Source organism: Crossiella sp. CA198 (assembly GCF_052078295.1).
Lineage (GTDB): Bacteria > Actinomycetota > Actinomycetes > Mycobacteriales > Pseudonocardiaceae > Crossiella.
This window is the reverse complement of sequence record NZ_JBQJIM010000015.1, coordinates 1-56,923: the sequence shown is the minus strand read 5'-3', so window position 1 is coordinate 56,923 and position 56,923 is coordinate 1. Positions and strand designations below refer to the sequence as shown.

Annotated in this window: 48 protein-coding genes (1 of these 48 cut by a window edge); 12 read left to right on the top strand and 36 right to left on the bottom strand. The window is 71.2% G+C overall.

All coding sequences use genetic code 11. The features are described from left to right. The 4 genes in view from ACTOWY_RS24920 to ACTOWY_RS24905 are tightly spaced (each overlapping or abutting the next) and all read right to left on the bottom strand, a layout consistent with a single transcriptional unit that may run on beyond the window. On the bottom strand, positions 1-170 hold the beginning of the coding sequence (locus ACTOWY_RS24920; RefSeq protein ID WP_441312089.1) for a glutamine synthetase family protein. 1,192 nt of this gene lie to the left of the window's left edge; 170 of the gene's 1,362 nt are visible here — the first part of the coding sequence; its start codon is at positions 168-170; its stop codon lies off the left edge, out of view. Continuing rightward, positions 167-1,444, bottom strand: a complete 1,278-nt coding sequence (locus ACTOWY_RS24915) for a lysine N(6)-hydroxylase/L-ornithine N(5)-oxygenase family protein (RefSeq protein WP_441312088.1) — start codon at positions 1,442-1,444, stop codon at positions 167-169. The genes ACTOWY_RS24920 and ACTOWY_RS24915 overlap by 4 nt, the downstream gene beginning before the upstream one ends. Further along, the gene (locus ACTOWY_RS24910; RefSeq protein ID WP_441312087.1) at positions 1,441-3,108 is read right to left on the bottom strand and encodes a pyridoxal phosphate-dependent decarboxylase family protein; all 1,668 of its coding nucleotides are present in this window, start codon (positions 3,106-3,108) and stop codon (positions 1,441-1,443) included. The genes ACTOWY_RS24915 and ACTOWY_RS24910 overlap by 4 nt, the downstream gene beginning before the upstream one ends. Continuing rightward, positions 3,105-4,478, bottom strand: coding sequence for a diaminobutyrate--2-oxoglutarate transaminase family protein (locus ACTOWY_RS24905; RefSeq protein ID WP_441312086.1), 1,374 nt, complete (start codon positions 4,476-4,478; stop codon positions 3,105-3,107). The genes ACTOWY_RS24910 and ACTOWY_RS24905 overlap by 4 nt, the downstream gene beginning before the upstream one ends. Before the next feature lie 298 nt (positions 4,479-4,776). Here ACTOWY_RS24905 and ACTOWY_RS24900 point away from each other — a divergent pair, with 298 nt between their 5' ends. Beyond that, the gene (locus ACTOWY_RS24900; RefSeq protein WP_441312085.1) at positions 4,777-7,851 is read left to right on the top strand and encodes a hypothetical protein; all 3,075 of its coding nucleotides are present in this window, start codon (positions 4,777-4,779) and stop codon (positions 7,849-7,851) included. A gap of 533 nt (positions 7,852-8,384) precedes the next feature. On the opposite strand, the gene ACTOWY_RS24895 is transcribed toward ACTOWY_RS24900, so the two are convergent. Continuing rightward, positions 8,385-8,834 (bottom strand): GNAT family N-acetyltransferase, encoded by a 450-nt coding sequence (locus ACTOWY_RS24895; protein WP_441312084.1) that lies wholly within the window; start codon positions 8,832-8,834, stop codon positions 8,385-8,387. Beyond that, complete coding sequence (locus ACTOWY_RS24890) at positions 8,834-10,447, bottom strand: amidohydrolase (RefSeq protein ID WP_441312083.1); 1,614 nt, start codon at positions 10,445-10,447, stop codon at positions 8,834-8,836. The genes ACTOWY_RS24895 and ACTOWY_RS24890 overlap by 1 nt, the downstream gene beginning before the upstream one ends. A gap of 95 nt (positions 10,448-10,542) precedes the next feature. On the opposite strand from ACTOWY_RS24890, the gene ACTOWY_RS24885 reads away from it, so the two are divergent. The 4 genes from ACTOWY_RS24885 (at position 10,543) to ACTOWY_RS24870 (ending at position 14,108) form a co-directional block, all read left to right on the top strand. Next, positions 10,543-11,304: an enoyl-CoA hydratase/isomerase family protein gene (locus tag ACTOWY_RS24885; protein WP_441312082.1), complete on the top strand. Its 762-nt coding sequence runs from the start codon at positions 10,543-10,545 to the stop codon at positions 11,302-11,304. 154 nt (positions 11,305-11,458) lie between these two features. Further along, the gene (locus tag ACTOWY_RS24880; RefSeq protein ID WP_441312081.1) at positions 11,459-12,997 is read left to right on the top strand and encodes an AMP-binding protein; all 1,539 of its coding nucleotides are present in this window, start codon (positions 11,459-11,461) and stop codon (positions 12,995-12,997) included. Further along, positions 12,988-13,440: an acyl-CoA thioesterase gene (locus ACTOWY_RS24875; RefSeq protein WP_441312080.1), complete on the top strand. Its 453-nt coding sequence runs from the start codon at positions 12,988-12,990 to the stop codon at positions 13,438-13,440. The genes ACTOWY_RS24880 and ACTOWY_RS24875 overlap by 10 nt, the downstream gene beginning before the upstream one ends. Beyond that, positions 13,437-14,108 (top strand): TetR/AcrR family transcriptional regulator, encoded by a 672-nt coding sequence (locus ACTOWY_RS24870; RefSeq protein WP_441312079.1) that lies wholly within the window; start codon positions 13,437-13,439, stop codon positions 14,106-14,108. Before ACTOWY_RS24875 ends, ACTOWY_RS24870 begins: the two co-directional genes overlap by 4 nt. On the opposite strand, the gene ACTOWY_RS24865 is transcribed toward ACTOWY_RS24870, so the two are convergent. From ACTOWY_RS24865 to ACTOWY_RS24805, 13 genes are all read right to left on the bottom strand, one after another. Further along, positions 14,074-14,535, bottom strand: coding sequence for a hypothetical protein (locus ACTOWY_RS24865; RefSeq protein WP_441312078.1), 462 nt, complete (start codon positions 14,533-14,535; stop codon positions 14,074-14,076). The genes ACTOWY_RS24870 and ACTOWY_RS24865 overlap by 35 nt on opposite strands. Positions 14,536-14,688: 153 nt before the next feature. Then, positions 14,689-15,393 carry a calcium-binding protein gene (locus tag ACTOWY_RS24860; protein WP_441312077.1) on the bottom strand — a complete coding sequence of 235 codons (705 nt, stop codon included), beginning with the start codon at positions 15,391-15,393 and terminating at the stop codon, positions 14,689-14,691. A gap of 164 nt (positions 15,394-15,557) precedes the next feature. Next, entirely contained in the window at positions 15,558-16,331 is a 774-nt protein-coding gene (locus ACTOWY_RS24855) for an enoyl-CoA hydratase (RefSeq protein WP_441312076.1), read from the bottom strand. Next, positions 16,328-17,227, bottom strand: coding sequence for a 3-hydroxyisobutyrate dehydrogenase (gene mmsB / locus ACTOWY_RS24850; RefSeq protein WP_441312075.1), 900 nt, complete (start codon positions 17,225-17,227; stop codon positions 16,328-16,330). Before mmsB ends, ACTOWY_RS24855 begins: the two co-directional genes overlap by 4 nt. After that, positions 17,224-18,261, bottom strand: coding sequence for an enoyl-CoA hydratase/isomerase family protein (locus ACTOWY_RS24845; RefSeq protein WP_441312074.1), 1,038 nt, complete (start codon positions 18,259-18,261; stop codon positions 17,224-17,226). Before ACTOWY_RS24845 ends, mmsB begins: the two co-directional genes overlap by 4 nt. After that, positions 18,258-19,427 (bottom strand): isobutyryl-CoA dehydrogenase, encoded by a 1,170-nt coding sequence (locus tag ACTOWY_RS24840; RefSeq protein ID WP_441312073.1) that lies wholly within the window; start codon positions 19,425-19,427, stop codon positions 18,258-18,260. The genes ACTOWY_RS24845 and ACTOWY_RS24840 overlap by 4 nt, the downstream gene beginning before the upstream one ends. Before the next feature lie 4 nt (positions 19,428-19,431). After that, a complete protein-coding gene (locus ACTOWY_RS24835; RefSeq protein ID WP_441312072.1) occupies positions 19,432-20,931 on the bottom strand; it encodes a CoA-acylating methylmalonate-semialdehyde dehydrogenase in 1,500 nt (499 codons plus the stop codon). 266 nt (positions 20,932-21,197) lie between these two features. Beyond that, complete coding sequence (locus ACTOWY_RS24830; protein ID WP_441312071.1) at positions 21,198-23,603, bottom strand: hypothetical protein; 2,406 nt, start codon at positions 23,601-23,603, stop codon at positions 21,198-21,200. Beyond that, positions 23,600-24,838 (bottom strand): hypothetical protein, encoded by a 1,239-nt coding sequence (locus ACTOWY_RS24825; RefSeq protein WP_441312070.1) that lies wholly within the window; start codon positions 24,836-24,838, stop codon positions 23,600-23,602. Before ACTOWY_RS24825 ends, ACTOWY_RS24830 begins: the two co-directional genes overlap by 4 nt. Positions 24,839-24,917: 79 nt before the next feature. Beyond that, positions 24,918-26,177, bottom strand: coding sequence for a glycosyltransferase (locus tag ACTOWY_RS24820; RefSeq protein ID WP_441312069.1), 1,260 nt, complete (start codon positions 26,175-26,177; stop codon positions 24,918-24,920). Beyond that, a complete protein-coding gene (locus ACTOWY_RS24815) occupies positions 26,174-26,374 on the bottom strand; it encodes a ferredoxin (protein WP_441312068.1) in 201 nt (66 codons plus the stop codon). Before ACTOWY_RS24815 ends, ACTOWY_RS24820 begins: the two co-directional genes overlap by 4 nt. Beyond that, positions 26,374-27,582: a cytochrome P450 gene (locus tag ACTOWY_RS24810; RefSeq protein ID WP_441312067.1), complete on the bottom strand. Its 1,209-nt coding sequence runs from the start codon at positions 27,580-27,582 to the stop codon at positions 26,374-26,376. The genes ACTOWY_RS24815 and ACTOWY_RS24810 overlap by 1 nt, the downstream gene beginning before the upstream one ends. Positions 27,583-27,659: 77 nt before the next feature. Then, a complete protein-coding gene (locus ACTOWY_RS24805; protein WP_441312066.1) occupies positions 27,660-28,385 on the bottom strand; it encodes an SDR family NAD(P)-dependent oxidoreductase in 726 nt (241 codons plus the stop codon). 76 nt (positions 28,386-28,461) lie between these two features. Here ACTOWY_RS24805 and ACTOWY_RS24800 point away from each other — a divergent pair, with 76 nt between their 5' ends. Next, a complete protein-coding gene (locus ACTOWY_RS24800) occupies positions 28,462-28,986 on the top strand; it encodes a MarR family winged helix-turn-helix transcriptional regulator (protein ID WP_441312065.1) in 525 nt (174 codons plus the stop codon). Position 28,987: 1 nt separating this feature from the next. On the opposite strand, the gene ACTOWY_RS24795 is transcribed toward ACTOWY_RS24800, so the two are convergent. Beyond that, positions 28,988-30,211 carry an MFS transporter gene (locus tag ACTOWY_RS24795; RefSeq protein ID WP_441312064.1) on the bottom strand — a complete coding sequence of 408 codons (1,224 nt, stop codon included), beginning with the start codon at positions 30,209-30,211 and terminating at the stop codon, positions 28,988-28,990. Between the two features lie 72 nt (positions 30,212-30,283). On the opposite strand from ACTOWY_RS24795, the gene ACTOWY_RS24790 reads away from it, so the two are divergent. Continuing rightward, the gene (locus tag ACTOWY_RS24790; protein ID WP_441312063.1) at positions 30,284-31,270 is read left to right on the top strand and encodes a DUF5937 family protein; all 987 of its coding nucleotides are present in this window, start codon (positions 30,284-30,286) and stop codon (positions 31,268-31,270) included. On the opposite strand, the gene ACTOWY_RS24785 is transcribed toward ACTOWY_RS24790, so the two are convergent. The 3 genes from ACTOWY_RS24785 to ispG are packed head-to-tail and all read right to left on the bottom strand — an operon-like array spanning position 31,256 to position 34,400. Further along, a complete protein-coding gene (locus ACTOWY_RS24785) occupies positions 31,256-32,221 on the bottom strand; it encodes a hypothetical protein (RefSeq protein ID WP_441312062.1) in 966 nt (321 codons plus the stop codon). The two genes, ACTOWY_RS24790 and ACTOWY_RS24785, sit on opposite strands and share 15 nt — an antisense overlap. A 32-nt stretch (positions 32,222-32,253) precedes the next feature. Beyond that, positions 32,254-33,297: a terpene synthase family protein gene (locus ACTOWY_RS24780; protein ID WP_441312061.1), complete on the bottom strand. Its 1,044-nt coding sequence runs from the start codon at positions 33,295-33,297 to the stop codon at positions 32,254-32,256. Beyond that, positions 33,294-34,400, bottom strand: a complete 1,107-nt coding sequence (gene ispG, locus ACTOWY_RS24775) for a flavodoxin-dependent (E)-4-hydroxy-3-methylbut-2-enyl-diphosphate synthase (protein WP_441312268.1) — start codon at positions 34,398-34,400, stop codon at positions 33,294-33,296. Before ispG ends, ACTOWY_RS24780 begins: the two co-directional genes overlap by 4 nt. A gap of 466 nt (positions 34,401-34,866) precedes the next feature. On the opposite strand from ispG, the gene ACTOWY_RS24770 reads away from it, so the two are divergent. Continuing rightward, positions 34,867-38,562, top strand: coding sequence for a S8 family peptidase (locus ACTOWY_RS24770; protein WP_441312060.1), 3,696 nt, complete (start codon positions 34,867-34,869; stop codon positions 38,560-38,562). A gap of 63 nt (positions 38,563-38,625) precedes the next feature. Here ACTOWY_RS24770 and ACTOWY_RS24765 read toward each other — a convergent pair whose 3' ends face one another. From ACTOWY_RS24765 to ACTOWY_RS24705, 13 genes are all read right to left on the bottom strand, one after another. Beyond that, positions 38,626-39,234 (bottom strand): hypothetical protein, encoded by a 609-nt coding sequence (locus ACTOWY_RS24765; protein ID WP_441312059.1) that lies wholly within the window; start codon positions 39,232-39,234, stop codon positions 38,626-38,628. A gap of 49 nt (positions 39,235-39,283) precedes the next feature. After that, positions 39,284-39,919: a DUF6801 domain-containing protein gene (locus tag ACTOWY_RS24760; protein ID WP_441312058.1), complete on the bottom strand. Its 636-nt coding sequence runs from the start codon at positions 39,917-39,919 to the stop codon at positions 39,284-39,286. A 209-nt stretch (positions 39,920-40,128) separates the two neighbouring features. Continuing rightward, a complete protein-coding gene (locus tag ACTOWY_RS24755) occupies positions 40,129-40,797 on the bottom strand; it encodes a hypothetical protein (protein WP_441312057.1) in 669 nt (222 codons plus the stop codon). A 25-nt stretch (positions 40,798-40,822) separates the two neighbouring features. Beyond that, on the bottom strand, positions 40,823-41,368 hold the full coding sequence (locus ACTOWY_RS24750; protein ID WP_441312056.1) for a hypothetical protein: 546 nt from the start codon (positions 41,366-41,368) through the stop codon (positions 40,823-40,825). Continuing rightward, the gene (locus tag ACTOWY_RS24745; RefSeq protein ID WP_441312055.1) at positions 41,365-42,579 is read right to left on the bottom strand and encodes an MCE family protein; all 1,215 of its coding nucleotides are present in this window, start codon (positions 42,577-42,579) and stop codon (positions 41,365-41,367) included. Before ACTOWY_RS24745 ends, ACTOWY_RS24750 begins: the two co-directional genes overlap by 4 nt. Then, positions 42,579-43,649: an MCE family protein gene (locus ACTOWY_RS24740; protein ID WP_441312054.1), complete on the bottom strand. Its 1,071-nt coding sequence runs from the start codon at positions 43,647-43,649 to the stop codon at positions 42,579-42,581. The genes ACTOWY_RS24745 and ACTOWY_RS24740 overlap by 1 nt, the downstream gene beginning before the upstream one ends. 188 nt (positions 43,650-43,837) lie before the next feature. Beyond that, positions 43,838-44,917: an MCE family protein gene (locus ACTOWY_RS24735; protein ID WP_441312053.1), complete on the bottom strand. Its 1,080-nt coding sequence runs from the start codon at positions 44,915-44,917 to the stop codon at positions 43,838-43,840. Continuing rightward, positions 44,914-45,903 (bottom strand): MCE family protein, encoded by a 990-nt coding sequence (locus ACTOWY_RS24730; RefSeq protein WP_441312052.1) that lies wholly within the window; start codon positions 45,901-45,903, stop codon positions 44,914-44,916. Before ACTOWY_RS24730 ends, ACTOWY_RS24735 begins: the two co-directional genes overlap by 4 nt. Next, positions 45,900-46,919: an MCE family protein gene (locus ACTOWY_RS24725; RefSeq protein WP_441312051.1), complete on the bottom strand. Its 1,020-nt coding sequence runs from the start codon at positions 46,917-46,919 to the stop codon at positions 45,900-45,902. The genes ACTOWY_RS24730 and ACTOWY_RS24725 overlap by 4 nt, the downstream gene beginning before the upstream one ends. Further along, positions 46,916-48,166 (bottom strand): MCE family protein, encoded by a 1,251-nt coding sequence (locus ACTOWY_RS24720; RefSeq protein ID WP_441312050.1) that lies wholly within the window; start codon positions 48,164-48,166, stop codon positions 46,916-46,918. Before ACTOWY_RS24720 ends, ACTOWY_RS24725 begins: the two co-directional genes overlap by 4 nt. 10 nt (positions 48,167-48,176) lie before the next feature. After that, a complete protein-coding gene (locus tag ACTOWY_RS24715; RefSeq protein WP_441312049.1) occupies positions 48,177-49,418 on the bottom strand; it encodes a DUF6801 domain-containing protein in 1,242 nt (413 codons plus the stop codon). 3 nt (positions 49,419-49,421) lie between these two features. Next, positions 49,422-50,042, bottom strand: coding sequence for a DUF6801 domain-containing protein (locus tag ACTOWY_RS24710; RefSeq protein ID WP_441312048.1), 621 nt, complete (start codon positions 50,040-50,042; stop codon positions 49,422-49,424). A 398-nt stretch (positions 50,043-50,440) separates the two neighbouring features. Next, the gene (locus ACTOWY_RS24705; protein ID WP_441312047.1) at positions 50,441-51,931 is read right to left on the bottom strand and encodes an MFS transporter; all 1,491 of its coding nucleotides are present in this window, start codon (positions 51,929-51,931) and stop codon (positions 50,441-50,443) included. Positions 51,932-52,032: 101 nt separating this feature from the next. Here ACTOWY_RS24705 and ACTOWY_RS24700 point away from each other — a divergent pair, with 101 nt between their 5' ends. From ACTOWY_RS24700 to ACTOWY_RS24685, 4 genes are all read left to right on the top strand, one after another. Then, positions 52,033-54,546 carry a DEAD/DEAH box helicase gene (locus ACTOWY_RS24700; RefSeq protein WP_441312046.1) on the top strand — a complete coding sequence of 838 codons (2,514 nt, stop codon included), beginning with the start codon at positions 52,033-52,035 and terminating at the stop codon, positions 54,544-54,546. 161 nt (positions 54,547-54,707) lie between these two features. Next, positions 54,708-55,058: a RidA family protein gene (locus ACTOWY_RS24695; protein ID WP_441312045.1), complete on the top strand. Its 351-nt coding sequence runs from the start codon at positions 54,708-54,710 to the stop codon at positions 55,056-55,058. Beyond that, a complete protein-coding gene (locus ACTOWY_RS24690) occupies positions 55,055-55,690 on the top strand; it encodes a helix-turn-helix transcriptional regulator (protein ID WP_441312044.1) in 636 nt (211 codons plus the stop codon). Before ACTOWY_RS24695 ends, ACTOWY_RS24690 begins: the two co-directional genes overlap by 4 nt. Continuing rightward, positions 55,687-56,643 carry a threonine ammonia-lyase gene (locus tag ACTOWY_RS24685; RefSeq protein WP_441312043.1) on the top strand — a complete coding sequence of 319 codons (957 nt, stop codon included), beginning with the start codon at positions 55,687-55,689 and terminating at the stop codon, positions 56,641-56,643. Before ACTOWY_RS24690 ends, ACTOWY_RS24685 begins: the two co-directional genes overlap by 4 nt. The last annotated feature ends 280 nt before the right edge of the window (positions 56,644-56,923 follow it).

The following is a 56,923-nucleotide window of genomic DNA, read 5'->3' as shown; positions in this document are numbered from 1 at the left end:
GCCGCGCCGCCGACCCCTACCGTGTCAAGGTAGTGCTCGGCGCCCACTCTGCTGCCAAGGAGTCTGCCGGTGAGATCGGGCAGCGCCACGATCACGTTGTCCACCAGGCCATCCGCCACCGCGGCCCGCAACTGCTCCGAGGATAGCGGGACGGCCGGGCGGGTGGTCACGGGGCTCCGAAGCTGGTGAAGGCGGTGCGTGCGGGCAGGCGGTGCACGGTGCGGCCGGTGACCGCGTTGAGGATGGTGGCCGCGCGCCAGGCGCCCAGGGTGAGGTCGGGCGCGCCGACGCCGTGCGTGTGCAGCTCGCCGTTCTGCACGTAGAGACCGCCGGTGACCGCCGGGTCCAGCTCGACCCGGTGGTCGACGTTGATGCGCTGTCGGCCGCGCTCATCCCAGTGGGTGAGGTGGGCCAAGGGGTCCAGGAACGGTGGTACGCTCGCGACGTAGCCGGTGGCGAGGACTACTCGGTCGGTGTCCACTGAGTACGGCCGGTCCTGCTGGATCTCGTGGCAGCCCAGGCGATAGCGGCCATCGATCGGTTCCACCGTGCGGATTTCGGTGTGCGGGGTCAGTTCGGCGGCGACCCGGTCACCCCCTACGGTGCGTTCGTAGAGCAGGTCCTGGATCTCGGCGAGGGTGTCGGCGCTGACCGCCTTGTAGAGCTGCCACTGCGCGGGCACCAGTCTGTCCTTTGTGGACTGATCAAGGCCGCGGAAGTAGTTGGTGTAGTCCGGGGTGAAGTGCTCCAGGCCGATCTTGGAGTACTCCATGGGCGCGAACTGGCCGCGGGTCAGCCAGCGCACCCGGCTGCCGGTCTCCGGCTGGCGGCGCAGCAGGTCGAGGAAGACCTCCGCGCCGGACTGCCCGGAGCCGATCACGGTGATGTCGGCGGCCCCGGTCAGCGCGGGCAGGTTGGGCAGGTAGTCGGCGGCGTGGCAGATCTCCTTGCCCAGCAAGGGCTGGAACGCCACGGGCACTCGCGGCTGGGTGCCGACGCCGAGCACCACGTTGCGGGCCAGCAGTTCCCCGCCGTTGTGGGTGACCAGGAAGGCGGCCCGGCCCGCGTCCCAGGACACCGCGGTGACCTCGGCGTCAAACCGGCAGGAGGGCAGCGAGCGGGCGACCCAGGCGCAGTAGTGGTCGTACTCCCGGCGCGGCACGTGGAAGCGCTCGGCGAAGAAGAACGGGAACATCCGGTCGTGTTCGCGCAGGTAGTTCAGGAAGGACCAGCGGCTGGTCGGGTCGATCATGGTGACCAGGTCGGCCAGGAACGGGACCTGCAGCCGGGCGCCGTCGAGCAGCAGGCCTGGATGCCAGCTGAACCCGGCCCGCCGGTCCAGGAACACCGCGTCCAGGCCGGGCACCGCGTCGGCGAGCGCGGCCAGGCCCAGGTTGAACGGGCCGAGCCCGATCCCGGCCAGGTCGTGCACGTCCGGGCTCATCCGGTGGCCTCCGCCGTGTCCTCGGCCTCGCCCGCCTCGACCACGAGTGCCAGCAGGGCGTCCAGGTCGGCGGTGGTGGCGTGCGGGTTGAGCAGGGTGAGCTTGAGCCGGATCCGGCCGTCCACCTCGGTGCGGCCGACCACCGCGCTGCCCTCGGCCAGCAGTCGGCGTCGCAGTGCGGCGTTGACCTGGTCCGGATCGCGGTGCCGGGCCTGGAAGTGGAACACCACGGTGCTCAGCACCGGCCGGGCGGCGAGCACGAGTCGCGGGTGCGCGTCGATGGCGGTTGCGGCGTGCCTGGCCAGGTCGTGGCAGGCGTCCACCAGCACGCCGAGTCCGGTGCGGCCCAGGGCGCGGAAGGTCACCGCGAGCTTGAGCGCGTCCAGGCGGCGGGTGGTGCGCAGCGAGTAGCCGAGCAGGCTGCGGTAGCCGAGATCCTCGTCATCGGTCGGGTTGAGGTAGGCGACCCGGCGGGTGAGCGGGTCGAACGCGCTCGCGCGGCGGGTCAGGAAGCCGCCTGCCGCAACGGGTTGCCAGCCGAACTTGTGCAGATCGATCGCGATCGAGTCGGCCAGGTCGAGGCCGCGCAGCAGCGGGGCGAGCCGGTCGGAGAACAACGCGCCGCCGCCGTAGGCCGCGTCCACGTGGAACCAGGCATCGTGCGCGGTGGCGATCGCGGCGAGTACGGGCAGCGGGTCGATCACGCCGAAGTCGGTGGTGCCCGCGGTCGCGACCACCGCGATCGGCCGGTGGCCGCTCGCCCGGTCGGCCATGAGGCTGGCCACCAGGGCCGCCGGGTCCATCTGCTGGTCGGCGGTGACCGGCACCGCGACCACGGCGTCCTCGCCAAGGCCGAGGATGCCCGCGTTGCGCTGCACGGAGAAGTGCGCGGCGGCACTGCAGTAGACCCGGGGCCGCTGGGTCGGCGCGAACTCGCGGGCCAGCAGCAGGCCCATCAGGTTCGACTCGGTGCCGCCGGAGGTCAGCACTCCCCCGGCCTGATCCGGCTGGTAGCCGACGAGTTCGGCCAGCGCCCGGACCACCCAGGGCTCCAGTTCGGTGGCGATCGGGGCCTGGTCCCAGGAGTCCAGGGACTGGTTCATCGCACCGGCCGCGACCTCGGCGGCGACCGCGATGGCCAGTGGCGGGCAGTGCAGGTGCCCGACGCAGCGTGGATCGGCCGGATCGGCGGAACCGACGGCGATCAGGCGGCTCAGTTCGGCCAGCGCGGGTTCGGCGCCGATGCCCTTGTCCGGCAACGGGTTGTGCTCGACGGCGGTGGCCGCCGCGGCGGCGATGGCGGCCGGGGAACCGGCCGGGGCCGGGCCGCCGCGCTCGACGGTGCCCTTGGCCAGGGACTCCAGCACGAGGTCGAGGAGCGGGGCGAGCGCGGTGGCACCGGCGACGCCACCGGCGAGCGCGGCCGGGTCGAGCGGGCCGGGCGTGCGGCGGGCAGGTGGGGCGGCGGGCTGGTCAGCGGCGGCGGCTGCTTCGGCGCCGGTCTCCTTGCCGGGGCTGGCGGGGCTGGCGGGGCTGGCGGGCCGAGCCTCGGGGGTGGCCTGCTCGGCGGTGTCGGCCGGGCGGCGGACGGGCTCGCCGGTGTGCTCCGGGCGGTCGGAAGTCCTGGGCACGCCACCGGTTCGGGCGCTCCACTTGGCGGTCATCGGTTCGCTCCCCGTTCGGCCGCGGCGACGGCCTCGCCCAGTCGGTTGAGCACGCTGTCGGCCTCCGCGTCGGTGATGGTCAAGGGCGGCAGCAGCCGGATCACCGCGTCGGCCCGGCCGCCGAGTTCCAGGATCAGGCCGCGGCGCAGGCATTCCGCGCGGATCGCGGCGGCCAGTTCCGGTGCGGCCGGGCGGGCGCCCAGTGCGTCCGGTTCGGCCGTCGGGTCGACGATTTCCAGGCCCAGCATGAGGCCGCGGCCGCGGACCTCGCCAACGCAGTGGGTGCGTTCCTGCAGGCCGCGGAGTTCGGTGAGCAGGCTCTCGCCGAGGGTCGCGGCACGGGCGGACAACTGCTCGGCGGCGACGAAGCGCAGGGTGGCGGCGCCCGCGGCCATGGCCAGCTGGTTACCGCGGAAGGTGCCGGTGTGCGCACCGGGCCGCCAACTGTCCAAAGTGGATCGATAGACGATCACCGCCAGCGGCAGGCTGCCGCCGATGGCCTTGGACAGCACCAGCACATCCGGGGTGATCCCGCTGTGCTGCACCGCCCAGAACTCGCCGGTGCGGCCGACGCCGGTCTGCACCTCGTCCACGATGAGCGGAATGCCCTGCGCCGCGGTGATCTGGCGGATCTCCCGCAACCAGCTGTCGGGGCTGGGGATAACTCCACCCTCACCCTGCACCGCTTCCAGTATCATGGCCGCGGGTGGCAGGACGCCGGAGTGGCTGTCGGTGAGCAGCGACTCGACCAGGCGCGCGCCGATCTCGTGCGCCCGCGGGCCGCCAACCCCGAACGGGCATCGGTAGTCGTACGGGTATGGCAGTCGGGTCACGTTGAACCCGTTGTCCGCCAACGGTTCCCGCACCGCGATGTTGCCGCTGGCGGCGAGCGCGCCCGCGGTCATGCCGTGGTAGGCGCCGGTGAAGGCGAGCACGTTCTGCCGTCCGGTGGCCGTGCGGGTCAGCTTGAGCGCGGCCTCCACCGCGTCGGTGCCAGCCGGGCCACAGAAGTGGATCCGGCAGTCCGCGGCCAGTTCCGGCGGCAGGGTGTCCAGCAGCGCGGTGGTGAAGTCGTCCTTCTCCGGGGTGCTGATGTCCAGCGCGTGCAGTGGCGCGCCGGAGTCGAGCACCCGGCGGATCGCGCCGAGCACCACCGGGTGGTTGTGGCCGAGGGCCAGGGTGCCCGCCCCGGCGAGGCAGTCCAGGTATTCGCGGCCGTCGGCGCCGGTGACCCGCAACCCCTCGGCGTGCACCGGCACCACCGGGAAACTCCGGGCGTAGGTGCGCGCGGCGGACTCGCGATCCCGTTGCCTGCCCAGCACCGCCGCGAGGTCGACCTGCGCGTGCGCGGCGTCGGTCCAGGCTGTCATCAGGCATCCCCCAGGCTCGAGTGTTCGCGCGAAGGCCGTTCGGTGTCGGCGGCCACGCGACTGAAGTGGTGGGGGAGCTGGCGCCGGTCGGTGTGCAGGGCCTTCGTCCGCATCAGCCAAATCCTAATCTCGGCGGGCGGGGCTTGCGCCGGACTGCGAGGTTTTGCGATGATCGGCACATGATCAACGGAAAGGGCCTCGCCCACCGCGCGTGGTGAGCGGCCGTGACGGTGACCGTGAGCCGCGCTCCGGAGCCGACCAGCTGTCCGTACTTCTCAACCAGCCCCATACCGGACGGATGCCCGCGATCGCGGCGTTCGCCCGGGGCTTGAGCGCGCCCGAATACCGGGCGATACAGGCAGAACTGGACATCGGCGATGACTACCAGCGCGAGCTGGGCCTGTTCCTCGCCGTGGTCCGCCGAGACCTGGAAACCCTGGTCAGCGCGCTGTCCGACCCCCGGCTGCGGCCACGAGCACTGGCCGCCTCGACCCGGTTGCCGATTCCGGCCGAGGCGCTGACCGAGGTGCTGCGGACCGCGCCGCGGCGGGACCGGCTGCTGCTGTACCGGATGCTGCGGCAGTCCCGGCGGCGCGGCCTGGCCGATGAGTTCCTGCCAGAGGTGGCGGCGCGGTTCGACCTGACCGAGGCGCGCACCCTGCTGACCGCCTGTTCACCCAGCGTGATCGGGATGTGGCTACCGCGACTCGGGGCCCCGCCCGGCCTGCTGCGCAGCCTGGCCCGGCTGGTGCCGGAGGTCGTACTGGACCGGCTCGCCGCGGAGCTGCCCGGTCTGGACGAGTCGAACCAGTGGCGCTGGCGGCGGCGCAATCGTGGCCTGCTGCCGCTGCTGGTCCGGCGGATCCCCGGCGCGGTGGCCCGGTTGCTGATCTCCCCGGGTTGGGGGCTGCCGCTGGAGGCCGAGGACCGGACGCCGAGGCTGGCCACGGCGATCGTGCACGCGGCCGGGGCCGAGTTGCCCGAGGTCTTCCGCAAGCTCGGTGACAGCGGGATGGGCCCGCTACTGCTGCGTGAGCTGCCGCTCGACCGGCGGCGGGAGCTGCTCGAACAGGTGTACCCGGGGCAGGTGGCGGAGCAGGCGGGCGCGGAGTTGCTGGCCGAGTTGCCCGCGGCGGACCGGGTGCAGCTGGTCAGGACCGCGCTGGAACTGGGCGGGTCCGGGCGGCTGCCGTTCCAGGCGCTGCTGCCCGCGCCGGAGGCCGAGGCCGCGCTGGCCGAGGCGACCGGCAGTCACCGGGTGCGGACCAGGGAGTACGGCTGGCGGGTGCGGCTGGACCGGGCGGTCCGGCTCGGCGATCCGGCGCTGTTCGCCGCCGTGGTCCAGGACGCGACCAGGGCGCTGCACGATCAGGACCGGGTGCGCGCGTACGTGCTCGGCGCCCTCCGGGAGGCGCCGGCCCGGTTGCTGTCCGCGGTGCCGGTGGCGGTGCTGGCCGAGGCGGTCAGCACCGCGGTGCAGGCCAAGGACAGTTCGCAGTGGACCTTCGAGCCGCTCGCGGAGTGGTTGCGCCGCACCATCGCGGCGACCAGGGATCCGGCCCGGCAGATCGCGCTGGTGCCGTTGTTCGCCCGGTCGCAGCGGGATCGGCGGGCGCCCGCGCGGCGGCTCGCCGTCCGGCTCGCGCCCGAGGTGTGGGCGCGGCTGTGGGCGGAGCTGCGGGAATCGGTGCTGCGCGAGGCGGCGGCCGGGCGGTACGGACCGGCGTTGCGGGCCGCGGAGATGTTCGGGGCCGATCTTGACTCGGTGCCGGAACTCGACCAGCTGCTGTGGACCGTTGCCAGGCACACCAGGGATCCCCGGCAGGCCGAGACCGCGATTCGGTTGTGGCTGAACAGATCCGGGCCGCGCGGGGAGCGGGTGGGCCAGGTGGTGCGCGGCCGGCCGGAGTGGGGTGGGCAGCCGGTGGTGTGGCGGGAGGTCAGCACCCGGCGCACGGATCTGCTGGATCTGGTGCTGCCGGTGCTGGATCCGCTGCCGCGGGTGCCGCGTTCGGTGCTGCACCGGTGGACCGCGGCACAGCGCGCTCGGTACGCGGAGCGGGCGCGGGCGATCGCGCTGGACGAGCGGACCGAGCTGTGGCAACGGGTGGCCGCGATCGCCGGTGTGCGCGAGGTGCCCACGCTGATGTCGTTCACCACGAACGAAAGTCATCCGATCGTGGCAGCAGCGGTGGAAGCCCTGGGCGCGACCGCGCCGACCGCGGTGGCATTGCCGGTGTTGTTGCAGGTGGCCGGGGGTCCGAGTGGCCCGGGAGCGCGTGCCGCGGTGCGGGCGCTGCACCGGGCGCTGGACACCCTGCCGGACGCCGAATCCGTTGCGGCACTGGGGAATCTGCTCGATGAGGCCCCCTCGGTCGGCACCGCGAAGGAGGCGGCCCGGATTCTTGGTAGGCTCGCTGGCGGCGAGTCGGCACGGGTGCTGTTGCGGTTGTGGGCGAAACCCGCACTGCACCAGGATGTTCGAGCGGCGGTGGCCGGCGCGCTGGCCGGGCTCCTGGACGAACCCGGGGTGCACGAGGCGTTGACCGAGGCCCTGGCTGGTACGGCCGCGGTGCGTGGCGCGGTGCTGGCGACCGAGGTGGACCGGGTATTGCCATCCCGGCAGCCGGTGTTCGCGAGCCTGGTCGCCCGCGCGGTGTCCACGGTGGGCAAGGACAACCTGACCGAGACGGACCTCGCGTTCTGGACCTGGTGGCGTCACCTGCCGGACCGCGGTGCCACGCTGGCCGCGTTGCTGCGCCAGGACCTGCCGGAGCGGATGTGCCGGCGGGTGGCCGACTGCCTGCTGGGCTCGGTGCCGGTGGCCGAGGCACTACCGGCGTTGCGGTCCCTGCTGGCCGATCTCGTGCCGGTGGCCCGGAGCGGTGACGACTCGGCGTGGCGGCGGGTGGAGTGGTTGTACGGCGGGCGGGCGCTGCGGCACGGCGATCCGGCGGGACAGGCCGGGCTGGACCGGGTGCTGGTCGATGGGTTCCGGGCAGCCGGGATGCATCGCGAGGCGGCGGGCCTGCTCGACCTGATGGCACGGGCCTCCCTGGTGGACGGGGTGCGGACCGAGCTGTGGGATGAGCTGGTCGAGGTGGTCGACGACCGGGCGTTCCGGCTGCCCCGGGAGTTCGGGCACGGCGGCGCGTACAACCGTGCCGTGGCGGCGGAGACGGTGCTGGCCGTGGTGGATCACCTGGGCGGGCTGCCCGGGGTGGTGCCGGGGTTGCTGGCCGCGCGGTTGCTCGGGCGTGGCGGGAAGCTGGCGCGGTGGTCGGAGCCGTGGGTGCTGCGGCGGACGCGGTTGCTGGGGCATGCGGATCCGGACGTGCGGGCGGCGGCGCGGTCGCTGCGTGGCGTGCGGTGAGGCTGCCGCGGTGCCAGCCCTGCGGTGACGGCACTGCGGTGACCGCGCTGCGCTGAGACTGTCGCGGAGACGGCGGCGCGGTGAGGGTGTTGCGGCAACAGCGCTGCGGTGATGGCATCGCCGTGACAGCGCTGCGCTGAGACTGTCGCGGAGACGGCGGCGCGGTGACCGCGTTGCGGGGCCGGGTGTCGGGCGTGGGCTGGTTGCCGAGGTCGGGGTCGGGGTCGGGGTCAACCCCCGGCGAGCGGCGGGCTGCCTCTCGGGTCGCGCGCGAGTCGGCGGGCACCGGGCCGCGGTGCGCCCGGTGGCGGCAGGCGCGGGCCACGGGCGCGGTCACGGCTGGCGGACGCGGGGCGGCAGGCGCTGGGCGCGGGCCGCGGCCGCAGGCGCAGGTGCAGGTACGGCTGGCGGACGCGGGTACGGCTGGCGGACGCGGCTGGTGATGTGGGCGCGGCTGGCGGGCGTGGGCGCGACAGGCGGCGTGGGTGCGGCTGGTCTCGATCTCGCCTTGGCCCTGGCTGTCCTGCCTCGGCTCAGCCGGCCGGGACGTTCCAGCGGTAGCGGGTCCAGCCGTCCACCGGGTGGGCGCCCAGGTTGCGGTAGAAGCCTTCGGCGGAGGTGTTGCCCCAGCGGACTTCCCATTCGACTCGGCCGTCGGTGCGACGGCGGAGTTCGGCGAGCAGTTCGCGGCCCAGGCCGTAGCCGCGGTAGCCGGCGCGGACGAACAGGTCGTCGAGCCAGATGCCGGGTTGGGCGGCCCAGGTGGAGAAGGTGTTGTGCCACAGGGCGAAGCCGGCTGTGGTGCCGGGTCGGTCCGGTGGTTCGGCGATCAGGACCGCGGCCCAGGGCTGGGGGCCGAAGAGGTGTTCGGCCATGTCGGCGCGGTTGAGGGTGAGGGTTTGGTTGCCCTCGTAGGTGGCGTGTTCCTGGATCAGGTCGCAGATGTCGTCCAGGTCCGCTGGGGTGGCCTCGCGTACCGGCATCAGAAGCCCTCGGGGTTGTGCGCCAGGGTGCCGTCCAGGGCGGTGGCGCGGACCTGTGCCGCGTCGAAGCCCTCGGTCACCGGGTCGGCCGACAGCACGGCGAAGTCGGCGAGTTTGCCAGGGGTCAGGGTGCCCACCCGGTGTTCGCGGAAGGCGGCGTAGGCCGAGCCCCAGGTGTAGGCGCGCAGGGCCTGTTCCGGGGTGAGGCGTTCGGATTCCGGGCCGAAGGGGACGCCGGTGGCGGTGTGCCTGCGGACCATGTCGGCCATGCCCAGCAACGGGTTCCCGTTCACCACCGGACGGTCCGAGCTGCCTGGCAGCGGGATGCCCGCGTCCAGGAAACTGCGCTGGCGGTAGCACCAGTCGATCCGGTGGTCGCCCAGGGCCGAGGCCATGCCGTCGCCGAGTTCGCTGAGGAACCTGCCCTGCGGGACCGGGATGACGCCGAGTTCGGCGATCCGGGCGATCTCGGCCGGGCCCGCGATGGCGCAGTGCTCGATCCGGTGGCGGTGGTCGGGGCGCGGAGTGCGGTGCAGCGCGGCGGCGTAGGCGTCCAGGACCTCGGCGATGGCGCGGTCGCCGATGGCGTGGGTGGCGATCTGCCAGCCCGCGGCGTGCAGGCGGTCGATCAGCTCGCGCAGGTCGGCCTCGGGCAGCTGGAAGTAGCCGCGGTTGTCTGGGTCGCCGGCGAAGGGCTCGTGCATGGCGGCGGTGCGGCCGACCAGTGACCCGTCGGCGAAGATCTTCACCGGGCCGATGCGCAGGTGGTCGTCGCCGAAGCCGCTGTGCAGCCCGAGGTCCAGGCCGAGGCTGACCTGGTCGGTCGGATGCCGGTCCAGCTCGTGCAGGGCGTCGGAGATGACCATCAGGGTGGTCCGGACGTGCAGCTTCCCGGCGGCGCGGGCGCGCTGGTAGGCGGCGATCTCCAGCGGGGTGCGGCCGATCCAGCCGCCGCCGACCCCGGCCTCCTGCACGCTGGTAATGCCCTCGGCGAGGTACTGCCTGGTGGCGCGGTCGATCGAGCGCTCGACCACGTCTAGGGGGGTCGGGTAGACCAGCGGTCGCAGCAGCAGCTGGGCCTGTTCGCGGAGCAGGCCGGTGGGGTCGCCGTGTTCGTCCCGGCCCAGGTCACCGCCTTCGGGCACGGTGGCCAGGTCGAGCTTGCCCAGGACCAGGGAGTTGACCACACACATGTGGCCGGAGGTGTGCTTGAGCCACACGTGGTGGTCTGGGGCGGCGCGGTCCAGGCCGGTGCGGGTCGGGTGGCCACCGGCGAGTTTGGTCTGGTCGTAGCCGCTGCCGATCACCCAGCTGCCCGCGGGCTGCCCGGCCGCGCGGCGGGCGATGGCGGCGTAGACCTCCTGGGTGCTGCGGCAGTCGTTGAGCGGGACCTCGTCCAGGCTCATGCCGTACCAGGACAGGTGGTTGTGCGCGTCGTGGAAACCGGGGGTCACGGTCGAGCCGCCCAGGTCGATCCGTTGCCGGGCGGACAGGTCCGCGCAGTCCTGGCCCAGGGCCACGATCCGGCCGTCGAGCACCGCGAGGGCGTCGGTGACCCCCGCCGCGCCACCGGTGCGCACCCGCGCGTTGTGGAAGACCGTGTCCACCCGCATTCGCTGCCTCCCTTGACCTTCCGCCGTGCGTCAGGGACTCTATCGATCGATCGATCGGGAGTCGAGACCCTGATCGCCGAGGAGAGGGCGGGCCGTTGGAGCGCACCGTGCAGCACACCGAGGCCGACGGGGTGGCGGTGCTCGCGCTCAACCGGCCGCACCGGCTCAACGCGGTGGCCCCAGCGCTGGTCACCGACCTGGTGGCGGCCCTGCGCGCGGTCGCCGACTCCCCCGCTCGCGCGGTGCTGCTCACCGGCAACGGCCGCGCCTTCTGCGCGGGCCACGACCTCAAGGAGCCGGTGGAGTCTGGCGACGGGCACGCGAGCAGGCTGCGACTGGAGCAGATCCAGGAGGTCACCCGGCTGATCAGGGGCCTGCCGCAGCCGGTGATCGCGGCGGTGCACGGATACGCGCTGGGTGCGGGGGCGGAGTTCGCGCTGGGCTGCGATCTGGTGCTGGCCGCGCCGGACGCGATCTTCGGGTTTCCCGAGGTGAGCCTGGGGCTGAGTGTGACCGGGGCGGCGTCGCGGTTGCTGCCGTTGCTGGTGGGGCCGTTGAAAGCCAAGGAGTTGCTGCTGCTCGGGGAACGGGTGGACGCGCGCACGGCGCTGGAACTCGGGCTGGTGAACGCGGTGACCGGGGCCGGGGAGTTGCTGCCCACGGCGATGGAGTGGGCGCGGCGGCTGGCGGCGCAGCCTGCACAGGCGATGACCCTGGCCAAGCGGGCGCTGGATCGCGGGATCGACTCGAGCGTGGAGGGGGCATTGGAGTTGGAGGTGGCGCACGCGCTCATCACCGACGGGTCGGCGGATGTGACCGCGGCGACGGACGGGTTCCGGCGGCGGGCCGATGGCTAGGCGGGGCGGGGAACAGGGACGGGCGGGGGCCGGCGAGGCTGGGCGGGCAACGGTTGCGGGCCAGGCTGGGGCGCCTGCGCGGGGCGGAGAATCCGAGCAGGCAGGGCAGTCCGAGCAGGCAGGGCAGTCCGAGCAGGCAGGGCAGGACGGGGCGTTGGGGGCGGGCGGGGAATCCGGGCGGGCTGAGGAGCTGGCGACGCTGGTTGCCGTTGCGGCGCGACGGTGGCCGGAGCGGGTGGCCTGGACCTTTGACCAGACCGGGGTCGAGCTGAGTTTCGCCGAGGTGCATCGGCGGTCCGATGAACTCGCGTTCGCGCTGGCCGCTCGTGGGGTGCGGCCAGGTGACCGGGTGGCGCTGATGTTGCGCAATCAGCCGGAGTTTCCGTTGTGCTGGCTGGCGATCGCCAAGCTTGGCGCGATCATGGTGCCGGTCAACGTGCAGTACCGGGAGCTGGACGCCACCCACGTGCTCGCGCATTCCGGGGCACGGATCGTGGTGGCGGCGGCGGAGTTCGCCGGGTTGCTCGACTCCATCCGGGAGCGGACCGAGCTGGAAGTGGTGCTGACCGCGGCGGAACTGGGGGCCGCGCCTGCGGTGACGTTGGTGGCTCCGGTGCCGGAGCAGGCGGTCAACATCCAGTACACCTCGGGCACCACCGGGCGACCCAAGGGTTGTGTGTTGCCGCATCGGTACTGGCTGACCCTGGCCCAGGGACTGGTGCGGGACTTCCCCGCCATTGACGAGCGGGATGTTCTGCTTACCGCGCAACCCTTTCACTACATCGATCCGCAGTGGAACGTGGTGCTGGGGCTGCTCGCGGGGGCGCGGCTGGTGGTGCTGGACCGGTTCCATCCGGCCTCCTTCGCCGAGCGGGTCCGGCACCATGAGGTCACCTGGTTCTACTGCCTCGGGTTGATGCCCACCTTGCTGCTGCGGCAACCGCCCTCGGCGCTGGACACCGCGCACCGGGTGCGGGCGGTGTACGCCTCCGCGATCCCGCTGGAGCTGCACGGCGAACTGGAGCGGCGCTGGGGGGTACCCTGGTTCGAGGCGTTCGGGATGACCGAGACGGGTGGGGACATCCGGGATTCGGTGGCGGGGCACGAGACCCGGGTGGGCACCGGGTGTCTTGGGCTGCCCACGCCGGAGCGGGAAGCCATGATCGCCGATGAGGCCGGTGAGCCGTTGCCGCGCGGGCACACCGGCGAGCTGGTGTTGCGGGGCAGCGGGATGATGCAGGGGTACTACCGGGATCCGGCGGCGACCGCGCTGGCCTTCCGCGGTGGCTGGTTCCACACCGGTGATCTGGCCCGGATGGACGAGCGGGGCCGGGTCTACTACGTGGGGCGCACCAAGGACATGATCCGGCGCAGTGGCGAGAACATCGCGGCGGCCGAGGTGGAGCAGGCCTTGCTGCTGCACCAGGGCGTGCGGCTGGTGGCGGTGGTGGCGGTGCCGGATGAGCTGCGCGGAGAAGAGGTGCTCGCCTACGTGGTCCCGGCCGACGGGGTCACCGCGGATCCCGTCGCGCTGGCGGAGTTCTGCGCCGGGCAGCTGGCCTACTTCAAGGTGCCGCGGTTCTGGGTGTTCCGGGACGCCTTGCCGTTGACCGCTTCGGAGCGGGTGGCCAAGGGCGAGCTGCCCCGGGTGTCCGCCGGGAGTTTCGACCGGGTCGAGGCGCGATGGGTGTGACCGGGTTCCGGCACGACACGCCGGTGTACTTCGACGAGCTGGACCTCAACGGGCACCTGCACAACACCCGGTTCGCGCTGCACGTGGAGCGGGCGACCTCGGCCCTGTTCGAGTCCCTCGGCTACGGCTGGACCAGCTTCGCCGACCGGCATCCCGATCTGGTGTACGCGGTGCGCGAGCTGAACCTGGAGTTCCTCGCCCCGTTCAGCTCTCCCGGTCCGCTGCGCACCGAACTCTGGGTGCGCCGCCTGGGCCGCACGAGCTGTGTGTACGGCTTCCGCTGCACCGATCCGACCGAGGGTCCGACCTACGCCAGGGGGCGGCGGGCGGTGGTGAAGCTTGGCCCCGGCGGTCGTCCGGAACCGTGGTCTGCCACCATGCGTGACATCCTCGCCGGGTTGCACCGGGCCGAGGAGCCCCCAGCGGACGAGGAGCGCCGGTGACCGTGACCAAGGCCGCCAAACCCGCGCCCGCCGCGGAACGCATCCGGCAGGCCGCGCTGACCCTGTTCGCGGCCAAGGGTTTCCACGGCACCGGGATCCGGGATCTGGCCGAGACCGCGGGACTGTCCTCGGCCAGCCTGTACCACTACATGGGCACCAAGGAGGACCTGCTGCTGGCGATCATGCGCGAGTGCATGACCCGGCTGCTGACCGCGGGCAGGCGGGTGTTCCTGGACGATCCGGATCCGCGGTCGCGGCTGGCGGGACTGGTGCAGGTGCACGTGCTCAGTCACGCGGTGCACCCGCTGGAGACCGCGGTGGTGGACAACGAACTACGCGCGCTCTCCGCGACCGCCCGCGCTACCATCGTGGCCCAGCGGGATGAGTACGAGGACCTGTGGCGGGCGGCCATCGAGGACGGCTGTGCCAGTGGCGTTTTCCGGACCTCGGCCCCGGCGGTGACCCGGCTGGCGCTGTTGGAGATGTGCAGCGGGGTGGCCCGCTGGTACTCGCCGCGCGGCAGGCTGGCGCTGACCGAGCTGGCCACGCACTTCACCGAGATCGCCTACGGCGCGCTGCACGCGGAACCGTCCACAGTGGACGTCGAGGCGGCGCGGCGGCGGACCAGGCTGGTCACCGAGGTGTGGGGCGTGCCGGTGCGGCGTTGAGGGTCTCGCCGGTCGGCGTGCGCGCCGTGCAGACCAGCGGCTGACCCGGTGCCGCGGTGCGGGTGGCCAGCACGCGTTCCCGGCTGCGGCCCTTGTCCAGGGTGATCACGCAGGTGAGTCCCGCTGACGGAGTGGCGATGGCGACCTTGGCCTCCGCGCCCGCCGGGATGAGGACCTCGGTGCGCCACGGCGGGGTGACGCTGTTCGCGGTGGCCGGGGCGGGCGCCTGGGTGCGGTCGGCACCGCTGCCCTGGCTGTACTCGACGCTGACCGGGCCGGTGCCGCCGGTGACCTGGTAGGTGACCGCGTAGGCGTCGATCGGGCGGTACACCACGGTCAGCAGGTAGGTCAGGTAGGCCGCCGCGACCAGGCCGACCACGCCGAGCGAGGCCAGCACCGTGCGCATCGCCGGGGAGAGCGCCTTCACCCGGCCAGCTTCCCACCGGGTGGCGCGACACCGGTGGGAAGCCGGGTGGATCGGGCGTGTCCGGGCCGGAAATCCGGCCCTGGTCGGCAGGTGCGCGCCGGGCACTCGTCGGGGACCTGGTGGCTGCCGGCGCGCACCTGCCATGCCCTCGGACTAGATCAGGATCTCGCAGTTCTGCCGGACCTCGATCCGCCGGTCGCAGCGGTCCGCGCCGCCCGCGCCGCCGTTGCCGACGTCATAACCGCTGGGGTCGATCAGGGTGTCGTTGCCCGCGCCGCCGGCCAGCTGGTCGTTGCCCGCGCCGCCGTTGATCGTGTCCGCGCCCGCGCCACCGCTGATGATGTCCTCGCCCAGGCCGCCATTCAGCTCGTCCGCGCCCAGGCCGCCGGTGATCTGGTCCGCGCCTGCCTCACCGTCGACCCGGTCGGCCCCGGCGCCACCGGTGAGGATGTCGTTGCCCAGGCCACCGAAGATCGTGTCCGCGCCGGGACCGCCGTTGAGCTGGTCGTTTCCGGTCTCGCCGCGCAGCAGGTCGGCGCCTGCCTCGCCGTCGGCGGTGTCGTTGCCCGCGCCGCCGATGAAGGTGTCGTCGCCCGCGCCCAGGCAGACCACGTCGTCCCCGCCGAGGCCGAAGACCACGTCGTCGCCGCCCAGGGTGACCACCACGTCCACGCCGGGCGTGCCGACGAAGACGTCATTGGCGTTGGTGCCCACGAAGGTGGCGCTGCGACCGGCACAGGTCTCCTGGGCTGGGGCGGCGTAGGCGGCCACCGTCGGCACCAGCAGCGCGGCACTGGCCAGCGCGGCCACCGACATCGACCTCAGCAGCATTCTTCCCTTGTCCCGCAACGTACTCACGATCCTTCCGCATCGGGGCCCCGGTCGACCGGCTGTCCACAGTGGAGGGACAACCGGCCGGCCGGGGATACGGAAGGGACGCTACGGCGGCAAAACTTGGACTCGAAGGCCCCGAGGGGTGATACCGGCGGCACCCCGGGAAAGGGCGAATCCCGCCGCCTGGCTCAGTTGTGCAGGAACTTCGGGTCGCGCTTGTCGATGAAGGCGGCCATGCCTTCCTTCTGGTCCGCGGTGGCGAAGGTGGCGTGGAAGAGCCTGCGCTCGAACCGGACGCCCTCGGCCAGGGTGGTCTCGTAAGCGCGGTTCACCGCCTCCTTGGCCATGATCGCGATCGGCGCGGACATGCCGGCGATGATGGTCGCGGTGGCCAGCGCGTTGTCCAGCAGGTCCGCCGCCGGGACGATCCGGGACACCAGTCCGGCCCGCTCGGCCTCCTCGGCGCCCATCATCCGGCCGGTCAGGCACAGCTCCATCGCCTTGGCCTTGCCGATGGCCCTGGTCAGCCGCTGCGAGCCGCCGATGCCGGGGATCACGCCGAGCTTGATCTCGGGCTGGCCGAACTTGGCGTTGTCCGCGGCCAGCAGCACATCGCAGATCATGGCCAGCTCGCAGCCGCCGCCCAGCGCGTACCCGGCGACCGCGGCGATCAGCGGCTTGCGCACCTGGGCGAGCTGGTCCCATTCGGCGAACCAGTCGTCCAGGTAGACCTGCGGGTAGCCGTTGGGCCGCATCTCCTTGATGTCCGCCCCGGCCGCGAACGCCTTGGCCGAGCCGGTGATCACGATCGCGCCGATGTCCGGGTCGCGGTCGAGTTCGCGGGCCACCGTGGTGACCTCGCGCATCAGCTCCAGGTTCAGCGCGTTGAGCGCCTTGGGGCGGTTGAGGGTGATCAGGCCGACCCGGTCATGCCGTTCGACGAGGATGGTCTGGTGGCTCACGCCTGTTCTCCCTTGGCCGAACGGTCACGGATGGCGTTGATGATGCCGGAGAAGTCGGTGCCCGCGCCGCCGTCCGCGGCGTAGGCGCGGAACAGTTCGGCGGTGTGCTTGCCCAGCGCGGTGTCCGCGCCGGTCTCGGCCGCCGCCGCCTCGGCCAGGCCGAGGTCCTTGAGCATCAGCGCGGTGGCGAAGCCGGGCTGGTAGTCCCGGTTGGCCGGGCTGCCGGGGACCGGGCCGGGCACCGGGCAGTTGGTGGTCAGCGCCCAGCACTGGCCGGAGGCGGTGGAGGCCACGTCGAAGAGGGCCTGGTGGGACAGGCCGAGCTTCTCGCCGAGCACGAACGCCTCGCCGACGGCGACCATGGAGATGCCCAGGATGAGGTTGTTGCAGATCTTGGCGGCCTGGCCCGCGCCGGAGTCGCCGCAGTGCACCGAGCGGCGGCCCATCACGGCCAGCAGGCCCTCGGCGCGGGCGAAGTTGTCGGTGGAGCCGCCTACCATGAAGGTCAGGGTGGCGGCCTGGGCGCCGACGACGCCTCCGGAGACCGGGGCGTCGATCGCGGCGTGCCCCGCGCTGACGGCTGCCTCGGCGGCCTGCCGGGCGGCGGCCACGTCAATGGTGGAGCAGTCCAGGAACAGGGTGCCGGGCTTGGCCTCGACCAGGACCTCGCGGTAGCAGTCGAGCACGTGCCCGCCGCTGGGCAGCATGGTGATGACCACCTCGGCCTCGCGCACGGCCTGCACCGCGCTGCCCGCCGGGGCGACGCCGGCCGCTTCGGCGGCGTCCACCGCGGCGGCGACCGGGTCGTAGCCGTGCACGGTGTGCCCGGCCTTGACCAGGTTGGCGGCCATCGGGCCACCCATGTTGCCCAGGCCGAGGAATCCGATGACGGTCATGCCGTACCTCCGAACACGGGCTGCTGCCCAGGCTGGGCGAGGAAGTAGCTCTCCACCGTGGCGTCGTCGACCTCGGCCAGGGTGGCCGGGCGCCAGGTCGGGTTGCGGTCCTTGTCGATCACCGCGGCGCGGATGCCCTCGCCGAGGTCCGGTGCGGTGAGGAACCGGCTGACCAGGCGGTGTTCCAGGTTGAGGCAGTCCTCCAGGGTGGCCAGCCCGCGGGCGGTGCGCAGCGCGCGCAGGGTCACCTTGACCGCGGTGGGCGCCTTGGCCTGGATCTCCTTGGCCGCGGCCTCGGCGGCCGGGTGCCCGCTGCCGAGCAGGTTGTCCAGGATCTGCTCGACGCTGTCCGCGGCGTAGCAGGAGTCGATCCACTCCCGGTCGGCGGCGAACTGGCCCGCCGGGGGGACTTCGGCGCGCGCGGCGATCTGCACCAGCAGCTCGTCGGCGGGCAGCTCGGCCAGTTCGGCCAGTGCGGCGCTGGGCAGGTACTGGTCGGCCAGGCCGAGCAGGACCGCGTCCGCGGCGCCGACCCGGCCGCCGGTCAGGCCCAGGTGCGTGCCCAGTTCACCGGGCGCGCGGGAGAGCAGGTAGGTGCCGCCGACGTCGGGGATGAAGCCGATGGAGACCTCGGGCATGCCGATCGCGGAGCGTTCGGTGACCACCCGGACCGAGCCGTGCGCGGACACGCCGACCCCGCCGCCCATCACCAGGCCGTCCATGAACACCACGTACGGCTTGGGGTAGTTCGCGATCAGCGCGTTGATCAGGTATTCCTCGCGCCAGAACTCGATCGGTCCGTCGGTGCCGTCCTGGATGGCCTGGTAGATGCTGCGGATGTCGCCGCCCGCGCACAGGCCGCGTTCGCCCGCGCCGTCGAGCAGCACCGCGTGCACCGCCGGGTCCTGGGCCCAGCCGGTGAGCGCGGCGCCCATCTCACGCAGCATGTCGTCGCTGAGCGCGTTGATCGCCCGCGGGCGGTTGAGGGTGATCCGGCCGACGCCACCGCTGACCCGGATGAGGATGTCGCTCATTTGTCACCGCCCATCAGCCCACGGGAGACGATGACCCGCATGATCTCGTTGGTCCCTTCGAGGATCTGGTGCACCCGCAGGTCACGCACGATCTTCTCCACTCCGTACTCGGCGAGGTATCCGTACCCACCGTGCAGTTGCAGCGCCTGGTTCGCCACTTCGAAACCGGTGTCGGTGGCGAACCGCTTGGCCATCGCGCACAGCCGGGTGGCCTCCGGGTGCCGGGCGTCCAGCGCCGAGGCCGCCCGCCACAGCAGCAGCCGGGCCGCCTCCAGTTCGGTGCCCATGTCGGCCACGGTGAACCGCAGCGCCTGCTGCTTGCTCAGCGGCCCGCCGAACGCGGTGCGCTGGCCCAGGTGCGTGATCGCCTTGTCCAGCGCGGCCTGCGCGCCGCCGAGGGAGCAGGCGGCGATGTTGATCCGGCCGCCGTCCAGGCCGGACATGGCGATGCGGAAGCCGTTGCCCTCGCCGCCGATCAGGTTGGCCGCGGGCACCCGCGCACCGTCCAGGATCACCTGCCGGGTGGGCTGGGCGTTCCAGCCCATCTTCTGCTCGTTCGGACCGAACTCCAGGCCGGGCGTGTCCCTTGGCACCGCGAACGCGGACACCCCGCTCGCGCCCGGACCGCCGGTGCGGGCCATGACCAGGTAGAAGTCCGAGGACCCCGCGCCGGAGATGAACTGCTTGACCCCGGTGAGCACGTACTCCTCGCCGTCCCGGACCGCGCTGGTGCGCAGCGCGGCGGCGTCCGAGCCCGCGTCGGGTTCGGTGAGGCAGTAGCTGGCCAGCAGGTCCATCGAGACCAGGCCGGGCAGCCAGCGCGCGCGCTGGGCGTCGTCGCCGAAGCGGTCGACCATGCCCGCGACCATGTTGTGGATGGACAGGTACCCGGCGATGGACGGGCAGCCGGTGGCCAGGGACTCGAACACGAGCACCGCGTCCAGGCGGCTGAGCCCGGACCCGCCGTGCTCCTCGCCGACGTAGATGCCGCCCATGCCCAGCTGCGCGGCCTTGCGCAGCACGTCGACCGGGAAGTGCTTGCGCTGGTCCCAGTCCACCGCGTGCGGGGCGAGGTGTTCGGCGGCGAAGTCGGCTGCCATCTCCCGGATGGCGCGCTGGTCCTCGTTGAGCCCGAACACGTCCGGCCGGATCTCGGAGATGGTCATCGGCTCAGTCCATGGTCGGGATGACGAAGGACGCGCCTTCCTTGACCCCGGAGGGCCAGCGCGAGGTGACCGTCTTGGTCCTGGTGTAGAACTTGAACGAGTCGGGTCCGTGCTGGTTGAGGTCGCCGAAGCCGGAGCGCTTCCAGCCGCCGAAGGTGTGGTAGGCCACCGGCACCGGGATCGGCACGTTGACGCCGACCATGCCGGCGCGCACCCGGCGGGAGAAGTCGCGGGCGGTGTCGCCGTCCCTGGTGAAGATCGCCACGCCGTTGCCGTACTCGTGCTCCGACGGCAGTCGCAGCGCCTGCTCGTAGTCCTCGGCGCGCACGATGACCAGCACCGGGCCGAAGATCTCCTCCCGGTAGATGCTCATCTCCGGGGTGACGTGGTCGAACAGGCAGGCACCGAGGAAGTAGCCGTCCTCGTGGCCCTCCAGGGTGAAGTCGCGGCCATCGGCCAGCAGGGTCGCGCCGTCGGCCACGCCCGCGTCGACGTAGCCGCGGACCTTCTCCAGCAGTCCGGCGCTGGAGAGCGGGCCGAACTCGGCCTGCGCGTCGAAGGAGTGGCCGATGCGCAGTTCCTTGACCCGCTCGGCCAGCTTCTCGGCGAGGGCGTCCGCGGTGGCCTGGCCGACCGGGACGGCGACCGAGATCGCCATGCAGCGCTGCCCCGCGGAGCCGAAACCGGCGCCGATCAGGGCGTCCACCACGCCGTCCAGGTCCGCGTCCGGCATGATGATCATGTGGTTCTTGGCGCCGCCGAAGCACTGGGCGCGCTTGCCGTTGGCGGTGGCGGTGGAATAGACGTAGTGCGCGATGTCGGAGGAGCCGACGAAGCCGACCGCCTCGATCCGCGGGTCGGTGAGGATGGTGTCCACCGCGGTCTTGTCCCCGTTGACCACGTTGAGCACGCCCGGCGGCAGACCGGCTTCCAGGAACAGCTCGGCGATCTTCAGCGGCACCGAGGGGTCCCGCTCGGAGGGCTTGAGGATGAAGGAGTTGCCGCAGGCGATCGCGGGGGCGATCTTCCACAGCGGGATCATCGCGGGGAAGTTGAACGGGGTGATCCCGGCGACCACGCCCAGGGGCTGGCGCAGCGAGTGCACGTCGATGCCACCGCCGGCGCCGTCGGTGAACTCGCCCTTGAGCAGGTGCGGGGCGCCCGCGGCGAACTCGACCACTTCGAGCCCGCGCTGGATGTCGCCCTTGGCGTCGGCGATGGTCTTGCCGTGCTCACTGGAGAGCAGCTTGGCCAGCACGTCGAGGTCGCGCTGAGCCAGGTCCAGGAAGCGCAGCAGCACCCTGGCCCGCCGCTGCGGGTTCCAGGCGGCCCATTCCACCTGGGCGGCGGCCGCGTCGGCGATGGCCGCCCTGGTCTCCTCGACCGAGGCGAGCGGCACTCTGGCCTGCACCCGCCCGGTGTTGGGGTCGTAGACGTCGCCGAAGTTCCCCGAGGTCCCGGGAACCGGCTTGCCGCCGACGAAATGGGTCAGTTCGTGGACCATGGACGCACCCCGCTGTGCTCGGCGAACCCGCCGCGCAAGGGATTGCCTCGCGGGCCGGTGAGTGATCAGTGCCACCCACGGCCGAACATATAGTAGGACGTCCGACTATGTCGATGCAGAGTGACGGAAGTCCAAGTGTTCCCCCAGTGCGGACAGGCCGCCGGGCCGCTCGACCCGGACCACCGCGGGCGGTCCGGCGGCGGCGATCAGGCCGGGCAGGACACTCGCGGGGCCGGGCATCGGCGCCCAGGGGCCGGTCGGTGGCGTCAGCGGCCCACCAGGTCCCGGCTGATCAGCGAGGGCAGGTCGACCCCGCACCGCTCGGCCAGTTCGCGCACCGGGTCCGGCAGCGGCAGCAGCTTGCGGATGTCCTTGGTCGACGGGACGCCCTCACTGCCGCCGATCAGGCTGTGCGGGGTGCTCAGCCCGGACAGCTGGTAGCTGCGCCAGGTCGGCGGCTTGCCCTCGGTGAAGGCCAGCGAGCGCCCGCTCCACAGCAGCAGTGCCATGGTGCGGCGGTTGCTCACCACCACCGCGGTGCCGCCCTGTTTGCTGACCGCGGCGAAGTCGGTGATCATCCGGGCTGCCTCGCGCAGCGGTCGCCGGCATTCGCCGGTCACCACCCACGCGCCGTCCAGCCGGTCGATCTCGAACCCTCGCTCGCGCAAATCCTCCTGTACGGCCGCACTCGGTTCGTCCACCGAGTTCTCGGCCAGTTCCAACACCTGCTCGACCTCGGTCACCGTGGTCGTTCTCCCTTCGAACCGCCGAAAGTCCGGCAACAGCGGTTCCACCAACTCGGGCCTGCCGAACGCGGCCCATTCATAACAGCGCTCCCACGCGTGGCGCGCGGTCCGATCGGCGGCTGAGCCGCCCTGCAGATCGGCGTCCTGCAACAACAGGGCGAGGCAGGCGGCGAGCAGGGTGCTCAGCCGCGCCTGTGCCTGGTCGGGCAGTGCCTTCTGCTCGGTCTCGGTGGGGCACAGGGCCTGTGCCAGCTCGCCGAGCCCGGTTCGCCAGTCGTCGTCGTGGCCCCACACGCCAGCGGCGATGAGGTCCAGGTAGAGGCAGGTGATCAGCATCCGCACCGGCAGCGGCGAGTCCGCGGTGATCGCGGCCAGCCAGCGGCGGGTGTGCGCGCGGACCTTGTCCCGGTCCTGCTCCGGGATCAGCAGTCCGCCGCCGTGGCCCTGCTCGGCCAGCTCGCCGACGGACCAGGCGCCCGGGCGCGGACCGGGCAGCACGGACACCGCGCCGGGCAGCACCCGCTCGGCCAGCGGGGCGCCCAAAACCGAATGGGTGAACCCGGCGAAGGCGGCCCAATCCGGCCGGAACGGCAGTTGATCAGCGGTAAACTTGCCGAGGGTGTCGGTGAACCGGGTCAGGCGGGCCGGGTCGGCGAGCAGCTCCGCCGCGGGCCGGTCGGAGAGGCCCCACTGAGCCAAACCTTGGGTGCTGACCTGTTCGGCGCGGGACGCGCACGCGGTCAGATCGGTGACGTGCACGCTGCCGGAGGCGACCCGGCGCTCGTCCACCAGGGCGCTCACCCGGAGCGCGACTCCAGGTTCCTCGGCGGGGATCCGGGCGCGCACGGGACCGTCGACGTACAGCTCGGCCGCGGGCACGCGATGGGCGGCGAGCCAGCCGTTGTCGGTCAGGGTTTCCACGATGACGCCGTGGGTGCCGCGCGGCACCAGGAACTCCACCACCGTAGTGTCGTCCTCGCGAAATGCGCCGAGCAGGCGGGGTCCCCTAGCGGGCCGGGATGTGTCCTGGGCCACAACGGTTTTGGGCGGCAGTGGATCTCCATTGCCTTCGGGCGCAACGGTTGTCGCGCCGTCCGGCGCAACGGTTGTCGCGTCCTCGGGCAGCACGGGTTCCGCGCGCGGGTGCAGACCGGCCAGCACGCAGTCCCCGCCGTCGGCGACCGAGCGCAGCAGCCCGGACTCGGTGAGGTGGCCGCCGGCCAGCGCGGTCCAGCGGCCGTTGGTGGCCTGCCACTCGATCAGCGTCGCGCCCGCGGGCGCGGTGCGGACCTCGCGTGGCTGGAGGTGCTCGGTGAGCGCGCGCACCGCGGCCGGGTCGGCGGCGGGTGCGGTGAGGCCGAGGGCGCGGGTCGGTCCGGCGGGCAGCTGGGCGAGCAGCGGCTGGGCGAGGTTGCCGAGGAAGCGCAGTCCGGCCTCGCGGGTGTGCGCTGGCACCATGGCGATGGCGATCTCGTCCAGGGTGTCGGCCAGCCAGGACGGCAGGGTCAGCGCCTGCCCGAGGTCGGCCAGCCAGGTGCCGAGATCGGCGAGGGCCGCGGGCCCGTCGTCCAGGCTGCCGCGCACGGCCAGCCACAGGCCGCCGCCCTGCCAGCCGGGCAGGGTCGGATCGCCGGAGCCGACCGCCACCCACACCCGGTCCTCGCCCAGCAGCACGGCGAGGCGGGGCAGGAACGCGCCCGAGCCCAGGGCAAACCCGTGCTGGTAGGCCCGCCCGGCGAACCGGACATCGGCCGGCGCGTGCTGGGCCGCCCCATGCCCGGTGAGCACGGTGACCCTGGCGCCCAGTTCGCGGGCCCGGGGCAGGCAGTGCCGTTCGAGGAAGTCCAGGTCGACGGCGTGGCCGGTGATCAGCAGCTCGCGCAACGGGCCGGTCCACTCGGCGAGCAGGGACAGCGGCGTGCTCACGGGGAGACCTCCAGCAGTCGCGCGCCGAGCGGGGTGACACCGAGGCCGTCGTCCTCGGTGCGGGAGAAGAGGTGGTGACTGAGGGCGAGGTCGCCGAGGGTGTTGAGGCGGAGTGGGAGCGGGGTGGGGTCGGCGGGGAGGAGGCGGCCGCGGTAGGCGCCGAGCGCGACGGGGTGCGGGTCGGCGGGCGAGGCGGGCGGGAGCGGGCTGCCGTCGACGGGCGAGTGGCCGGGTTGGGCTGCGCTGAGCGCGGTGGCCGGGGATGCGCCGGTGGCGGCGGGCGAGGCAGGGCTGGTCCAGGCGGCAGCGTGACCGGGCGAGGCTGGGCTGGCTCCGGCGGGTGTGTGGCTGGGTAGGGCTGGGGCGTTCCCGGCCGCGTTGCCTGGCGGGGTCGGGTAGCCGGGTGGAGCGAGGTGGCCCGGCGGGATGGGGAGGCCGGTAGCGAGGGCTGGGCCGGGTTGGTTGTGGCGGACCGTGATCCGGTGGGCCTGGGCCAGCATGTCCTCGACCAGTTGGCGGCCCAGGGCTCGCAGGCTTTGCTGTGCTTCCGCCCGGTGGGCCACGAATCCCGGGTCCAGATACACCCCGGTCTCGCCCAGGAACGCGGTTTTGGCCTTGCCGCGCAACGTTTCCGCGCGCTGTGCCCCGATCAGCAGGATCGCCAGGGCGCCGGGGATGGTGTCCCGGCGGGACAGGGTGAGTTCGGCGGGGGCGGGGTGGCCGTGCGGGTCCGTGTGCGGGGGCAGGTCGGCGGTGAAGGCGGCGACCGTGACGTCGGGCAGGGCGTCGGTGGTGAGTTGGGGTGGATCCGGATGATCAGCCAGGGCGGTCCACCAGCGGCTCCAGGCATCGGCGCTGTGGCGTCTTAGCAGGATGCCTCGCCAGGTCTGGGCTACTTCCAGGCTGCGGAGTACCGGGTCCTCGGTGAGGTGGGCGTCGTAGGCGACTGCTTGTTCGGCCGCTTCCTGCCAGTCCTCGGCCTCGGGGAGTAGCTGGGCCGCGCGGGCGAGCATCCGCAGGCTCGCCCGGCGCGGCCGGTCCTCGGCCGGCCAGGTATGTCGGCCGGTGAGGGTGAGCCACTCGGGGCCGGCTCCGGACGGTGGGGAGATTCCGGGCGTGAGGCGGTCGAGGGCGGCCAGGATGGGGGCTTCGACGTTGAGGGGGTAGTGGGGGTAGCCGGGTTTGCCAAGTGGTTGGGTCCAGGTCGGACCGGACACCGCAGTGGCGTTGGGCACGCGCACCCCCTCGTCGATCTTCGGTTACCACCGTGTCACATCAGGACCCGGTTTCCCACCGCGATCGGCCCGAGTGTGATCAGGCTCTGGCTCCCAGGCGGGTCACCGCCTCGATCACCCGGGCCGAGCCGTCCTCCTGGGCCACCCGGTCGGCGAGGGACTGAGCGCGGCGGCGGTAGCCGGGGCCGCGGGCGGCGTCCTTGATCAGCGCGGCCAGCTGGCGGGCGTTGATCTTCTTCATCGGGATCGAGCCGGGGCTGACGCCCAGCTCGGCCAGGCGGGCGGCCCACATCGGCTGGTCGCCCAGGACCGGGACCACCACCGCGGGCACGCCCGCGCGCACGCCCGCGCCGGTGGTGCCAGCGCCGCCGTGGTGCACGACCGCGGCCATCCGCGGGAACAGCCACTCGTGCGGCACGTCGCCGATGGAGAGCACGTGCTCGCCGGTGGCGGACAGCTCGTTCCAGCCGGCCTGGATCACCCCGCGCACCCCGGCCAGCCGCATCGCCTCGACCGCGATCGCCGACAGTTCCTCGGCCTTGCCCACGGCCATGCTGCCGAAGGACAGGAACACCGGTGGCTCCCCCGCGGCCAGGAACTCGGCCAACTCGGCCGGTGGCCGGTAGTCCGGGGCCTGCCACGGCCACCAGTAGCCGACCACCTCGGCCGCGGCAGGCCAGTCCGCCGGGCGGGGCAGCACCCGTGGGCTCCAGCCGTGCAGCACCGGCCAGCGGCCACGGCGCACGTCTGTGTACAGCTCGCCGACGTTGCGCACCCCCAGGCCGCGCAGGTACTGCTTGTACCCGGGCAGCAGCGGGCTGCTCGCCAGGGCGATTCCGCGCATCAGCGCGTGCCCGGCCAGGTTGCCGCGGTGGCCCAGGGTGCGTCCGGCCAGGGACACCGGTGGGAAGTCGCCGGAGGGCACGATGCCGCTGGGGAACAGTTCCAGGCCCATGCTCGGCACGCCGGCGGCCTTGGCCGCCCAGTAGGCGTAGCCGAAGGCGGTGCGGTGGGTCAGCACCAGTTCCGCGCCCTCGATCGCCTGCTGGGTGCCCTGGCCGAGGTCGCTGATCATCTTGCCGGCGAAGCGGATCTGCGCGGGCAGTCCGCGCAGTCCGATGCCGTTGCGCTGGAAGTCCTGGCCGGTCTTGGTGGCGAAGTCCTCCCGGATGTTGCCGGGCATCGCCCGGAAACCGAGTCCGGCCGCCCGGATCATCGGCTCGTACAACCGTTGCGCGGCCAGCGAAACCTCGTGCCCGGCGGCCTGCAACCGGCTGCCGAGGCCGAGGTAGGGCGCGGTGTCCCCGCGCGAGCCCGCCGTGACTATCGCGATCCTCACGCCTTGTCCTCCGCCTTGATCGCCCCCGCCGGGCACAGCTGCGCCGCCTCCCGCACCGCGGCGAACTCACTCGCCGACGGTCGCGGGGTCAGCAGCAGCACCGTCCCGGCCTCCTCGTCCTGGTCGAAGACCGCGGGCGCGGTGAGGGCGCACATGCCCGCGCCGCAACAGCGACCGGTGTCGACCTCGACCCGCATCAGGACTCCCAGGTCACCGGGAGGCTGTGCACGCCGTAAATGCCCATCCTGGTGCGCATCGGGACCTCCTCGGCAGGCACCGCCAGCCGCAGCGTGGGGAACCGCTCGAACAGCCTGCGGTACCCGATCCGCATCTCCACCCTGGCCAGCTGCTGGCCGAGGCACTGGTGCACGCCGTGCCCGAAGGCCAGGTGCCCGCTGGCGTGCCGGTGCAGATCCAGCTCGTCCGGGTGCTCGAACTTCTCCGGATCCCGGTTGGCGGTCGGCGTGTGCAGCACTACGCACTCACCTTCGCGCACCTGGACCCCGCCGATCTCGACATCCGTCAGCGCGGCGCGTTGCAGCCCGAAATGGGTGATGGTCAGGTAGCGCAGCAGCTCCTCGACCGCGGGTTCCACCAGTTCCGGTTCGGCGGTGAACGCCTTGAGCTGCGCCGGATTCCGCAGCAGCGCGAACGCGCCGAGGGCCAGCATGTTCGCGGTGGTCTCGTGGCCGGCGGTGAGCAGCAGCAGGGCGAAGGAGACCAGCTCCTCCTGATCCAGCTGGCCGCCGGTGACCAGCCCGCTGAGCAGATCGTCGGCCGGTTCGGCCCGCTTGCGGGTGATCAGCTCGCTGAGGTAGCCCATGATCTCGCCGAAGGCGGCCATGACCTCCTCGTCACCGGTCTCCAGGTTCATCATCAGCTTGGTGCGCTCGTGGAAGACCGCGCGTTCGGCATAGGGCACGCCGAGCAGTTCGCAGATCACCAGGGACGGGATGGCCAGGGCGTAGTCGTGCACCAGTTCGGCGGGCGGGCCCTTGCGCGCCATGGCATCCAGGTGTTCCTCGGCGATCTGCTCGATCCGCGGGATCAGCTGGTTCATCCGGCGCACGGTGAACTGGCCGGTGAGCAGCTTGCGGTAGTGGCTGTGCTCGGGCGCGTCCATTTGGATGAACATGCCGCGCGGCACCGGTGGCAGCGCCTTGCCCTTGAACCGCTCCACGTCGATGGGCACGTGCCGCAGGTCGCCGCGGGAGCTGAACCGGGGGTCGGTGAGCACCTCGCGGGCCAGCGCGTGGTTGGTGACCACCCAGCCCAGGTGGCCGTCGGCGAATCGCATCCGGGCTATCGGTTCGGACGCCCTGAGCTGCCCCAGCTGTTCCGGCGGGTCGAAGGGGCAGCCGCTGGGCCGGGTGGTGGGCAACGCGTTCGGCAACGAGATCGTCATGCCGCCAAGCTACAGAGTTTTCACAAAGTCGTGAAGTTAATGTTCCGTATAAATCGACTCGGGCGGGTGGACCTTGGTCAGCGGGTGGTGTGCGCGCCGCCGTTGACGTTCAGCGTCTGCCCGGTGATGTGCCGGGCGCCCGCGGAGGCCAGGAAATAGGTGGTCTCGGCGATGTCGGCGGGCACGTCGGCCCGGCCGTTGTGGGTGGCCTCGATCAGCTGGACCTTGCGCTCCTCGCTGAGCTGACCGCGGAAGAACTCGGTCTCGGCGTGGTAGCCGGGTGAGATCAGGTTGGCGGTCAGCCCCTTGGGGCCCACCGTCGCGGACAGTCCGGCGGTCCAGGCGGCCAGGGCCGCTTTCGCCGCGCCATAAGAGGTGGACGCGTACTCGGCGGCAATCGAACCGACGTTGACGATCGCGCCGCCGGGACGCAGCTTGCCGAGCACGGCCTCGGTGGTGAGCACGGCGCTGAGCAGGTTGGCCTCCAGGTTCGCCAGCCAGGCCGCGCGCACCTGCTCCAGCCGGGTTCCGGGCCGCTCCGACTGGTCGAGGTCGGTGTTGCCACCGGCCATGTTGACCAGCACGTCGAGGTCCGGCCCCAGCTCGCCCGCCAGCCGCGCCACCTGCGCTGGATCCGTTGCGTCGCAAGTGATTGCCTTGGCGCCCAGCTCGGCGGCGACCCTGGCCAGGCGGTGCGCGTTGCGGCCGGTGATGAACACGAGGTCATCGGCGGCCCGGAACCGGGCGGCCACCGCCTTGCCCAGTCCGCTGCCGCCACCGGTGACCAGCACGATTCGACTCATCACTACTCCCCGATCTGCTATGTTTAGCTCTAAACGTAGCAAGAGGGGTGGGCGCTTGTCCAAGGATCGCGATGCCGTGGGTTATCCCCTGGATTCGACCTCCGCGTGGCCCGCTGCCGATATCGCCGCGTCCTGGCAACGGGAACTGCCCGGCGTGCGCACCGAGTCGATCGAGATCATCACGCCGGTGTGGCGGATCGCGAAGGTCCTCGCGGACGACCGGCGGCGCACCCTGGCCAGGCTCGGCGTCGATCCGTCCACATTGGACCTGCTGAGCGTGATCCGGCGGTCCGGCCCGCCTTATGAACTCACCACCCGCGAGATCACCCGGCGGACGCTGATCACCGCGGGCGCGGTGTCCCAGCGGATCGCCCGCGCCGAGCAGGCCGGACTGGTGGCGCGGGCGCCGTCCTCGGCTTCGCGGCGCGCGGTCGCGGTGAGTCTCACCGAGGCCGGGCACCGGCTGATCGAAACCACGGTGCGCCAGCTACTCGAGCACGAGGCCGAGCTGATCGCCGCGTTCTCCGCCGAGGAACGCGCCACCCTGACCGGTTTCCTGGCCAGACTGGAGGAAACCCTGGTCCCGCCGGAACCGGAGTGACTCAGCCGACGGCCACCGCGGTGCGCCGCCGGATGGCCGGGCCGATGGCGAGCGCGCCCGCCGCGCCGAGCAGGCCGAGCACGAGGCAGCCGAACCAGGCCGCGGCGGGTCCGCCGTGCTGGTAGACCCAGGTGCCCAGCAGTGGTCCGGTGAACGCGGCGGCGCTGAAGCCGAAGCCGATCGCGGCCTGGTAGCGGCCACGCGCGGCGGGCGGCGCGAGGTCGGCGGCGAGCGAGCCGAGCAGGCCGGCCATCGCGATCTCGCCGAGGGTCCACACGATCACGGTCAGCACGTACTCCAGCGCCGTGTCGGCCAGTCCGGTCAGCGCCATGCCCGCGCCGAGCACGGCCCAGGCCAGCGCGAGCACCCGCATCCGGTCGAACCTGGCCACCCAGGCGGCGGCCAGGGGTTGCAGGATGACGATGAGCACGCCGTTGACCGCGATGATGGTGCCGTAACCGGCCGCGCCGAGCCCGGAGTCCTTGACCGCCAGGGGAATGATGACCTCGGCCTGGGTGTACACGGTGGCGTGCATCAGCACCAGCAGCACCACGCCGAGCAGCAGCCGGTCCCGGAACAACTCCCGCAGCCCGAACTTCGGACCGTCCACAGTGGACTTGACCACGCGTTCGGCCGAGCGCGGGATGCCGAGCCAGACGATGACCGCGAAGGCGGTGCAGCCGGTGGCGTTGAGCGCGAACAGCAGCCAGTAGCCGGAGTCGGCGAGGTGCCCGGCCATCACACTGGCCACCGAGAAGCCCAGGTTGATGGCCCAGAACTGGAGGCCGTAGGCCTTGGTGAGCAGCGGGCGCTCGACCACATCGGCGATCAGCGCGGCGGCGGCCGGGCGGAAGATGTCGGCCACCACGCCGTGCAGGAAGGCCGCGGCGACCAGCATCGGCAGTCCCTGCGCGGCACCGAGGAAGGTGAGGCAGGCTGCGCTGGCGAGCAGGCCGAGCACCAGGGTGAACCGCCTGCCGACCCGATCGGTGAGCACCCCGCCGACCGGCTGGCTGATCAGCGCGCCCACGCCCTTGGCCGCCAGCACCAGGCCGACCTGTTCCAGGGGAATGCCGATCGCGGTGAGGTAGAGGACCAGGAAGCCGGAGACCACGCCGCCGATCCGGTTGACCAGGCTGCCGTAGAACAGGATCCAGAACGGGCGCGGCAGGCCGGCGAACGGGCCGGTGCGCGCCGGGCGGGGCAGGGTGGTCTCGGTGGTCACGGGCTGAGCCTGGACCCCTTACCCGGCCAGCCCGGAATGATTTAGACTCAGCTAAAAGGTGGGGGTGGCGGTATGCCTGAGCTGGCGTTGGAGTTCTCGGTCGACGATCTGGCGCGGACCCGGTTCGCGTTCTCGCCGCTGTGGGAGACCGTGGTCAGCGTGCGGGTGCTCAAGACCCCCGGCGAGCACGCGCTGCACTTCCCGTGGCTGCGGGAAACCCGGAACCGGCTGGCCGCCGCCGGCCTGGACATCAGTCCGCTGGCCGACCTGATCCCTGGTCCGCACAGCGGTTTCCCGGACTTCCTGACCCCGCCGCCGGACACCGCGGTGCCGGATTTCGACGCCGAACTGGCGCTGATGGCGCGGGCCAGTCCGGCGCAGATCCGCAAGGACCTGGACTTCTTCCAGTACCCGCCGACCGCGAGCTTCGCCCGCGAGCTGTACGCCGACCCTGGTCGGCTGGGCGAGCTGGTGACGGTGCTGCGGGCCTACTGGGAACTGGCCATCGAGCCGTACTGGCCGCGGCTGCGGGACCTCCTGGAGGCCGAGGTGCACTTCCGCGCCAAGCGGCTCACCCAGGGCGGGCACCAGTTGCTGTTCGAGGATCTGCACCCACATGTGCGCTGGGCCAACGGGATCCTGCGGGTGGACCGGCGCTGCTGCGTGCTGAGCCGCAAACTCACCGGCGACGGCCTGCTCATGGTGCCCTCGGTGTTCACCTGGCCGGACGCGCTGACCATGGTCGAGGGCAACTGGCAGCCGACCCTGTTCTACCCGCCGCGCGGCATCGCCACCCTGTGGGACCACCGCGAGGGCAAATGCCCGCCGGAGGCACTGGCCGGGGTGCTCGGCCGGTCCAGGGCGACCCTGCTGTTGGCCCTGGGCGATCCGTTGTCCACCACCGATCTGGCCCGCCGCACCGGACTGACCGCGGGCGGGGTGTCCCAGCACCTGGGTGCGCTGAGCGCGGCCGGGCTGGTCACCGGGCACCGCCTGGGCAGGCAGGTCAAGTACACCCGGACCAGGGTGGGCGAGCTGCTGGTCTCAGCGCCCCGTTAGCCGGGGCACGATCGCGGCCAGCACCTCCTCCGGCACCGGCCCGGCCAGGTGCACCTGCTGCGCGGAATCGTCCCGCAGCCCGATCCACACCTGCTCGGCCCCGTCCCGCGCCACCGGCCGCCCGGCCACACTGCCCTGGTAGCCGCGATCCCGGCTGGCCTGGGTCAGGGTCGCCACCACCCGCGTGGTGCGGGTCGACAGCGTGCACACCCCGCGGGGCTCGGCCACCGGCACACCGCCGAGGGCCTCCCGCAGGATCAGGCACAACTGTTCCGCCGCAACGGGATAGGGTTGATCGGCCACCCCGAGTCCCGGCACCGGCGGGCGGGGGGTGAGCGGGGTGATCTCGCCCTTGTCGTTGAGCGGCGGCAACTCCGGTCCCGCTCCCCCGGCCCGCCGCAACATGGCCTCGGCCAGGGTTTTGGCGATCTGGCCGGTCTGCCCCTGCTCGTCGGTGGCGGTGACCTCGCGCAGCCGCACGGTGACGCTCAGCGTGGGCCGCAGTCCGGGGTAGCGCTTGGCGACCTCCTCGGTCACCAGTTCGACGTCGAGATCGCTGGCCGCCTGCTGCCGGTCCACCCTGGCCCGCCGCCCCGCGACCGTGTCCGAGCCGGTGACCAGGTCGTTGGACAGCCGCGCGGTCAGCTCGAACCGGGCGGAGACCACGTGGCACCGGTCGGTCAGGAACACCTCGGCGCGCACCTCGCCCTGCAGCGCGGTGGTCCAGTCCTCGGGGGCCGGGGCGGTGCAGAGGACGTGGCCCGCGGTGAGTTCGGGCAGGTAACCGAGCAGCTGACCGGCGGGCATCGGGACCTGGCGGACCGCGGTGCCCTGCTGGGTGGGCCAGTCGGTGGGCAGGGCAGGCGACGGGGTGGGCGGTGGGGGCTCGCTGCCGCACGCCTGCAGGCCGAGCACGATGGCGATCAGGATCCCGCTCCAGCGACCTCGCATCTGCACAGCATGGCAGCGCGCGACGGGGGCGGTCATTCGCGGAGTTCGTCCCACCACCAGGACACGGTGGAATACGGCAGCGGATCGGGCCTCGGATCCAGGGGTTGTTCGGACCAGCCCGGGGTGCCCAGGCCCTGGTAGCGCGGGACGCGCAGCGCCCAGTCGATGTTGCCGCGGATGCCGTGCCCCAGACAGTCCACATAGGACCGCAGTGGCGCCGAGCCGCCCCGCCGGACCCGGTGGGACAGCCGGAGGAACAGGCTCATCAGGCGGTCGCGCAGGCACACCGCGGCGTGCACGGCCTGTTCAAGGGACCGTGGCGACTCGTGCAGCAGCACGGTCACCACGTTCTGTTCGGTGTGGCCCAGCAGGCGTTCCTTGCGGTAGGAGTGCAGGTCGTTGTCCAGTGCGGCGACCAGGCTGGCGCAGTCGGTCAGCGCGCGCACCCGCGGTGAGTCCATCTCGGCCGAGGGGACCTCCGCGCCGAGGGCGATCTCCAGCATGGCCATGGTGGGCGCGCCGCCGCAGGTGCCCAGGCGTAGCCGCAGGTACTCGTCCAGGCCGGGCAGGTGGTTGCCCGCGCGGTTGGCCACCTGCCAGGCGACGCCGAGCAGCCAGCGGCGGTGCGCCTCGGTGAAGCGGCGGACCTGGGTGGGGGTGGCGCAGCCGCGGAAGCGGGCGCCGATGTCGTGCAGGGCCAGCGCGTAGGGGTCGTCCAGGCCGGTGCCGCCGGGGGTTTCCAGGGCGTGCTGGACCCGGGTGGCCTCGGGCAGGAACCGGACCGGGCTGCCGGCCAGCGCGCCGGTGTCGCAGCGGGTGTCGTCGAAGGCGAAACCCCAGTAGACCCACAGGGTCGCGGCGAGCACGTTGTGCGTGACGCCCTGGGGCACGAAACGGCAGAAGAACTCGGCGCTGCGGGTGCCGAGCAGACGTGTGCGCGACACCCCAGGCAACGCCACCCGGTCCAGCCAGGCCACGGCGCGCGCTTCGATGTCGGCGACCGCTGGGTGCAGAGCGGGCTCGATCGGGCAGTAGAACGGCAGCAGCTCGAGGCCCTGCTCCACCGGTTGGGTCACTCCCGCTCGACCTCCATCCGCTCGGCCAGCGCCATGGCCTCCTCGATCAGGGTTTCCGCGATCAGGTGCTCCGGCACGGTCTTGATCACCTTGCCGCGGACGAAGATCTGGCCTTTGCCGTTGCCGGAGGCGACGCCGAGGTCCGCCTCGCGCGCCTCGCCCGGCCCGTTAACCACACAGCCCATCACCGCCACCCGCAGCGGCACCGACATGCCCTCCAGTGCCGCGGTGACCTCTTCGGCGAGCTGGTACACATCCACCTGGGCCCGCCCGCAGGACGGACACGAGACGATCTCCAGTCCGCGTTCGCGCAGCCCGAGGGATTCCAGGATCCCGATGCCCACCTTCACCTCCTCCACCGGCGGCGCGGACAGCGAGACCCGGATCGTGTCGCCGATCCCCTCGCCGAGCAGCGCGCCGAAGGCGGCGGCGGATTTGATGGTGCCCTGGAAGGCCGGTCCGGCCTCGGTGACGCCCAGGTGCAGCGGGTAGTCGCACTGCGCGGCCAGCTGGCGATAGGCGTTGACCATCACCACCGGGTCGTGGTGCTTGACCGAGAGCTTGAGGTCGGTGAACCCGTGTTCCTCGAACAGCGAGCACTCCCACAGCGCCGAGGCGACCAGTGCCTCCGGGGTGGCCTTGCCGTACTTGCGCAGCAGCCGCTGGTCCAGTGAACCGGCGTTCACCCCGATCCGGATCGGCACGCCCGCGTCCCCCGCTGCCTTGGCGATCGCGCCGACCTGGTCGTCGAACTGGCGGATGTTGCCGGGGTTGACCCGCACCGCGGCGCAGCCCGCGTCGATGGCGGCGAAGACGTACCTGGGCTGGAAGTGGATGTCGGCGATCACCGGCAGCGAGGACTTGCGGGCGATCTCCGGCAGCGCGTCCGCGTCGTCCTGGCTGGGCACCGCCACCCGCACCAGCTGGCAGCCAGCCGCGGTCAGCTCGGCGATCTGCTGGAGGGTGGCGTTGACGTCGGCGGTCGGCGTGGTGGTCATGGACTGCACGCTGATCGGCGCGTCGCCGCCCACCCCCACCGAGCCCACCCGCAACGCCCGGCTGGGCCGGCGACTGGCGAGCGGGACCGGCGGCAGCACCGGCATTCCGAGGGACACAGCGGACACAATTCCTCCTTCACCGCCGTACCGCGGAAAGCACGACGACAGGACCTACTGGGTGGGGGAAGAGGGGTCGATCGAATGACACTCAACGTCGGATGGCAGGGAGCCTAAGTCACGAAGTCGGCAGGTCAGCGCGTTGTCCAGCGCGTTCACACGAATTCGTGATGGCTCACTCGTTTGTCGCAGACTGGGCCGTTCGGGGTGGTCATTACCCGCCGGAAACCCGCGAATGGCCGCTGTACAGCACTGGATCAGCCCGTCTGACGGACCACCGGTCAGGCCGCCCACCCGGCTGGATGACAAGCTGGCGTTGGAATTGCTGAACCCTTAGTCACCCTCCGCGAAATATCGGGGAAGAATCAGGGTCCGAACCGACTTTCGACTGCTCTTTCTTCGAGCTTTTGTCAATGCGACACCGCACACTTGATGAATCTGGAACATAGGCAGCATGCGACATCCCGGGAAGAGAACCGTGCCTGCCGCCGCGCTCGCGGCCGCCCTGCTGGCACTGGGCGCCCCCGCCCTGGCCGACCCCGCCGCCACCCCGCCCGGCCCGCCGCCGGCCGGGGCGAGCACCGGCGGGGCCGAGCCACGGCAGCTCACCCTGGTCACCGGCGACCAGGTGCACGTCAACGCCCAAGGTGCGCCGGTGCGCTTTGAGGCCGGGCCCGGACGGGCCGGGATGACCTTCCGGCGCTGGACCGAGCACGGGCAGTGGCAGGTCCGGCCTGCCGACGCCGACCCGCTGATCGCCGCAGGCCGGGTGGACCCGCGACTGTTCAACATCAGCCTGCTGCTGGACTCCGGCTATGAGGACGCCAAGCGCCCGGACGTGCCGCTGCTGGTGGCCGGGGACGGCGCTCGCTCGGCGCCGCAGGCGCTGACCGGCACCACCCGGACCCGGGAGCTGCCCGCGCTGGGGCTGGCGGCGGTGTCCGCGCCCAAGAACACCGCGGGCAACACCTGGAACGCGGTCAAGGAGGCGGCCAGGGGCCGGGCGGCGGGCAAGGTGTGGCTCAACGCCACCCTGAAGTACTCGCTGCACCAGAGCGTGCCGCTGATCGGCGCGCCCGCGGCCTGGCAGGCCGGGCACACCGCCAAGGACGTGCCGGTCGCGGTGCTGGACAGCGGCATCGACGTGGACCACCCGGACTTCGCCGGGGTGCTGCAGCAGGCCAAGGACTTCTCCAACTCCCCGCACGGCATCAAGGACACCATCGGCCACGGCACCCACGTGTCCTCCATCGTCGCGGGCAGCGGCGCGGCCGGTGGCGGCAAGCAGGTCGGCGTGGCCAAGGACGCCAAGCTGTTCTTCGGCAAGGTCGGCGACTTCGGCCCGACCGAGGACGCGGCGCTGGCCGGCATGACCTGGGCCGCGGTGGAGCACAAGGCCAAGGCCGTGAACATGAGCTTCGGCCTCACCCAGCACCAGCCGGACCCGGTGAGCGAGGCCATCGAACGCCTCTCCGCCGCGCACGGCACGCTGTTCGTGATCGCCGCGGGCAACAGCGGCGAGCAGGAGCCGGTGGGCCACCCGGCAACCACCGACGCCGCCCTCGCGGTGGCCAGCTCCACCAAGGACGGCAAGCTCAGCGACTTCTCCTCACGCGGTCCGCGCACCGGTGACTACGGGCTCAAGCCGGAGATCGCCGCGCCGGGCAGCGATATCGTGGCGGCCAAGGCGGATTCGGCCGGTGGCGAGCGGTATGTGGCCAACTCGGGCACCTCGATGGCCGCCCCGCACGTGACCGGCGCGGCCGCGGTGCTGGCCGGGGCGCACCCGGACTGGAGCGCGGCCCGGCTCAAGGCCGCGCTGATGAGCACGGCCAAGCCACTGGCCGGGGTCTCGGTGCACGGCCAGGGCGCCGGGGTGGTTGATCTGGACCGCGCCACCAAGCAGCAGGTGACCGCCGAGCAGGGCGGGTTCTCCCTCGGCTACTTCCGGTGGCCGCACCAGGGTCAGCAACCCGCGCGCAAGGATGTGGTGTACCGCAACGACGGCGACACCCCGGTCACTCTTGACCTCGCACTGTCCATTGCGGACAAGCAGGGCGGCACGCCGGAAGCAGGCCAGTTCGGGCTGAGCAGCCAGCAGATCACCGTGCCCGCCAAGGGATCCGAGAAAGTCGGCATCACCGTGGACCCTGGCAAACGGGTCGGCCTGTACGGCGGCTGGCTCACCGCGAAGTCCGGGGACATCGAGGTGCGCACCGCGGTCAGCTCCTATGTGGAGGAGGAGCGCTACGACCTCACCGTCAAGGTCACCGGCCGGGACGGCACACCGGCAGGCACGACCGGCGAGGTCACCGTGAGCGGGCTGGACAACGACCTCCGGCAGACCCTGGAACTGGGCGCCGACGGCACCGGCACCGTGCGCGCGGCCAAGGGCGACTATCTGGTCACCAGCACGATCAAGGAACACGGCCCGCGTGGCACGTACGATCCCGACCCGATCTCGCTGACCCAGCAGGTCGCGCCCCGGCTGCGCCTGGACAAGGACAGCACCGTGCAAGCCGACGCGCGCACCGCGAAACGGGTCGAGATCGACCTGGACGATCCGAGCCTGCGGGTCGCCGGGATCGAACTGACCGCCTTGCACGGCAAGGGATCGGCCAAGGATCCGTGCTGCACCCCGGCTGACGCCCCGGCCTACACCGACACCGACGCGCCGGTCTACCTCGGCTCGCTCGGCGGCTCGGCCGAGCACTTCCGGCACCTCACCCACGTCACCGCGGTCCGGCCCGAGATCAGCGCGGACATCGTTGCCCCGCAACGGCATCCGCTCGACCTCTGGCGCAACCGGGCCTCGCCGCAGCTGCTCGGCGAACACCGGCTGCCGGTGCTCGACGCCAAGGCCGGCACGCCGGAAGACCTGGCGGGCAAGGACCTCAAGGACAAACTGGTCCTGCTGACCCCGCCCAAGGACGAACCGGCCAACGACAAGGTGGCCGCGATCGGCGCCGTGGGCGCGAAGGCCGTGCTGCTGGTGGAGCCCACCCGGCTGAAGCGGGGCAAGCTGCCGGTCGCGGTGCTCAGCGCCACCGAACACCGCCTGGGCCAGCTGCGCGAACTGCTCGGCAAGGGCGCGGTCACGGTGCGGCTCAACGGGATCGCGAGCAGTCCGGTCAGTTATGACCTGGCGTTCACCAGCTCCGGCAAGATGACCGAGGGCGGCAAGCTGCGCGCGCACCGGCACGACCTGGCCAGGATCGAGTCGACCTACCGCAAGGACGGCCACCACACCACGGTCCGTCCCGCCTGGCGACCGGGCCTGGACGGGCGCACCGCGGTGGCCGTGCCGGAGAGCTACCCGTTCCGCCTCGGCGCGCCGCCGGTGCCCATCGGCGCCACCCGCACCGAGTACGTCACCCCCGGCTGGTGGCACAAGTACAGCCAGTTGGGCGACGGTTTCGGCGCCGAGCCCAGCGGCGGGGACACCCGGCAGTACGAGGTGGCGGCGACCCGGTTCGGCAGGCACGGCACGCATCGCCGCGAGTACAACGCGGGCCCGTTCGCCGCCCGCCCCGGCCACGGAGTGGGCGGACTGGTCCGCGGCGGCGACCAGTTCGGCTTCAACCAGAACCTGTTCCTGCCCCAGCCCGCGGCACCGGGCGCGCCCGCGCAGTACGGGTCGGTGGCGTATCCGGCGAGCACCGGCGAGACCACATTGTCCAGTGGTGGCAAGGTGATCGGCCGGTCCGAGGAATCGGGCAGCGGCTACTGGCAGGTCCCGGCCGGACCGGCCACCTACGAGATCGGCACCAAGGGAACCTACGGCGGGCGGACGGTGCAGGCGGGCTGGACCTTCCGCTCCGACACCACCGCCCAGCCCACCCAGGTGCGGCTGCTGCACGTGACCCCGCAGCTCGCGCTGGACGCCGAGGGCAGCTCCCCGGCCGGGAAACCGCTGCCGGTCACGGTCACCGCGCACCACGGCGAGGGCACCGTCCAGGCCACCCTGGAGGTCAGCCTGGACGGGACCAACTGGCAACAGGTGGTGCTGCGTAAGGCAGGCGCGGACTTCACCGGCACGGTGCCCGCACTGGGCAAGGCCGGGGACGCGGTGTGGCTGAGGCTGGCGGCCGAGGACGGCTCGGGCGCCAAGGCACACCAGACCCTGCACCGGGCCTACACCCTGCGCTGAACTGGCGGGCCGCCCCTGACCACCGTGACGACGGCGGTCAGGGGCGGCCAGTTCAGCGGGCGATCACACCACGCGCTTGAGGTTGAGGCTGATGGTGTTGTCCGGACCGGGAATCATGAAGTTGATCAACAGTTCGGCCAGGTGGCAGTTGGCGAAGTCCGGGATGGTGTAGGCGCCGCTCAGCTTGCCGCCGGTGAGCGGGTTGAAGCCGGGTTCACTGGTCAGGTCGATCTGCATCGGGGCCTTGCTCTGGCACTTGTCCCCGACCGGATACGGGATACCGCCCGCCTTCACATCCCGCAGCCGCAGCACCACCTGCGAACTGGAGGTCACCACCCCGCGGACGATCTTGCCGGTGGTCTGCCCCTGCGGCAGGAAGTCGATCGTCGCGGTCACCGGGATCAGCCCGAAGACCTTGAACTCCGAGTGCGCGGGCGGCAGCACCAGATCGCCCTTGATCTCCCCGGTGGCCGCGGTCAGGTCCACCGCCAGCGAACCGGGACCCAGCGGCAGGGTCGAGCCGGTCTTCTTGACCACGCTCTGCCCCTCGACGGAATAGTTGATTTTCACCGCCGCACCGTCTGGTTCCGCCGCCGCGCCACCGGCGAAGGCCAGCAGGCCGATCAGGGCCACCGCGAGCACCCGTAACGCCGACTTACCCGATCTCCTCATGGACTTTCCCTCCACGGATCGAACCGAACCTACGGAATTCGCATTTCGCTTACCTGGCGGCGGTAACCGGAATCCGGGCGAGCAGCGGGTCCTGACCGGCGTCCTGAGTACAGGGCAGGTCGAAGGTGCCCAGTTCGGTCGGGGACCCGTCCGCCTTGCGCGGGGTGAGCTTGGAGAAGTGGTTGCCGATGCTGACCCCGATCGCGCCGGGGTTGCGCACGCCGATGCCGGGCACCGGGCCGCGGGCCACCGTGACCAGGTCACCGGTCTTGGGCACCGGGGTGCTCGGGATCTTCAGGCTAGGCAGGGTGACGTCGATCAGGGTGCCGTTGGCGTCCACCGCGAGCAGTGCCTCGGCGTCGCCCTCGATCGTCTCGGCCTCGAAAAGCAGCAGCGCCTGGGCGGTCGCCTCGGGCACGGTGATGGTCGCGGAGAGGTTGGTGGCGCGCATGAGTTCGCCGACCTTGACCGTCTCCGGCATGGTCACCTCGATCTTGGTGGTCAGCGAGGACGCCCCGATCAGCGGGAACTCACAGGTGTAATTCAGCGTCTTGGTGATCACCCCGGCGGCCTTGGCCGGGGCGCTGGTGCCTGCGTCGGCGACCCCGCCGGTGAGCACCAGCGCGGTGGCGCCGAGCACGGCGGCGGCACGTCGGGACAACCGTGCGGAGAATGCGGCTCTCATATCGGACGTCTCCTTTGACATCAAATCTCAGAGAGGGGAACGGCTGATCCGCGGATGCCGCACAACTTGCGACGAAACGGAGCCTACTCGCAAGTAGGTAACGTCACAAGAAATTCCGTGCCCTTACTGTGATCCGATCACAGAAACGTACTCGGGTGATAATTCAGCCGGGTCGGTCGCATGGTGGAGTTGTCATCTGAATGCAGTCCTCAGCGCGGTTGTAGTTCGGTGATCAACCATTTCTCGCCGACCTTGCGGGCGGTGACGCCGAGCTGGGCGGCCGAGGCGGAGGTCTGGTTGTTGTCGCCGCGGGTGGCGGTCTGGTCCAGGAAGACCAGCAGCACCGCCCGCTCGGCGGAGAGTTCGCGCACCCCGGTGCTGACCGCCTTGGTGGCCAGCACCAGTTTCTGTTGCGGGGCCTGCTCGCGGACCTGGGCGAACAGCGCGTCGTACTGTGCCCGCGCGGCGTCCACCAGCACCTCGCTCGCGGCGGCCTCGGTGCTCGCGGTGTCGTCGTGCCGGTAGGAGAACACCCGGCGCAGCGCCTCGGCGACCTGTCCGGCCACCTCGGCCGTGCCCGGTCCGTTGACCAGGGCCTGATTCCGCGCCACGGCGCTGTTGTTCGTCCGCCAGCCCTGCACCAGGAAGAAACCGGCCAGCAGTGCGGCGGCCACCGCCAGCGCGATCAGCCAGCGGGCCAGCGGCGACCGGGTCGTCCGGGACCGGACCTGTGCCACGACAACAGGTCCGGCCCCGGACTCGGCCGGCGGCTCCGCCTCCCGTTCCCCTGCAGAACGGGTGGTGGTGCGCACCGGACGGGATCCCGCCACCGGGGGCCTGCGCCGTTGCGGGGCGGTGGCGCGTCGGGTGGGTGCCATCGGAAGTCCTTTCCGCACAGGGAGATCAGGAGGCGGCGACCGGCACCGGGCCGAGCGCGCTGAGCTTCCAGCCGGTCTCGGTGCGGGTCAGTTCGGCCTGGAACCGGTTGCGCTTGGTGGTGGCGGCCGCGCCGTCCGGGGCGACCTCGATCTCCACCGCGGCGAGGAGTTTCGCCTTGCCCGCGCGGTCGTCCAGTTCGGTGATGGCGGCGTCGGTGACCCGCCCGGTGGTGACCGTTTTCGTCTCCTCGATCTGTTTCTTGCTGGCCGCGCCGGTGCTGCGCAGCTCCTCGTGCAGGGCGCCGGTGGAGGTGTCCAGCCAGCGGCGCATGCCCTCGTCGACCCGGCGGTAGTCCAGGCTGTTGAACTCCGCGACCGCCCGCTCCCCCACCGCCCGCACCTGCTCGCGCAGTTCGGCGAACCGGACGTTGTCCCCGGCGGCCGAGGCCAGCCACCACCAGCCGGAGCCCGCGGCGAGCAGGACGGCGGTGACAGCGGCGATCACGGGCAACCGCAACGGCTTCCGGGTGACGACGGGTTCGGTCACATCCGGTCCGGCGTGTTCGCTCATCGGTTTCCTCCCGGCAGGCCGAGCAAACCGCGCAACGTGGCGGTGTCTGGGTTGAGGCTGTCCTGTTGTGCGGGCAGCCAGTGCGAGGTGGCGGCGGGTGGCCTGCCGCCCTTGGGGGCGTTCTGGGCGCCGCGCACGCCGGTGGGGTTGCCGCGGGGCAGGGTGCAGGCGGCCTGGGTGTTGAGCGGTGTGCCGGGGCTGGTGACCAGGCCGTTGCGGTACTCGGTGCCCTGGTAGCCCTGGGTGCAGGGCAGTGGGTTGAAGTAGGTGACGGCCATGCCGAAGTGCGCGCCGTCGGCCTTGACCACCGAGGTGCCCGCGGCCACCGCGGCCGGTGCGGTGAACAGCAGCTGTTCCAGTCCGGCGTTGCGGGTGACCAGGACGTTGGCCGTGGTCAGCAGGTTCGCGATGACCACGCCGAGGTTGGGGCCGGACTCGCGCAGCACGGCGGAGACCTGTTCGGAGACCGGCGGCACCGCGGCCACCACCCGGCGGAAGTCGCCGTCGGACTCCTTGAACTGCTGGGCGAGGAGTTTGGCGTTGCGGGTGAGGTCCTTGAACGCCTGGGACTGCTCGGCCTGGGTCTGCAGCACGGTGCGGCCGTCGACGAAGAGTTGTTTGGTCTGCGGCAGGTGGGTGATCGCGGCCTCGGTGAAGGAGCCGGCGGAGTCCAGGATCTGCTGCAGGTTGCGGCCGGCGCCGGTGAAGGCGGTGCCGAGTTCGTCGACCACGGTGCGCAGCGAGTCGGTGGGCACCGAGGCGACCAGGCCGTCCACCGCGGCCAGCACGTGCTCGACCGGTTTGGGAATGCTGGTGTTGCCCTGGCTGATCACCGCCCCGGCTTCGAGGTAGGGCGCGCCGTCGCGGCGTGGGCGCAGGTCCACGAACTGTTCGCCGACCGCGGACCGGTTGGCCACCACGGCCTCGGTGTCCGCGGGCACCTGGGGTCCGCCGTCGTCCAGGATCAGATCGACCTCCACGCCGCGGGCGGTCAGCCGCAGTGGCCCGACCCGGCCGATCGGCACGCCGCGGTAGGTGACCTCGGCGTTGGTGAAGATGCCACCGGAGTCGGCCAGTTGCACCCGCACGGTGTAGCCGGCGTAGCCGAACCAGCGGTCCAGCCCGGCGTAACGGGCGCCGACGTAGGACACGCCGATCAGCGCGACCAGCACGAAAACGCCGATCTGCCAACGGATCCGGGCGGTGAGCATCAGCGGGTCCCCGTTCCGATCGCCGGGACGCCGTCCACGGGTGGCAGCGGTAGCACCGGTTTCGCCCCGTTCTCCGGTGTGGGCGCGGTCTTGGGCGCTTCCGGTCCGGGGTTTTTCACGTGCAGGGTGAGGTAGGTGTTGAGGTAGTCGCCCTTGATCGCGTTCAGCGCGGCGTCCGGGAACGGGTAGGTGAACAGGATCTCCAGCGACTGCGGCAGGTTCTGCCCGGCTTCGACGAGCCGTTGCAGGATGGGTTGCAGTGCTTTGAGATCGGCCACGAAATCGTCCTTGCTGCGGCGCACGGTTTCCACCGCGACCTTGCCCATCCGGTCCAGCGCGGACAGCATCGCCACCATCGACTCGCGCTGTTCGTGGAAGACCTCCAGGCCGCCGCCGAGGTCGGTGATGGCCTTGTCGATCTGCCCGGTGCGCCCCGCGAGGACGGTGTTGAGCCGGTTCATCCCGTCCAGCGCCTTGGTCAAACTGTCCTTGTTCTGGTCCAGCTGGGTGACGAATTTGTCCATTGTGGACAGCAGGGATTTGAGCTGGGTCTCGTTGCCCTCGAAGGCGGCGGCGAGTTCCCGGCTGATGTCCCGGAGTTGTTGCACGCCACCGCCGTTGAGCAGCAGGGACAGCGCGCCGAAGACCTCTTCCACCTCGGGGTTGCGGTTGGTGCGGCCGACCGGGATGACCGCGCCGTCGACCAGGGTGCCGGTGTCCGCGCCGGGTTCCTTGGGTTTGGCCAGTTCCACGTACTTCTCGCCGAGCAGGCTGGACTGCCGCAGCCGGGCCAGCGCGGAGGCGGGCAGTTTCACCTCGCCGTTGACCGCGACGGTGACATCGGCGGTGCGACCGTCCTCGGTGAGCTGGATCCGTTCCACCTTGCCCACGGTGACGTCGTTGACCTTCACCGCGGCCTGCGGCACCAGATCGAGCACATCCCGGAACTGCGCGGTCACCCGGTACGGCCGGTCCCCGAGGTCCGCCCCACCAGGTAGCGGCAGGTTGTACAGCCCATCAAACCCGCCAACCCCACACCCACTGGCCAGCACCGCGACCAGCCCCAGCACCACCGGAGTGTTGGCCGTTCTGGTACGCCGGTTTGGCCGAAGTGGTACGGCCACTCGGGTCAGCTGGGGATCGGGGAGCGGCGCCGCGCGGCGGGCACGTACGAGTTCGGCCAACCTGGCGTACCACTTCGGCCAACACACCGTACGACAACGGCCAACACACCGTGCGTGAGCGGGTGGGGTGGGCATCACTTGCCTCCGGTGGGGAGGGTGTGCAGGTCGCCGACCACCGGGAGGGGGAGGACGGGGAGGTTTTTCTGGTCGGTGGCGGGGGTTACCGGGATGAGGCGGGCTTTGGTTTTGGGGGCTAGTTCGTTGAGGTTGACTCGGCCGTCGATGGTGCGGGTGGCGGGGTTGTAGGCGTTGAGGAGGTTGGTGATGGCCAGGGGGGCGACGTCGACGGCTTCGGCGAGGGCGGCGCGCTGGTCGGCGAGGACCTTGGTGATGCCGGTGAGTTTGTCCACTGTGGACTTGATCCGGCCGCGGTTGTCCCGGACGAAGTCGCCGACCTGGCCGAGCGCGGCTGGCAGTTCGGCCAGTGCGGCGCGCAGCGCGTCCCGGTCGGCGGCCAGGAACCGGGTGACCTCGGCGAGTTGTTGTTCGGCGGCGACGACCTGGTTGTCGTTGCGGGCCAGCATGCCGGTGAACTTGGCCAGGTTGTCCACGGTGCCGAACAGGTCCACCTGCGAGCCGTCCAGGGTTTTCGCGGCCTGGCCGAGGTCGTTGAACAGCTTGTTCAGCGCGGCCCCGTTGCCTGCCAGGTTGGCCGCGCCGGTGTCCAGCAACCCGGAGAGCGCGCCGTTCTTGTTGGCGCCGTTGGGTCCCAGGGCGGTGGCGAGTTTCTCCATGCTCTCGTAGAGCTGGTCGAGTTCGACCGGGCTGGCGGTGCGCTCGACCGGGATGACCGCGCCGTCGGCCAGCTGCGGTCCGCCGTTGTAGGTGGGGGCGAGCTGGAGGTAGCGGTCGGAGACCAGGCTCGGCGCGACCGAGACCAGCTTGGCCTGAGCTGGGGCCTTGACCCCGCTGTCCAGGGTGAACTCCACCTTGACCCGCTGGCCTTGCGGCTCCACGACGTCGATGGTGCCGACCCGGACGCCGAGCATGCGCACGTCGGATCCGGCGTACACGCCGACCGCGGCGGCGAACCAGGCGGTGGCCCGGACCTTGTCGGCCCCGGCCCGCCACCACAGCCCGGCCGCTCCGGCGACCAGGGCCAGCACGGCCACCCCGATCAGCAGTTTCACCTTCCGACCGCGGATCCAGCTCATTTGCCGCCTCCCTTGGGTGGCACGCAGCCCTCTTCGCCGGTGGTCGGCGGGAGCAGGCCGCACATGTAGCTGTCCACCCAGCGGCCGTTGCCGGTGGCGTTGGTGAGCAGCCGGTAGTAGGGGCCGGAGCGCGAGACTGCCTTGGTCAGGTTGTCCTGGTTGCGCTGCAACACTTCGGCGACCTTGTCCAGGCGGTCCAGGGCCGGGCCGAGCTGGGCCTTGTTGTCCTGCACCAGTCCGGTGAGCTGGCGGGCCAGGTCGCGGATGCCGGTGAGCAGCTTGCTGATCGCCTCGCGCCGCCTGCGCACTTCTTCCAGGAGCTTGTTGCCGTCGGCGAGCAGGGTGGCGATTTGCTCGTTGCGGTCGCTCACGGTCTGGCTGATCTTGCGGCTGTTCTCCAGGACCTTGGCCAGTTCCTGGTCCCTGGAGGCGATGGTGGTGGACAGCGCGGACATCCCGTCCAGGGCCTTGCGCACGTGCTCCGGCGAGTCCCGGAAGGTCTCGGAGAGCACGGTGAAGCTCTCCGCCAGCTGCTTGGTGTCGATCTTGCCGATGCTGTCGGTGAGGCCCTGGAAGGCGTCGCTGATGTCGAACGGGGTGGCGGTGCGCTCGCGCGGGATCGGGGTGCCGGTGTCCAGGCTGCCGCTGCCCTGCGGGTCCAGCGCCAGGTATTTCTGGCCGAGCAGCGTCTTGATCCGGATCGAGGCGCCGGTCTTGTCGCCGAGGTCGACGCCGGAGACCTTGAAGTGCACCGAAACCCGGTCCCCGGCCAGTTCGACGGTGCTGACGTTGCCCACTTTCAGCCCGTTCACCCGGACCTCGTCGTCCGGTTTGAGCCCGGCGGCCTCGGTGAACTCGGCCTGGTAGGTGGCGCCGCCGATCAGCGGGATGTCCTCGACGAAGAAGGTCGCCAGCACCAGCGCGCCGATGGTGGTCAGCCCGGTCAGGCCGACCAGCAGCGGGTTGCGTTCCCGGAAGGGCTTCATCCCTTGCACCTTTCCTGGGTGAGCGGGATGCCGACCGGCGGCCCGCCCTGGGCCGGTGGCACGCCGGGCGCGGAGGCCGAGCAGAGGAAGAAGTTGAACCAGGACCCGTAGGAGCCGATCCGGCCGATGGCCTCGAACTTGGTCGGCAGCCGGTCCAGGAACTCGGTCAGCAGCTTGGGCTGTTCCATCAGGTTCCCCGACAGCGCGCCGAGTCCGGCGATATCGGCCTTGAGCGGGGCGCGCGCCTTGTTCAGCAGGTCGGCGGTGGCGCCGGACAGCTCGGACATCGAGCTGATGGCCTCGCCGATGGGTTTGCGGTCCGCGGCCAGTCCGCTGACCAGCTTCTGCATGGTGCCGATCAGCGTGGAGAGCTGGTCGCCGCGCGAGTTGACCGTGGTGAGCACGGTGTTCAGGTTGTTGATCAGGTCCCCGATCACCTTGTCCTTGGCCGCGATGGTGGAGGTGAGCGAGGCGGTGCGGGCGAGCAGGCTGTCCACGGTGCCGCCTTCGCCTTGCAGCACCTGGACGATCTCGAAGGACAGCTTGTTCACGTCCTCCGGGTTGAGTGCCTGGAACAGCGGCTTGAACCCGTTGAACAGCATGGTGAGATCCAGCGCGGGTTTGGTGCGGTCCAAGGCGATGGTGCCGTCCGGCGGCAGCGTGGCGGTGGTCCCGTTGCCCTGGTCCAGGGCCAGATAGCGTTGGCCCACCAGGTTCCGGTAGCGGATGGCGGCGGTGGCCGAGGCGAAGATCCGCCGCCTGCCCTCGACGGAGAACTGCACCTCGACCACCCCCCGGCCGGCCAGTCGCAGTCCCTCGACCTTGCCGACCCGGACTCCGGACATGCGCACGTCGTCGCCCTCGTTGAGCGAGGTGACATCGCTGAACCGCGCGGTGTAGAAGCTCGCGCCGACCGCGGTGGTGTTGGAGATGGTGACCGCGAGCAGGGCGGTCACCAGCACGGTGAGCACGGCGAAGACGCTGAACTTGAGCAGTGGCGCGGTGAGTCCCCTCACTGGAGGGTCACCTCCGTTCCCCGGTAGATCGCGCCGAGCAGCACGCCGCTCCAGGAGGGCACCTGATCGGCGGCGCGGCCGAGCGCGGGGGCGAGCAGCTGGGCCAGGAACTGGCTTTCCTGCGGCGAGTTGGCCAGGCCGAGGTCGGCGGTGTCGCCGGTGACCGGCAGCGCGACCGTTGTGCCGCCGGTGGGCGGGGTGCCGAAGGGGTAGCAGCGCGGTCCGCCGCGGTCCCGGTAGACCGGATCGTCCTTGCCCGCCTTGTATTCCCCGCGCGCGGACACCGGGTGCAGGTTCACCTTCAGGCCCGGCCGGTCGGTGCCCGCGCCGAAGGCCGCGTTCATGATCGGCTTGAACCGGGTGAGCGTGTCGGCCAGGCACGGCCAGGCTGGCGAGTACTTGGCCATGGTCTCCAGGGTGGCGCGGCTGGCGTCGGACAGGCGGATCACGTTGTCCTTGTTGGCCCGCAGGAATCCGCCGAGGTCGTTGGCGGTGGCGCCGAGGCTGCGGTAGAGCAGTTTCAGGTTCTCCCGCTGTTCGACGAAGGTCCTGGTGGTGACGGTGAGGTCGGTCAGCGCGTCCAGTGCGTCCGGGATCGCGGTGCGGTAGGTGTCGGCCACCTTGACCAGCTCGCGCATGCCCTCGGTGAGCGCGGGCACCTCGGGGTTGATCTCGCGCAGGTAGTGGTCCAGCCGCACCAGGTTCTGGCCCAGTGCCTTGCCCCGGTTGGCCAGTGCCGCCGACATCGCGCCGAGGGTGACCGAGAGCTTGTGCGGCTGCACCGCTTCCAGCATCGGCATCAGGTTGGCCAGCAGGCGTTCCAGTTCGACCGCGGTGGCCGAGCGGTCCTGCTCGATGACATCGCCCTCGCCGATGGTCTGTCCGTTGGACTCGGCCGGTAACACCAGCGCGACGTAGCGTTCGCCGAAGAGGGTCTTGGGCAGCAGCCGGGCGGAGACGTTGCTGGGGATCAGTTCCAGCTTGTCCGGCTGCATGGCCAGTTCCAGCTCGGCCCCGGATCCGCTGCTGGAGATGCGTTTCACCGAGCCGACCACGAGCCCGCGCACCTTGACGTCGGACTCGGTCATCAGCTGGTTGCCGATGTTGTCGGTGCGCAGCAGCACCGGGACCGCGGAGCTGAGGTCGCCGCGGTAGACCGCGACGGTCAGCCCGAGCAGCAGCGAGATGATCACCAGGAACAGCAGGCCGAGCAGGCGGCCGCGGAGGACGTGCGGATTGGACGGCATGGGGCGGCCTTCACTCGTATCCGACGAAGGTGAGGTTCAGGTTCAAGGTGTTGCCCGGCCCGGAGATCAGGCCGGTGAGCAGCGAGTCCAGCGGCTCGGTGACGCCGCAGTTCGCGTAGGGCGGGATGGTGTAGGTGGCGGTCATCGGCGTGGGCCGGGTGGGCAGGAACGGCGGCGGCGGGGTGGCCGAGATCAGGTTGATCACCGCTGGTTCCACCGTCTTGCAGTTCGGCCCGACATCCAGGGGCACGCCGCCGACCTTGACGTTCTTGAGCTTGAGGAACATCTTCGAGGTCGCCTTGACCTGGCCGCGTTCGATGATGCCCTCCACCTGGCCGACCGGCTCGAACTCGATCACCGAGTTGTTCGGCACGAACTTGAACAGCACGAAGTAGCCCTGGGACGGCGGCAGGGTGAGGTCGCCCTTGATCTCGCCGACCGGGAGTTTGATGATCACCTCGGTGAGCATCTCGCCGGGTCCGATGTTCAGCTCGGAGTCCAGCTTCTTGATCCGCGTCTTGCCCTCGACCTTGTACCGGATCCGCCGCGCGAACGGACCCACCTGGCCGTCGCCGGGGGTGCGCACGCCAGTGCTCGGGATGGTCGGGCCGGTGGTGGGCGAGGTGGTGCTGGTGCCGGGCACGGTGGTGCCGGTGCGGCCGGTCACCGGGAACTTCGCCAGCTCGCCGCTCTGGCCGGAGTCCTTGGCGCACTTGAGGATCAGCGGCGCGGCGGTGGCGTCGTCGGTGGAGGAGCCGACGGTCAGCGTCAGGTCGGTCGCGGCCAGGGTGAGGTCGCCGGGCTTGCTGGGCGTGATCGCCGGGGCCTTGCCGGTGGCCACCACCTTCAGCTCGCCTTTCTCCGGCACCTCGGTGGCCGCGATGGCCAGTTCGGGCGCGGTGAGCGCGCCGGTGACGCCCGCACCACTGGCGGTCAGGCCCAGGACGGCGGTGCCGACCACGGAGCTGGCGCCGCCGAGGGCGGGCCGCACCGTCTCGGGCAGGGTCGCGGTGACGGTGAGGGTGGACTGGACCGGCACGCCGACCGAACCACTGGCCGGGACCACCGCGGCGACCTCCGTGACGACCGCCTGGGCGGCCAGGTCGGGCGCGGTGCAGGTGTAGGCGATCCGGCGTCCTGGCGAGTCAGCGGCCGCGCTGCCGTCGCCGACCAGGGACACGCCGAGTGCCAGCACCAGGATCGCCGCGGCGGTGACGGCGCCCAGGCGGTGTGCCGGTCCAGTCCTGATCATCTGTTACTTCCTCGCCGCGGCGACCGGGATCTCGCCGAGCTTCTGGTCCTGACCCGGGTCTTCCTTGCAGGGCAGGTCGAAGGTGCCCAGTTCGGTGGGCGTGCCGTCGGCCTTGCGCGGGGTCAGCTTGGCGTCGAAGCCGTTGCTGACGATCGCCTCGGCCTGACCGGGGTTGTCCACCGTGGTCGGCGGCACGTCCCCGGAGGCGGGCACGGTCAGGTCGCCGGTGTCCGGGATCGGGGTCGAGGGCACGGTCATGCCGTTGATGTCGACCGTCTTGCGCACCCCGGCCGCGTCCTTGACGTCGAAGTGCGCCACCGCCGAACCGTCCAGGCTCTTCGCCTCGAACAGGTCGAAGGCCTCCACGATCCGCTCCGGCACCAGCACGCTGACCTTGAAGTCGGTGGCCTGGGCCGGCTGGCCGACCACGGCCGAGTCCGGCAGGTTCACCGAGATGGTCACCAGCAGCTGGTCGGGGCCGATCAGCGGGAACTCGCACGTGTAGGTCAGGGTCTTGGTGACCGGCGCGGCCTGGGCCACCCCGGTGCCGACAACGGCCAGGGCGAGTCCGGCCAGCACTGCTGTTGTTCGAGTCAGGATCTTGGTCAAGTGGCGGGTAGCCATGTGAACTTCTCCCTTGGTCAGCGAGCGTCATTGTTCGCCGAATTCACTCGAACGACTCGTTGACAGAAAAATCCGGGGCAGGTGGAGTCGCCGAAAGAAACCCGGAAGGCAGGGGACTGTACAGCAGGTGACCTGCACGAACGGCCTCCTACTAGCCGGTAGGTTACTGTCGCGTGTCATAGCTAGGCAAGAACCAGGTGGAGAAAAATCCCCCAAGAGGCCAACATTCGGCCGGTTTTGTCACCAGACTGACAATCGGTTCGGCCGAACGTGCTCACCAGGGCACGGATTTCCGGGCCCCAGTTGTCAGCGCATCAAAATAATGACCCGATGGGGTGATATGGGCGCACCCATTCCCCGGCATAGGCGTTTGCGATACCGCCGAATTCCGGCTGCGACTAGCCCGAACGTCCGGCCTGCGCCGCCGACAACGGCCGCGCGACCGACTCGAGGGACTTGCCGGCGGCCTCCACGCCGAGCACCAGCTCGGCCACCCCGCCGAGCATCATCACCGCCGCGCCCAGGTAGTAGCCCAGCGCCACGTTGCCCGGACTCCCGGTCTCCACCATGGCGCCGAACAGGGACGGGCCGATGATGCCGCCGAGCCCGGTGCCCACCGAGTAGAACAGCGCGATCGCCATCGCCCTGATCTCCATCGGGAAGATCTCCGAGACCGTGAGGTAGGCCGCGCTGGCCCCGGCCGAGGCGAAGAAGAACACCGCGGACCAGGCCAGGGTCAGCCCGGTGGCCGAGAGCACGCCGTTGGCGAACAACACGGCGGTGCCCACCAGCAGCAGGCCGGAGCCGAGGTAGCAGACCGAGATCATGATGCGCCTGCCGACGGTGTCGAACAGCGGCCCGAGCAGCAACGGCCCGATCAGGCTGCCCAGCGCCAGCGGCACCAGGTAGCCACCGGCCAGCGCGCCGGGGATGTCGAAGAACCGGCCGAGCACCAGCGCCTGGGTGAAGTAGACCGCGTTGTACAGGAACGCCTGGCCGATGAAGAGCGCGAGACCGAGCAGCGTGCGCCGTGGATAGGTGCGCACCATGGTGGTGGCGATCTCGCCGAACCCGGTGCGCTTGCGCTGCTTGACCCGGATCGTCTCGGTGACCGGCCGGAGTTCCTTCCCGGTGTCCCGCTCGATCCGCTGCTCGATCTCGCCGACCAGTCGCTCCGCTTCCTGCTCCCGGCCGTGGATGAACAGCCAGCGCGGGCTTTCCGGCACGGTGCGGCGGACCAGCAGGATCGCCACGCCGAGGATCGCGCCGAGCCCGAAGGCGATCCGCCAGCCCACGTCGGCGGCGAAGTAGTCCGGGTCCAGCAGCACCAGGCTCAGCCCGGCGCCGACCGCGGCCCCCGCCCAGTAGGAGCCGTTGACCGCCAGGTCCACCCGGCCGCGCAGCCGGGCAGGCACCAGCTCGTCGATGGCCGAGTTGATCGCCGCGTACTCCCCGCCGATGCCCGCGCCGGTGAGAAAACGCATCAGGAAGAACCACCAGGAGCCGAAGGAGAACGCGGTCAGCACGGTGGCGACCAGGTAGAGCACCAGGGTGAGCAGGAACAGCTTCTTCCGGCCGAACCGGTCGGTGAGGTAGCCGAAGACCAGCGAGCCGAGCACCGCGCCGGCCACGTAGCAGGAGGCGGCGAACCCGACCTCGAAGTCGGTCAGCCCGAGCCCGCTGCCCGGTTCGGTGAGCCGCTCGGCCAGCGCGCCCACGATGGTGACCTCCAGCCCGTCCAGGATCCACACCGTGCCCAGCCCGAGCAGCACCACCCAGTGCCAGCGGGCCCACGGCAGCCGGTCCAGCCTGGCGGGCACCGCCGTCTCCACCTCGCCCGCCGCCGGGGGCCCGCCGCGGCGCGGGGCCTGTTCGTCACCGACACGCATGCCAGCCGGAGTACCCGGCCGATCACCGGCTACTCCCCGGCGCGACACATCGACCCCGGTAGCTGCACTGGTCAGCCCGGTAGGGCACGATCGGGGGCACCATGACGCTCACCGAACACCTGCCGGACGGCCAGGACCCCGACGCCCTCTTCGACGCCTTCAGCACCTGGGCCGCGGGCCAGGGCATCGAGTTGTACCCGGCGCAGCAGGAAGCGCTGATCGAGATCGTCTCCGGCGCCAACGTGATCCTGTCCACCCCGACCGGCTCTGGCAAGAGCCTGGTCGCCGCGGGCGCGCATTTCGCCGCCCTGGCGAACAAGCAGCGCACCTTCTACACCGCGCCGATCAAGGCCCTGGTGTCGGAGAAGTTCTTCGCGCTGATCGAGATGTTCGGCCCGGAGAACGTCGGCATGATGACCGGCGACTCCAGCGTGAACGGGGACGCGCCGATCATCTGCTGCACCGCGGAGATCCTGGCCAACATCGCGCTGCGGGACGGCGCGGACGCCGAGGTCGGCCAGGTCGTCATGGACGAGTTCCACTTCTATTCCGAGCCCGACCGCGGCTGGGCCTGGCAGGTCCCGCTGATCGAACTGCCCAAGGCGCAGTTCCTGCTGATGTCGGCGACCCTGGGCGATGTCAGCCGGTTCGAGACCGACCTGACCCGGCGCACCGGCCGCCCCACCACCGTGGTCAGCTCGGTCGAACGCCCGGTGCCGCTGTTCCACTCCTACGTGACCACGCCGCTGCAGGAGACCATCGAGGAACTGCTCTACACCCAGCAGGCCCCGATCTACGTGGTGCACTTCAGCCAGGCCGCGGCGCTGGAACGGGCCCAGGCGCTGATGAGCATCAACGTCTCCAGCCGGGCGGACAAGGACGCGATCGCCGCGCAGATCGGCAACTTCCGGTTCACCGCCGGGTTCGGCAAGACGCTGTCCCGGCTGGTCCGGCACGGCATCGGCGTGCACCACGCCGGCATGCTGCCCAAGTACCGGCGCCTGGTCGAACAGCTCGCCCAGGCCGGCCTGCTCAAACTGATCTGCGGCACCGACACCCTGGGCGTTGGCATCAACGTGCCGATCCGGACCGTGGTGTTCACCGCGCTGAGCAAGTACGACGGGGTGCGCACCCGGATCCTCAAGGCGCGCGAGTTCCACCAGATCGCCGGGCGGGCAGGCCGGGCCGGGTACGACACGGTCGGCAACGTGGTGGTCGAGGCGCCCGATCACGTGGTGGAGAACGAACGCGCGCTGGCCAAGGCCGGGGACGATCCGAAGAAGCGGCGCAAGGTCGTGCGCAAGAAGCCCCCGGAAGGCTTCGTCTCCTGGGGCGAGCCGACCTTCCAGCGCCTGGTCGAGGCCGAGCCCGAACCGCTGACCTCCAGCTTCCAGGTCAGCCACGCCATGCTGCTCAACGTGATCAACCGCCCCGGCGACGCCTTCGCCGGCATGCGGCACCTGCTGGAGGACAACCACGAGGAACGCCCGGCCCAGCTCAAACTCATCCGCAAGGCCATCGCGATCTACCGCGCGCTGCTGGCCGCCGGTGTGGTGGAGAAGCTGGACACCCCGGATGAGGAGGGCCGCACCGTCCGGCTCACCGTCGACCTCCAGTTCGACTTCGCGCTCAACCAGCCGTTGTCCCCCTTGGCGCTGGCCACCATCGAGCTGCTGGACCGGGAATCCCCCACCTACGCGCTCGACGTGGTCTCCATCATCGAGTCCACAGTGGACAATCCGCGTCCAGTCCTGTCCCAGCAACAGTTCCGCGCCCGCGGCGAGGCCGTCAACAAGATGAAGGCCGAGGGCATGGAGTACGAGGCGCGGATGGAAGCCCTGGAGGAGATGACCTGGCCCAAGCCCCTGCAGGACATCCTGGAGGCCGCGTACAACATGTACCGGCGCGGCCACCCCTGGGTCGCCGACCACGAGCTGTCGCCGAAGTCGGTCGTGCGCGACATGTACGAGCGCGCCATGACCTTCGTGGACTACGTCGCCTTCTACCAGCTCGCCCGCTCCGAGGGCCTGGTCCTGCGCTACCTGGCCGATGTGTACAAGGCGCTGCGCCAGACCGTGCCCGACGACGCCAAGACCGAGGAACTCACCGACCTGATCGAATGGCTGGGCGAACTCGTCCGCCAGGTCGACAGCAGCCTGCTGGACGAGTGGGAACAACTCCGCAACCCCACCGACGAGGACTCCCCCGACCAGCCCATCGCGGACCTCGGCCCACCCCCGGTCACCGCGAACCCCAGGGCCTTCCGGGTACTGGTGCGCAACGAACTGTTCCGCCGAGTGGAACTGGCGGCGCGGCGGGACTACTACACCCTCGGCGAGATCGACGCGCACGCCGGCTGGGACGCGGACCGCTGGCAGGACGCCCTGGAACCGTACTTCGAGGAGTACGCGGAGATCGGCGCCGGACCGAACGCCCGCGGGCCCGCGTTGCTGATGATCAACCAGGACGAGTACCCGGGGCAGTGGGTGGTGCGGCAGATCTTCGACGATCCGGCCGGGGACCACGACTGGGCGATCACGGCTGAGGTGGATCTGGCCGGGTCGGATGAGACGGGGACCGCGGTGGTGCACGTGACCGAGGTGGGCCCGGCCTGAGCGGGATGCCGCACTGGCCTCGTCTCTGCCGGCGAGTTGGGCCAACTGGTACGCCGGTTTTGCCCAAGCGGGTGTACCAGTTGGCCCAAGTGGTACGAGAGAGCTGACGCTGTCGCGCAAGTCACCGTGGACACTCCGTCCAGGCGTTGTACATTTTGTCCATGACTGACGAGCACCCCTACTCGACCGCGTTCCGCAGTGGCGACCTGGTCGCCGTGTCCGGACGACTCGGCGTCAGCGAGCCCGGGGTGCTGGTGCCCGGCGGGTTCGCGGCCGAATGCGCGCAGGCGTTCGCGAACCTGGACGAAGCCCTGGCTTCAGTAGGGGCGACCCGCGCGGATGTGGTGCAGGTGACCGCGTACCTGACCGACATCGGCGACCGGAGTCTGCTCAACGCCGCCTTCGCCGGGTTCTTCGGTGAGCCGCGACCGGCGCGGACCTGTGTCGGGGTGGCGTCGTTGCCCTACGACGCTTGCGTGGAGATCGACGCGCTGGCCCGGGTCCAGGGATGACCAGCGAACGGGACGCGATTCTGGCCGCGCTGGAACCAGTCGTGGACGGGATCGTGGCGACGTTCGGGGACTGCTGTGAGGTGGTGGTGCACGACTTCCGGCAGCCCGAGAACTCGGTGGTGGCCATCGCGGGCAGTGTGACGGGGCGCAGTGTCGGCGGGGCGATGAGTGAGATCGGGATGGGGTTGCTCGCGCGGGGTGACGCGGCCGAGGACCAGCTCAACTACATCACCAGAACCGCGGCCGGGAAGATGGTCAAGTCGTCCACGATGTTGTTGCGGGACAGCCAGAATCTCGTGTTCGGCGCGTTGTGCGTGAACCTGGACCTCAGCGGGCTGACCCAGGTCCAGCAGTTGCTGGGCGGGCTGGCGGGGGTGGCGGCGCCGGCGGCCACGACCACGTTCGGGGACGACATCGACCTGGTGATTGACTCCATTGTGGACAGTCGGCAGCTGGACCATGGACGGTCCTGGGCCGAGTTGAGCCGGGAGGAACGGCTCGCGTTGTTCCGGGATCTGGAGCAGCGCGGGGTGTTCGCGGTGCGGCGGGCGGTGCCGCGCGTGGCTGCCCGGCTGGGGATTTCGCGGGCTTCGGCCTACGCCTATCTTGCCGAGACCAAGGAGAACGCATGAGCACGCTGCCGGTTTCCCTCGCCGATGTCCGGGAGGCCGCCGCGCGGCTGGCGGGGGTGGCGCATCGGACGCCGGTGCTGCGCTCGCGTCAGCTGGACCAGCTGGTCGGCGCCGAGGTGCATCTGAAGTGTGAGAACTTCCAGCGGATCGGGGCGTTCAAGTTCCGGGGCGCCTACAACGCGGTGTCGCGGTTGTCCGAAGCCCAGTTGCGCAAGGGGATCGCGGCCTACTCCTCCGGCAACCACGCCCAGGCGGTCGCCTTGGCCGCGCGAGAATTCGGCAGCACCGCGGTGATCCTGGTGCCCGCGGACACGCCACAGTCCAAAAAGGACGCCACCGCGGGCTACGGCGCGGAACTGGTGACCTACGACCGGTTCACCGGGGACCGGGTGGCCATCGGCAACAAGCTCGCCGCGGATCGCGGGCTGACGTTGATCCCGCCGTACGAGCACCCGCACGTGATCGCCGGACAGGGCACGGCCGCGCTGGAACTCCTGGAGGAGGTCGCGGAGCTGGACACGGTGCTCACGCCGATCGGCGGCGGTGGGTTGATCGCGGGCAGCGCGACCGCGGCCAAGGGGATCTCGCCAGGGATCCGGGTGGTGGGCGTGGAACCCGCGGCCGGGGACGACACCCGGCGGTCGTTGCTGGCCGGGGAACGGGTGCGGATCCCGGTGCCGAGGACCATCGCGGACGGGCAGGCGGCGGAGATCCCCGGTGAGCTGACCTTCTCCATCAACCGGCACCTGGTGGATGAGGTGGTGCTGGTCAGTGATGACGAGATCCGGGCGGCGATGCGGTTCGCGTTCGAGCGGTTGAAGATCGTGCTGGAGCCGAGTGGGGCCACCCCGCTTGCCGCGTTGATGACCGGGAAACTGGCTGGGGCGCAACGGGTTGGCGCGATCCTCTCCGGCGGGAACATCGATCCGGAACGGTTCGCCAGCCTGCTCTAGGCAAGTCCATACCTCACCGGCGTGTTGGCCGTTGTCGTACCCAGTCTTGGCCGAACTGGTACCACTTGGCCCAACTGGTACGCCCACTTGGGCCAACCCGGCGTACCAGTTGGGCCAACTCGCCGTCCGGAACGGCCAACTCGCCGTCCACAACGGCCAACAGTGAGGATGGGGTTGCATCCGTGAGGATGTACCCGGTGGTCCCTGGCCCTGGTCTGACCCTTCGGCCAACCGGTCTCGTGCCTTTGTCGTGATCTGTCGTCCAGTGCCGGGGACCATC

Bases quoted from the DNA above. Each gene is read 5' to 3' on its own strand.
- ACTOWY_RS24905 (WP_441312086.1), bottom strand. From the start codon at position 4,478: ATGACAGCCTGGACCGACGCCGCGCACGCGCAGGTCGACCTCGCGGCG.
- ACTOWY_RS24890 (WP_441312083.1), bottom strand. From the start codon at position 10,447: ATGCGGGTGGACACGGTCTTCCACAACGCGCGGGTGCGCACCGGTGGC.
- ACTOWY_RS24910 (WP_441312087.1), bottom strand. From the start codon at position 3,108: ATGACCGCCAAGTGGAGCGCCCGAACCGGTGGCGTGCCCAGGACTTCC.
- ACTOWY_RS24895 (WP_441312084.1), bottom strand. From the start codon at position 8,834: ATGCCGGTACGCGAGGCCACCCCAGCGGACCTGGACGACATCTGCGAC.
- ACTOWY_RS24735 (WP_441312053.1), bottom strand. From the start codon at position 44,917: ATGAGCTGGATCCGCGGTCGGAAGGTGAAACTGCTGATCGGGGTGGCC.
- ACTOWY_RS24875 (WP_441312080.1), top strand. From the start codon at position 12,988: ATGGGTGTGACCGGGTTCCGGCACGACACGCCGGTGTACTTCGACGAG.
- ACTOWY_RS24810 (WP_441312067.1), bottom strand. From the start codon at position 27,582: ATGACGATCTCGTTGCCGAACGCGTTGCCCACCACCCGGCCCAGCGGC.
- ACTOWY_RS24690 (WP_441312044.1), top strand. From the start codon at position 55,055: ATGACCAGCGAACGGGACGCGATTCTGGCCGCGCTGGAACCAGTCGTG.
- ACTOWY_RS24785 (WP_441312062.1), bottom strand. From the start codon at position 32,221: ATGCGAGGTCGCTGGAGCGGGATCCTGATCGCCATCGTGCTCGGCCTG.
- ACTOWY_RS24700 (WP_441312046.1), top strand. From the start codon at position 52,033: ATGACGCTCACCGAACACCTGCCGGACGGCCAGGACCCCGACGCCCTC.
- ACTOWY_RS24710 (WP_441312048.1), bottom strand. From the start codon at position 50,042: ATGGCTACCCGCCACTTGACCAAGATCCTGACTCGAACAACAGCAGTG.
- ACTOWY_RS24745 (WP_441312055.1), bottom strand. From the start codon at position 42,579: ATGCTCACCGCCCGGATCCGTTGGCAGATCGGCGTTTTCGTGCTGGTC.
- ACTOWY_RS24900 (WP_441312085.1), top strand. From the start codon at position 4,777: ATGCCCGCGATCGCGGCGTTCGCCCGGGGCTTGAGCGCGCCCGAATAC.
- ACTOWY_RS24915 (WP_441312088.1), bottom strand. From the start codon at position 1,444: ATGAGCCCGGACGTGCACGACCTGGCCGGGATCGGGCTCGGCCCGTTC.
- ACTOWY_RS24715 (WP_441312049.1), bottom strand. From the start codon at position 49,418: ATGATCAGGACTGGACCGGCACACCGCCTGGGCGCCGTCACCGCCGCG.
- ACTOWY_RS24760 (WP_441312058.1), bottom strand. From the start codon at position 39,919: ATGAGAGCCGCATTCTCCGCACGGTTGTCCCGACGTGCCGCCGCCGTG.
- ACTOWY_RS24840 (WP_441312073.1), bottom strand. From the start codon at position 19,427: ATGACCATCTCCGAGATCCGGCCGGACGTGTTCGGGCTCAACGAGGAC.
- ispG (WP_441312268.1), bottom strand. From the start codon at position 34,400: ATGCCGGTGCTGCCGCCGGTCCCGCTCGCCAGTCGCCGGCCCAGCCGG.
- ACTOWY_RS24705 (WP_441312047.1), bottom strand. From the start codon at position 51,931: ATGCGTGTCGGTGACGAACAGGCCCCGCGCCGCGGCGGGCCCCCGGCG.
- ACTOWY_RS24750 (WP_441312056.1), bottom strand. From the start codon at position 41,368: ATGAGCGAACACGCCGGACCGGATGTGACCGAACCCGTCGTCACCCGG.
- ACTOWY_RS24835 (WP_441312072.1), bottom strand. From the start codon at position 20,931: ATGGTCCACGAACTGACCCATTTCGTCGGCGGCAAGCCGGTTCCCGGG.
- ACTOWY_RS24815 (WP_441312068.1), bottom strand. From the start codon at position 26,374: ATGCGGGTCGAGGTCGACACCGGTCGCTGTTGCGGCGCGGGCATGTGC.
- ACTOWY_RS24765 (WP_441312059.1), bottom strand. From the start codon at position 39,234: ATGAGGAGATCGGGTAAGTCGGCGTTACGGGTGCTCGCGGTGGCCCTG.
- ACTOWY_RS24720 (WP_441312050.1), bottom strand. From the start codon at position 48,166: ATGCCGTCCAATCCGCACGTCCTCCGCGGCCGCCTGCTCGGCCTGCTG.
- ACTOWY_RS24730 (WP_441312052.1), bottom strand. From the start codon at position 45,903: ATGAAGCCCTTCCGGGAACGCAACCCGCTGCTGGTCGGCCTGACCGGG.
- ACTOWY_RS24805 (WP_441312066.1), bottom strand. From the start codon at position 28,385: ATGAGTCGAATCGTGCTGGTCACCGGTGGCGGCAGCGGACTGGGCAAG.
- ACTOWY_RS24790 (WP_441312063.1), top strand. From the start codon at position 30,284: ATGCCTGAGCTGGCGTTGGAGTTCTCGGTCGACGATCTGGCGCGGACC.
- ACTOWY_RS24770 (WP_441312060.1), top strand. From the start codon at position 34,867: ATGCGACATCCCGGGAAGAGAACCGTGCCTGCCGCCGCGCTCGCGGCC.
- mmsB (WP_441312075.1), bottom strand. From the start codon at position 17,227: ATGACCGTCATCGGATTCCTCGGCCTGGGCAACATGGGTGGCCCGATG.
- ACTOWY_RS24685 (WP_441312043.1), top strand. From the start codon at position 55,687: ATGAGCACGCTGCCGGTTTCCCTCGCCGATGTCCGGGAGGCCGCCGCG.
- ACTOWY_RS24845 (WP_441312074.1), bottom strand. From the start codon at position 18,261: ATGAGCGACATCCTCATCCGGGTCAGCGGTGGCGTCGGCCGGATCACC.
- ACTOWY_RS24755 (WP_441312057.1), bottom strand. From the start codon at position 40,797: ATGGCACCCACCCGACGCGCCACCGCCCCGCAACGGCGCAGGCCCCCG.
- ACTOWY_RS24695 (WP_441312045.1), top strand. From the start codon at position 54,708: ATGACTGACGAGCACCCCTACTCGACCGCGTTCCGCAGTGGCGACCTG.